This is a genomic window from Streptomyces sp. NPDC051987, from assembly GCF_040680735.1.
Taxonomy (GTDB): Bacteria; Actinomycetota; Actinomycetes; order Streptomycetales; family Streptomycetaceae; genus Streptomyces.
Genome location: NZ_JBFAXI010000057.1, coordinates 1 through 51,187, shown reverse-complemented (window position 1 = coordinate 51,187; position 51,187 = coordinate 1). Strand labels below are relative to the sequence as shown.

Annotated in this window: 44 protein-coding genes, 1 tRNA gene and 2 pseudogenes; 24 read left to right on the top strand and 23 right to left on the bottom strand. The window is 70.2% G+C overall.

What is annotated here, in order from left to right:
* Positions 1-215: 215 nt before the first annotated feature.
* Entirely contained in the window at positions 216-752 is a 537-nt protein-coding gene (locus tag AB0M11_RS27205) for a hypothetical protein (protein WP_365709900.1), read from the top strand.
* A 3-nt stretch (positions 753-755) separates the two neighbouring features.
* Here the strand turns inward: AB0M11_RS27205 and AB0M11_RS27200 are convergent, their stop codons facing one another.
* Positions 756-1,214 carry a type II toxin-antitoxin system PemK/MazF family toxin gene (locus tag AB0M11_RS27200; protein ID WP_365709897.1) on the bottom strand — a complete coding sequence of 153 codons (459 nt, stop codon included), beginning with the start codon at positions 1,212-1,214 and terminating at the stop codon, positions 756-758.
* 239 nt (positions 1,215-1,453) lie between these two features.
* Here AB0M11_RS27200 and AB0M11_RS27195 point away from each other — a divergent pair, with 239 nt between their 5' ends.
* Positions 1,454-2,206: an MBL fold metallo-hydrolase gene (locus AB0M11_RS27195; RefSeq protein WP_365709895.1), complete on the top strand. Its 753-nt coding sequence runs from the start codon at positions 1,454-1,456 to the stop codon at positions 2,204-2,206.
* A gap of 94 nt (positions 2,207-2,300) precedes the next feature.
* Here AB0M11_RS27195 and AB0M11_RS27190 read toward each other — a convergent pair whose 3' ends face one another.
* Positions 2,301-3,548: a PTS transporter subunit EIIC gene (locus AB0M11_RS27190; RefSeq protein WP_365709893.1), complete on the bottom strand. Its 1,248-nt coding sequence runs from the start codon at positions 3,546-3,548 to the stop codon at positions 2,301-2,303.
* A 130-nt stretch (positions 3,549-3,678) separates the two neighbouring features.
* Positions 3,679-4,977: a PTS transporter subunit EIIC gene (locus AB0M11_RS27185; protein WP_365709891.1), complete on the bottom strand. Its 1,299-nt coding sequence runs from the start codon at positions 4,975-4,977 to the stop codon at positions 3,679-3,681.
* Between the two features lie 189 nt (positions 4,978-5,166).
* Here AB0M11_RS27185 and AB0M11_RS27180 point away from each other — a divergent pair, with 189 nt between their 5' ends.
* From AB0M11_RS27180 to rdgB, 4 genes are all read left to right on the top strand, one after another.
* The gene (locus tag AB0M11_RS27180) at positions 5,167-5,400 is read left to right on the top strand and encodes a glucose PTS transporter subunit EIIB (RefSeq protein WP_089106674.1); all 234 of its coding nucleotides are present in this window, start codon (positions 5,167-5,169) and stop codon (positions 5,398-5,400) included.
* A gap of 76 nt (positions 5,401-5,476) precedes the next feature.
* Positions 5,477-6,214: a ribonuclease PH gene (gene rph, locus AB0M11_RS27175; protein WP_365709889.1), complete on the top strand. Its 738-nt coding sequence runs from the start codon at positions 5,477-5,479 to the stop codon at positions 6,212-6,214.
* A 127-nt stretch (positions 6,215-6,341) separates the two neighbouring features.
* The gene (locus AB0M11_RS27170) at positions 6,342-6,746 is read left to right on the top strand and encodes a hypothetical protein (protein WP_365709887.1); all 405 of its coding nucleotides are present in this window, start codon (positions 6,342-6,344) and stop codon (positions 6,744-6,746) included.
* A gap of 33 nt (positions 6,747-6,779) precedes the next feature.
* The gene (rdgB, locus tag AB0M11_RS27165; RefSeq protein ID WP_365709885.1) at positions 6,780-7,385 is read left to right on the top strand and encodes an RdgB/HAM1 family non-canonical purine NTP pyrophosphatase; all 606 of its coding nucleotides are present in this window, start codon (positions 6,780-6,782) and stop codon (positions 7,383-7,385) included.
* A 54-nt stretch (positions 7,386-7,439) separates the two neighbouring features.
* Here rdgB and AB0M11_RS27160 read toward each other — a convergent pair.
* Both AB0M11_RS27160 and bcp read right to left on the bottom strand, forming a co-directional pair.
* Positions 7,440-7,522 (bottom strand) — tRNA-Leu (locus tag AB0M11_RS27160).
* A 115-nt stretch (positions 7,523-7,637) separates the two neighbouring features.
* Positions 7,638-8,105, bottom strand: a complete 468-nt coding sequence (gene bcp / locus AB0M11_RS27155; RefSeq protein ID WP_123976646.1) for a thioredoxin-dependent thiol peroxidase — start codon at positions 8,103-8,105, stop codon at positions 7,638-7,640.
* 104 nt (positions 8,106-8,209) lie between these two features.
* On the opposite strand from bcp, the gene AB0M11_RS27150 reads away from it, so the two are divergent.
* Together AB0M11_RS27150 and AB0M11_RS27145 are read left to right on the top strand one after the other, a co-directional pair.
* Positions 8,210-8,542 (top strand): DUF3618 domain-containing protein, encoded by a 333-nt coding sequence (locus AB0M11_RS27150; RefSeq protein ID WP_132890578.1) that lies wholly within the window; start codon positions 8,210-8,212, stop codon positions 8,540-8,542.
* A 24-nt stretch (positions 8,543-8,566) separates the two neighbouring features.
* Complete coding sequence (locus AB0M11_RS27145; RefSeq protein ID WP_365709883.1) at positions 8,567-8,926, top strand: co-chaperone GroES; 360 nt, start codon at positions 8,567-8,569, stop codon at positions 8,924-8,926.
* Between the two features lie 81 nt (positions 8,927-9,007).
* Here the strand turns inward: AB0M11_RS27145 and AB0M11_RS27140 are convergent, their stop codons facing one another.
* Complete coding sequence (locus AB0M11_RS27140) at positions 9,008-11,329, bottom strand: transglycosylase domain-containing protein (protein WP_365709906.1); 2,322 nt, start codon at positions 11,327-11,329, stop codon at positions 9,008-9,010.
* A gap of 1,213 nt (positions 11,330-12,542) precedes the next feature.
* Between AB0M11_RS27140 and AB0M11_RS27135 the strand changes: the two genes are divergently transcribed.
* From AB0M11_RS27135 to AB0M11_RS27120, 4 genes are all read left to right on the top strand, one after another.
* Positions 12,543-13,343 carry an ABC-2 family transporter protein gene (locus tag AB0M11_RS27135; protein WP_365709880.1) on the top strand — a complete coding sequence of 267 codons (801 nt, stop codon included), beginning with the start codon at positions 12,543-12,545 and terminating at the stop codon, positions 13,341-13,343.
* Positions 13,344-13,422: 79 nt separating this feature from the next.
* On the top strand, positions 13,423-14,187 hold the full coding sequence (locus tag AB0M11_RS27130; RefSeq protein WP_365709904.1) for an ABC transporter permease: 765 nt from the start codon (positions 13,423-13,425) through the stop codon (positions 14,185-14,187).
* Positions 14,188-14,218: 31 nt separating this feature from the next.
* A complete protein-coding gene (locus AB0M11_RS27125; protein ID WP_365709878.1) occupies positions 14,219-15,217 on the top strand; it encodes an ABC transporter ATP-binding protein in 999 nt (332 codons plus the stop codon).
* Between the two features lie 33 nt (positions 15,218-15,250).
* Entirely contained in the window at positions 15,251-16,003 is a 753-nt protein-coding gene (locus AB0M11_RS27120) for a DUF1707 domain-containing protein (protein ID WP_365709876.1), read from the top strand.
* Between the two features lie 539 nt (positions 16,004-16,542).
* Here AB0M11_RS27120 and AB0M11_RS27115 read toward each other — a convergent pair.
* Positions 16,543-17,208, bottom strand: coding sequence for a DUF4097 family beta strand repeat-containing protein (locus AB0M11_RS27115; RefSeq protein ID WP_365709874.1), 666 nt, complete (start codon positions 17,206-17,208; stop codon positions 16,543-16,545).
* 232 nt (positions 17,209-17,440) lie between these two features.
* Here AB0M11_RS27115 and AB0M11_RS27110 point away from each other — a divergent pair, with 232 nt between their 5' ends.
* The 3 genes from AB0M11_RS27110 to AB0M11_RS27100 all read left to right on the top strand — a co-directional run bounded on the left by AB0M11_RS27110 (position 17,441) and on the right by AB0M11_RS27100 (position 21,139).
* Positions 17,441-18,208 carry a helix-turn-helix domain-containing protein gene (locus AB0M11_RS27110; RefSeq protein WP_365709872.1) on the top strand — a complete coding sequence of 256 codons (768 nt, stop codon included), beginning with the start codon at positions 17,441-17,443 and terminating at the stop codon, positions 18,206-18,208.
* Between the two features lie 66 nt (positions 18,209-18,274).
* A complete protein-coding gene (locus tag AB0M11_RS27105) occupies positions 18,275-19,579 on the top strand; it encodes a DUF445 domain-containing protein (protein WP_365709870.1) in 1,305 nt (434 codons plus the stop codon).
* 72 nt (positions 19,580-19,651) lie between these two features.
* Positions 19,652-21,139 carry an MFS transporter gene (locus AB0M11_RS27100; protein ID WP_365709868.1) on the top strand — a complete coding sequence of 496 codons (1,488 nt, stop codon included), beginning with the start codon at positions 19,652-19,654 and terminating at the stop codon, positions 21,137-21,139.
* A 342-nt stretch (positions 21,140-21,481) separates the two neighbouring features.
* Here AB0M11_RS27100 and AB0M11_RS27095 read toward each other — a convergent pair whose 3' ends face one another.
* Complete coding sequence (locus AB0M11_RS27095) at positions 21,482-21,937, bottom strand: hypothetical protein (RefSeq protein ID WP_365709866.1); 456 nt, start codon at positions 21,935-21,937, stop codon at positions 21,482-21,484.
* A gap of 144 nt (positions 21,938-22,081) precedes the next feature.
* On the opposite strand from AB0M11_RS27095, the gene AB0M11_RS27090 reads away from it, so the two are divergent.
* A complete protein-coding gene (locus AB0M11_RS27090) occupies positions 22,082-23,035 on the top strand; it encodes a helix-turn-helix domain-containing protein (protein ID WP_365709863.1) in 954 nt (317 codons plus the stop codon).
* Positions 23,036-23,185: 150 nt separating this feature from the next.
* Here the strand turns inward: AB0M11_RS27090 and AB0M11_RS27085 are convergent, their stop codons facing one another.
* Positions 23,186-23,488, bottom strand: a complete 303-nt coding sequence (locus tag AB0M11_RS27085) for a hypothetical protein (protein WP_365709861.1) — start codon at positions 23,486-23,488, stop codon at positions 23,186-23,188.
* A 237-nt stretch (positions 23,489-23,725) separates the two neighbouring features.
* Here AB0M11_RS27085 and AB0M11_RS27080 point away from each other — a divergent pair, with 237 nt between their 5' ends.
* Complete coding sequence (locus AB0M11_RS27080; protein WP_365709859.1) at positions 23,726-24,256, top strand: DUF2267 domain-containing protein; 531 nt, start codon at positions 23,726-23,728, stop codon at positions 24,254-24,256.
* Positions 24,257-24,292: 36 nt separating this feature from the next.
* Here the strand turns inward: AB0M11_RS27080 and AB0M11_RS27075 are convergent, their stop codons facing one another.
* From AB0M11_RS27075 to AB0M11_RS27065, 3 genes are all read right to left on the bottom strand, one after another.
* Positions 24,293-25,579, bottom strand: a complete 1,287-nt coding sequence (locus AB0M11_RS27075; RefSeq protein WP_365709857.1) for a hypothetical protein — start codon at positions 25,577-25,579, stop codon at positions 24,293-24,295.
* Between the two features lie 97 nt (positions 25,580-25,676).
* Positions 25,677-26,183 carry a SigE family RNA polymerase sigma factor gene (locus AB0M11_RS27070; RefSeq protein ID WP_365709855.1) on the bottom strand — a complete coding sequence of 169 codons (507 nt, stop codon included), beginning with the start codon at positions 26,181-26,183 and terminating at the stop codon, positions 25,677-25,679.
* Between the two features lie 115 nt (positions 26,184-26,298).
* On the bottom strand, positions 26,299-26,910 hold the full coding sequence (locus AB0M11_RS27065) for a TetR/AcrR family transcriptional regulator (RefSeq protein WP_365709853.1): 612 nt from the start codon (positions 26,908-26,910) through the stop codon (positions 26,299-26,301).
* A 96-nt stretch (positions 26,911-27,006) separates the two neighbouring features.
* On the opposite strand from AB0M11_RS27065, the gene AB0M11_RS27060 reads away from it, so the two are divergent.
* The gene (locus tag AB0M11_RS27060; RefSeq protein ID WP_365709851.1) at positions 27,007-27,855 is read left to right on the top strand and encodes an NAD(P)H-binding protein; all 849 of its coding nucleotides are present in this window, start codon (positions 27,007-27,009) and stop codon (positions 27,853-27,855) included.
* A 247-nt stretch (positions 27,856-28,102) separates the two neighbouring features.
* Here AB0M11_RS27060 and AB0M11_RS27055 read toward each other — a convergent pair whose 3' ends face one another.
* Entirely contained in the window at positions 28,103-29,272 is a 1,170-nt protein-coding gene (locus tag AB0M11_RS27055; protein WP_365709849.1) for a serine hydrolase domain-containing protein, read from the bottom strand.
* 143 nt (positions 29,273-29,415) lie between these two features.
* Here AB0M11_RS27055 and AB0M11_RS27050 point away from each other — a divergent pair, with 143 nt between their 5' ends.
* The 3 genes from AB0M11_RS27050 (at position 29,416) to AB0M11_RS27040 (ending at position 31,630) form a co-directional block, all read left to right on the top strand.
* Positions 29,416-30,120, top strand: coding sequence for a Clp protease N-terminal domain-containing protein (locus AB0M11_RS27050; protein WP_365709847.1), 705 nt, complete (start codon positions 29,416-29,418; stop codon positions 30,118-30,120).
* Positions 30,121-30,204: 84 nt separating this feature from the next.
* On the top strand, positions 30,205-30,681 hold the full coding sequence (locus AB0M11_RS27045) for a hypothetical protein (RefSeq protein ID WP_365709845.1): 477 nt from the start codon (positions 30,205-30,207) through the stop codon (positions 30,679-30,681).
* 136 nt (positions 30,682-30,817) lie between these two features.
* Positions 30,818-31,630: a class I SAM-dependent methyltransferase gene (locus tag AB0M11_RS27040; RefSeq protein ID WP_365709843.1), complete on the top strand. Its 813-nt coding sequence runs from the start codon at positions 30,818-30,820 to the stop codon at positions 31,628-31,630.
* 212 nt (positions 31,631-31,842) lie between these two features.
* Here AB0M11_RS27040 and AB0M11_RS27035 read toward each other — a convergent pair whose 3' ends face one another.
* Positions 31,843-33,093: an FAD-dependent monooxygenase gene (locus AB0M11_RS27035; protein WP_365709841.1), complete on the bottom strand. Its 1,251-nt coding sequence runs from the start codon at positions 33,091-33,093 to the stop codon at positions 31,843-31,845.
* On the opposite strand from AB0M11_RS27035, the pseudogene AB0M11_RS27030 reads away from it, so the two are divergent.
* Both AB0M11_RS27030 and AB0M11_RS27025 read left to right on the top strand, forming a co-directional pair.
* Positions 33,072-33,599, top strand: a pseudogene (locus tag AB0M11_RS27030) (TetR family transcriptional regulator); the annotation flags it as partial. The gene AB0M11_RS27035 and the pseudogene AB0M11_RS27030 overlap by 22 nt on opposite strands.
* A 163-nt stretch (positions 33,600-33,762) precedes the next feature.
* Positions 33,763-33,885 (top strand): annotated as a pseudogene (locus AB0M11_RS27025) (transcriptional regulator); the annotation flags it as partial.
* On the opposite strand, the gene AB0M11_RS27020 reads toward AB0M11_RS27025, so the two are convergent.
* The 5 genes from AB0M11_RS27020 to AB0M11_RS27000 form a co-directional block, all read right to left on the bottom strand.
* Complete coding sequence (locus tag AB0M11_RS27020) at positions 33,866-34,528, bottom strand: HAD family hydrolase (protein WP_365709839.1); 663 nt, start codon at positions 34,526-34,528, stop codon at positions 33,866-33,868. The pseudogene AB0M11_RS27025 and the gene AB0M11_RS27020 sit on opposite strands and share 20 nt — an antisense overlap.
* 24 nt (positions 34,529-34,552) lie before the next feature.
* The gene (locus tag AB0M11_RS27015; RefSeq protein WP_365709837.1) at positions 34,553-36,676 is read right to left on the bottom strand and encodes a tetratricopeptide repeat protein; all 2,124 of its coding nucleotides are present in this window, start codon (positions 36,674-36,676) and stop codon (positions 34,553-34,555) included.
* Positions 36,673-37,035, bottom strand: coding sequence for a hypothetical protein (locus AB0M11_RS27010; protein WP_365709835.1), 363 nt, complete (start codon positions 37,033-37,035; stop codon positions 36,673-36,675). The genes AB0M11_RS27015 and AB0M11_RS27010 overlap by 4 nt, the downstream gene beginning before the upstream one ends.
* 167 nt (positions 37,036-37,202) lie before the next feature.
* Positions 37,203-37,397 (bottom strand): hypothetical protein, encoded by a 195-nt coding sequence (locus AB0M11_RS27005; protein WP_365709832.1) that lies wholly within the window; start codon positions 37,395-37,397, stop codon positions 37,203-37,205.
* 8 nt (positions 37,398-37,405) lie between these two features.
* The gene (locus AB0M11_RS27000) at positions 37,406-38,257 is read right to left on the bottom strand and encodes a helix-turn-helix transcriptional regulator (protein WP_365709830.1); all 852 of its coding nucleotides are present in this window, start codon (positions 38,255-38,257) and stop codon (positions 37,406-37,408) included.
* Positions 38,258-38,528: 271 nt separating this feature from the next.
* On the opposite strand from AB0M11_RS27000, the gene AB0M11_RS26995 reads away from it, so the two are divergent.
* On the top strand, positions 38,529-39,185 hold the full coding sequence (locus AB0M11_RS26995; protein WP_365709828.1) for an ATP-binding protein: 657 nt from the start codon (positions 38,529-38,531) through the stop codon (positions 39,183-39,185).
* Positions 39,186-39,262: 77 nt separating this feature from the next.
* Here the strand turns inward: AB0M11_RS26995 and AB0M11_RS26990 are convergent, their stop codons facing one another.
* From AB0M11_RS26990 to AB0M11_RS26975, 4 genes are read right to left on the bottom strand one after another with little or no spacing between them, the layout of a single operon-like run.
* On the bottom strand, positions 39,263-41,128 hold the full coding sequence (locus AB0M11_RS26990) for a DUF1998 domain-containing protein (RefSeq protein ID WP_365709826.1): 1,866 nt from the start codon (positions 41,126-41,128) through the stop codon (positions 39,263-39,265).
* Complete coding sequence (locus AB0M11_RS26985) at positions 41,125-44,379, bottom strand: helicase-related protein (RefSeq protein ID WP_365709824.1); 3,255 nt, start codon at positions 44,377-44,379, stop codon at positions 41,125-41,127. Before AB0M11_RS26985 ends, AB0M11_RS26990 begins: the two co-directional genes overlap by 4 nt.
* Entirely contained in the window at positions 44,376-46,280 is a 1,905-nt protein-coding gene (locus tag AB0M11_RS26980) for a UvrD-helicase domain-containing protein (RefSeq protein WP_365709822.1), read from the bottom strand. Before AB0M11_RS26980 ends, AB0M11_RS26985 begins: the two co-directional genes overlap by 4 nt.
* Complete coding sequence (locus tag AB0M11_RS26975) at positions 46,277-50,743, bottom strand: DEAD/DEAH box helicase (protein WP_365709902.1); 4,467 nt, start codon at positions 50,741-50,743, stop codon at positions 46,277-46,279. The genes AB0M11_RS26980 and AB0M11_RS26975 overlap by 4 nt, the downstream gene beginning before the upstream one ends.
* Positions 50,744-51,187 lie beyond the last annotated feature (444 nt).

Below are 51,187 nucleotides of genomic sequence, written 5' to 3'. Positions count from 1 at the left end.
GGCTCGACCGTCACCCTGAAGTTCAGCGGTGTCGAGGACTCCTCGCTCCAGACCAGCTTCGTCGTCGACGACACCGCCGTCACGACCGGCTGACCGCTCCCGCGCACTGACCGGATCCCGCACCCGGAAGCCGTCCGGGTGCGGGATCCGTACGAGGGGCGGATACGTCATATCGGCACCAAGGGTCCGTTCCCCGACGGAAAGGCGGACACCTCATGCGCCGTACGACGTTCCACCGCGCGACGCTCGCCACCGCGAGCCTGCTCCTGCTGGCGGGCTGCGGCTCGCAGAGCGGGGGCGGTGACAAGGGCAGTGGCACGGTGTCCCCGACATCCCCGTCGGCGTCGGCGTCGGTGTCGGCATCCGCGTCCGCTTCCGCGTCCGGCCCGGCCTCCACACCGACCGCCGGTGGTTCCTCCGCCGGCTGCACGCCGCTGACCTCCGAACTGACCACCGCCGACAGCGGCCGTACCGTCTGTCTGGCCCGGGGCGGCACCCTGCGGATCACCCTGGACGGCACCGAGCGGCGACCCTGGCAGAAGATCGCCGCGGCCGGCGACACCGGCGCTCTCCAGGAGGTCAACTACGGGATCATGCTCCGCGGCGGCGACGCCGGATCCGCCTACCGGGCGGTGGCGGCCGGGACCGTCACCCTCTCCGCCACCCGCCCCCTGTGCGCCGAGCCCACGGCGCCCGGCCAGGTCTCCTGCAAGGGCATCCAGGAGTGGCACGTCACCGTCAGGGTCGGCTGAGCCTCAGCCGGCCAGGTGCCGTACCTGGTCCCACAGCACCGGGTCGACCACGCCCACCCGGCGCCGGAACTCCCACACCGCGATCTCGCGCAGCTCGTCCGTCTCCAGGAAGCTCGGCCGGCCCTGGGCGTCCCCGACCGAGCCGGGCGGCAACGGGATCACCCCGGCGCGCTCGTCGTGGTACTTGCTGGTGATCTTCGCGATGGTCGCCCGGTTGCCGTGCACGGCGAGCACCAGGCAGGGCCGGTCCTTGGCGCCGGGACCGTCCTCGTAGGGGACGTTGGCCCACCAGATGTCCCCGGGGTGGGGCCGTCCGGTCTGTGTGCGGGTGCCGTGCGGAAGCCCCGGCGGGCGGGTGCGGTGCCCGCGCGGCCGGTGGCCCCTGCCCCAGCCGTCGACGAGCGTGGCGACCAGCGCCAGCAGGACGACTGCCGCGAGCGCGAGCCACCATGACGTGTCCATACGACGACGTTACCGGCGCGAGATAATCAATGCGCGCCCTTGCGCGATCCTTGTGCGCCCTCAGTCCAGCCGAACCGGTGACAGCACAGGTGAGTTCGCCCACAACGGCCCCTGGCGGAGGAGCGACCGGCTCTTTTGCGCCTTACGCTCGACAAACCGCACGACCCCTGCTCAGTTCTTTCTTCCCGACTCCAGTTCCCGGTTGTTCCGGGTATCCCGCCAACGGAGGTTTCTGCTTCATGAAGCTCACCGTCGTCGGCTGCTCGGGGTCGTTCCCGTCCGCGGAATCGGCCTGTTCGAGCTACCTCGTAGAGGCCGACGGCTTCCGGCTGCTCCTCGACATGGGCAACGGCGCCCTCGGCGAGCTGCAGCGCCACTGCGGTCTCTACGACCTCGACGCGATCTTCCTGAGCCATCTGCACGCCGACCACTGCATCGACATGTGCGCCTACTTCGTGGCGCGCTACTACCGGCACGACGGCGGCCCGTGCCCCCCGATCCCGGTCTACGGCCCCGAGGGCACCGAGCACCGGCTCACCACCGCCTACGCCGACACGCCCACCGCCTCCTCGATGAGCGAGGTCTTCGACTTCCACACGGTCAAGCCGTCCACGTTCGAGGTCGGCCCGTTCACCGTCCACACCGAGCGGGTCCGCCACCCGGTGGAGGCGTACGGCATCCGCGTCGAGCACGCCGGCACGTCCCTGACGTACTCGGGCGACACCGGCGTCACCCCGGTGCTGGAGGAGCTGGCCAGGGACACCGACCTGTTCCTGTGCGAGGCCGCCTTCACGCATGGCAAGGAGAACATCCCGGACCTGCACCTCAACGGCCGGGAGGCCGGTGAGACCGCCGCCCGCGCCGGCGCCCGCCGCCTGGTCCTCACCCACATCCCGCCGTGGACCGACCCCGCCGTCAACCTCGCCGACGCGCGCGAGGTCTTCGACGGCCCGGTGGATCTGGCGGCCCCGCGGGCGACGTACGAGATCTGACCCGCGTACGGCGTTCAGGGCCGTACGACGCGAAGGCCCCCGCCGCGGCGGGGGCCTTCGTCATGTCGGTCGCTTCGTCATGTCGGTCGCGGACTCACGCCTTCGTGAGGTCCTCGATCTCCTCCTCGGGCTCGCGGCCCGGGGTGGGGAGGTTGAAGCGGACGATGGCGAACCGGAAGACGAAGTAGTAGATCGCCCCGAACACCAGGCCGATCGGGATGATCAGCCAGGGCTTGGTCGCCAGGTTCCAGTTGAGGACGTAGTCGATCACACCCGCGGAGAAGGTGAAGCCCGCGTGCACCCCGAGCGACCAGGTGATCGCCATGGACAGGGCGGTGAGCACCGCGTGGATCGCGTACAGCAGCGGCGCGATGAACATGAAGGTGAACTCGATCGGCTCGGTCACACCGGTCACGAAGGAGGTCAGCGCCATCGACAGCATCATGCCCATCACAGCCGCGCGGCGCTCCGGGCGGGCGGTGTGCGCGATGGCCAGGGCGGCGGCCGGGAGGCCGAACATCATGATGGGGAAGAAGCCGGACATGAACTGACCGGCCGTCGGGTCACCGGCGAAGAAGCGGGTGAGGTCGCCGTGGACGATGGTGCCGGACGCCGTCTTGTAGTCGCCGATCTGGAACCAGGAGACGGTGTTCACGAACTGGTGCATGCCGACGGGGATCAGCGCGCGGTTGATCAGACCGAACAGGCCGGCACCGAAGGCGCCGAGACCGGTGATCCACTTGCCGAAGTCGGAGATGCCGTCACCGATCGGCTTCCAGACCAGCCCGAAGAAGACGCCCATGATCGTGCCCACGAAGGCCATGATGATCGGCACGAGCCGGCGGCCGTTGAAGAAGCCGAGCCAGTCCACCAGCTTGGTCCGGTGGAAGCGCTGCCAGACCACCGCGCCGAGCAGACCCATCACCAGGCCGCCGAGCACACCGGGGTTGTTGTAGGTCGCGGCGATGTCCGCGCCCGCCTGCACCTTGGCGTCGGTGACGGGGAACGCGGTGAGGACGTTCTTGTAGACCAGGAAGCCGACCAGCGCGGCCAGCGCGGTGGAGCCGTCCGCCTTCTTGGCGAAGCCGATCGCGACACCGACGCAGAACAACAGCGGGAGGTTGTCGAAGATCGCGCCACCCGCGGTGGCGAACACCGCCGTGACCTTGTCCGGCAGATGCAGCTTGTCGTGGATGTCCTGCTGACCGAAACGGAGCAGCAGACCAGCCGCCGGCAGCACGGCGATGGGGAGCTGAAGGCTGCGGCCGATCTTCTGCAGGCCCTGGAAGAGACCGGAACCCCACTTCTTCGTGGGGGCCGCCGTCGCGGTGGCGGTTGTCATACGTCCTCCATCGGTGGTGGTCTACACCACTCAGTGGTGTAGACCTGTTGTACACGATGGGGGCGATATAAGGAACCCGTCAATTCCGCAACCGGAGCGCTACGCCCCGTACCCATGCGGTGACATGCACTCAGGCCTTGGTGACGTCCTCCACCTCGTCCTCCGCTTCCCGCCCGGGGGTCCGCAGACCGAACCGCGTGATGGCGAACCGGAAGACCACGTAGTAGACCGCCGCGAAGCACAGACCGATCGGCACGACCGCCCACGGCCGCGTCGCCAGCTTCCAGTTGATGACGTAGTCGATGAGCCCCGCCGAGAAACTGAACCCGTCGTGCACCCCCAGCCCCCACGTCACCGCCATCGACACCCCCGTCAGCACCGCGTGCGCCGCGTACAGCAGCGGTGCCACGAACATGAACGAGTACTCCAGCGGCTCGGTGATGCCGGTCACGAACGACGTCAGCGCCACCGACAGCATCAGACCGCCGATCTCCTTGCGCCGATGCGGCTTCGCGCAGTGCGTGATGGCGAGCGCCGCGGCCGGCAGCGCGAACATCATGATCGGGAAGAACCCCGACGTGAACTGCCCCGCCTGTGGATCGCCCGCCAGGAACATGTTGATGTCGCCGTGCACCGTCCGACCGTCCGGCGTCGTGTAACTGCCGAACTGGAACCAGACGGGCACGTTCAGGAACTGGTGCAGCCCCACCACCAGCAGCGCCCGGTTCGCGAGCCCGAACACCCCCGCCCCCCACGCCCCCGCCGCCCGCAGCCAGTGACCGAAGCTCTCCAGGCCGCTCCCGACCGGCGGCCAGACCCACAGGCACAGCGCGGCGAACCCGATGGCCACGAACGACATGATGATCGGGACCAGCCGCCGCCCGTTGAAGAACCCCAGCCAGTCCACCAGCCTCGTGCGGTGGTACCGGGCCCAGAAGAACGCGGTCAGCAACCCCAGCGCGATCCCGCCGAAGACCCCCGGGTTCTGGAACGTGAACGTCGACACCGTCCCGTCGCTCACCTGGCAGCCGACCCCGGGCAGCGTCCTCGACCCGACGGGACAGTCCTCCGGGAACTGGTGCAGCACCCCGTAGTAGACGAGGAAACCCGCCACCGCCGCCAGTGCCGTCGAACCGTCCGCCTTCTTCGCCATCCCGATCGCGACCCCGACGCAGAACAGCAGCGGCAGCCCGACCGACCCGTCCAGCAGCGCCCCGCCGGCCCCCTGCATCACCTTGGAGACCGCCTCCCAGCCCACCCCGCGCGCGCCGAACACGTCGGGCTGGCCCAGCCGGTTCAGGATCCCCGCGGCCGGCAGCACCGCGATCGGCAACTGCAGGCTGCGCCCCATCTTCTGCAGCCCCTGGAACAGCGCGTGCCACCGCTCCCGCGCGGGACCGGCCGTACTGGCGGCGCTGTCGGCACTCATGGGCGCGTCCTCCGGGCTCCTCCGGGTACCTCCGGGGTTTGTCGACCGCCCCCCAGCTGGTGTAGACCAGTCGGCAGACGGTTCCACCGCGGTGCTCGCCATCATTCGGCACCCGCGGTACGGCCGCTCGCAAAGATGGGCCAACTGTGGGTTACTGCGACAAAGCGGTTCGGATCAGGGAGAAGGAACATGGCCAGCAAGGCTGAGAAGATCGTCGCCGGCCTCGGCGGAATCGAGAACATCGACGAGATCGAGGGCTGCATCACCCGGCTGCGCACCGAGGTCCACGACGCCTCGCTGGTCGACGACGCCGCCCTGAAGGCCGCCGGTGCCCACGGCGTCGTCAAGATGGGCACCGCCATCCAGGTCGTCATCGGCACCGACGCCGACCCGATCGCCGCGGAGATCGAAGACATGATGTGAGCCCACGGCTCACCCGCAAGGGGCTGCTCCCGACGCGGGAGGAGCCCCTCGCGCGCGTACGGCTAGGCTCGTCGCCATGTCTCGAATCGACGGCCGCACCCCCGAACAGCTCCGCCCGGTCACCATCGAACGCGGCTGGAGCAAGCACGCCGAGGGCTCCGTCCTCGTCTCCTTCGGCGACACCAAGGTCTTCTGCACCGCCTCCGTGACCGAAGGCGTCCCCCGCTGGCGCAAGGGCAGCGGCGAAGGCTGGGTCACCGCGGAGTACGCCATGCTCCCCCGCGCCACCAACACCCGCGGCGACCGCGAGTCCGTCAAGGGCAAGATCGGCGGCCGCACCCACGAGATCTCCCGCCTCATCGGCCGCTCCCTGCGCGCCGTCATCGACTACAAGGCCCTCGGCGAGAACACCGTCGTCCTCGACTGCGACGTCCTCCAGGCCGACGGCGGCACCCGCACCGCCGCCATCACCGGCGCCTACGTCGCCCTCGCCGACGCCGTCACCTGGGCCAGGGAACGCAAGCTCGTCAAGGCCGGCCGCCAGCCCCTGACCGGCACCGTCTCCGCCGTCTCGGTCGGCATCGTGGGCGGAGTGCCCTTGCTGGACCTCTGCTACGAGGAGGACGTCAGGGCCGAGACCGACATGAACGTCGTCTGCACCGGCGACGGCCGCTTCGTCGAGGTCCAGGGCACCGCCGAGGCCGAGCCCTTCGCCCGCGACGAACTCAACGCCCTCCTCGACCTCGCCGTCGCCGGCTGCACCGACCTGGCCACGATCCAGCGGGCGGCGCTCGACGAGGTGCTCCAGAAGTAAAAGGGAAGGAAAAAGGCGAGGTAAGGAGGGGCAACCCCGGCGGCCGACCCAGCGTCCCTATCAGTACGGGCGCACGGCACGTACAACCGTGCGCCCGGCCAGCCACACCACGGGGAGGGACACCACCATGGCCGCCAGCCGACGCCGAGGCCGTCGCACCACCGCCATCGCCGCCGCAGCCGCGACCACCGCACTCACCGCCGCCCTGCTCACCGGCTGCGCCTCGGTCGACACGGCGCTGGACTGCGTCCGCACCGCCGACTCCATCGCCGACAGCGTCACCGCCCTCCAGCAGGCCGTGGAGAACGCGGCGAACGACCCCGCCCGGACGGACGCCTCCCTCGACTCCATCCAGCAGAACCTGAAGAAGATCGGCGACAGGACCGACGACGCCGACGTCAACAAGGCGGTCGACAACCTCCAGAAGGCCGTCGACAACGTCCGCACCGCGGTCAGGAACGGCGACTCCACCCCCGACGTCACCCCGGTCACCGACGCGGCCGGCGAACTGACCAAGGTCTGCACGCCGTAAGGCACCGCTCCGGCCCTTGCGATACTGCTGGCCATGACGACCCGCCTGATCCTCGCCACCCGCAACGCCGGGAAGATCACCGAGCTGCACTCCATCCTCGCGGAGGCGGGGCTGCCCCACGAACTGGTGGGCGCGGACGCCTACCCCGACATCCCCGACGTCAAGGAAACGGGCGTCACCTTCGCCGAGAACGCGCTCCTCAAGGCCCACGCCCTGGCCCAGGCCACCGGCCTCCCCGCCGTCGCCGACGACTCCGGCCTCTGCGTCGACGTCCTGAACGGCGCCCCCGGCATCTTCTCCGCCCGCTGGGCGGGCCGCCACGGCGACAACAAGGCCAACCTCGACCTGCTCCTGGCCCAGCTCTCCGACATCGCCGACGAACACCGCGCCGCCCACTTCGCCTGCGCGGCGGCCCTCGCCCTGCCCGACGGCACGGAGCGGGTGGTCGAGGGCCGACTGCGCGGCACCCTCCGCCACGCTCCGTCCGGCACCAACGGCTTCGGCTACGACCCGATCCTCCAGCCGGAGGGCGAGACGCGCACGTGCGCCGAACTGACCCCCGCCGAGAAGAACGCGATCAGCCACCGGGGCAAGGCGTTCCGGGCACTGGTGCCGGTGGTGCGGGAGCTGCTGGGCTGACCGGGCTGACGGAAACGGCCTGCGCATCGCTCTTCGACTCGCAGGCCGTTCATGTGCGGCGGAAGGGATTCGAACCCTCAAGCCCGTCAAGGGCCACAGGACCTAAACCTGCTGCGTCGCCGTTGCGCCACCGCCGCCAGCGCCAGCCATCGTACCGGGAGTTGTCCGCCGTCGTCGGCCTCCTCCGCACCAGGTGCCGGTGAACACAGCACCCGGTGCGAGCCGTCCGCGTCGGCGGGGCTCAGACGGCGCTCAGATGCCCAGATCCTTGATGATCTTTGCCACGTGGCCGGTGGCGCGGACGTTGTAGAGGGCCTTCTCGACCTTGCCCTGCTCGTCCACGATGATCGTGGAGCGGATGACGCCCAGGTAGGTCTTGCCGTAGTTCATCTTCTCGCCGAAGGCGCCGTACGCGTCGAGGACCTTCTTGTCGGGGTCGGCGAGGAGGGTGACCTTGAGGTTCTCCTTCTCGCGGAACTTGCCCAGCTTCTCCGGGGCGTCGGGGGAGATGCCGAGGACGTCGTAGCCGGCGTCGGCGAGGAGGGAGAGGTTGTCGGTGAAGTCGCACGCCTGCTTCGTGCAGCCTGGAGTGAGGGCCGCGGGGTAGAAGTAGACGATGACCTTGCGGCCCTTGTGGGCGGAGAGGGACACCTCGTTGCCGTCGGCGTCGGGGAGGGTGAAGTCGGGGGCCACGTCCCCGGGCTGCAGTCGCTCGCTCATCGGTCTAGCGTAACGGGGGGTCCTGACCGTGCGGTGGCGGCGAGAGCTGACAGACTGTCCAGAACAGGCAGCACGGCAGTACGGCAGACTTCGGAGGGCCCACGGTGGCGGAGACGTCGGACACCAGAACCCCGGCGCAGATCGAGGCGGACATCAAGCGCCGCCGCGAGGTGCTGGCCGAGACGCTGGACGAGATCGGGGTGCGGGTGCACCCGAAGACCATCGTCGGCGATGCGAAGGCCAAGGTCGCGGCCAACGTCGATCACACGCTCGGAAGGGCCTACGTCCAGGTCAACCGTGTCGTGAGCGATGTGAAGGCCCAGTTCGTCGATGAAGAGGGCGCGCCGCGGCTGGAGCGGGTCGTACCGGTCGCCCTCGTCGCCGTGGGCGTGGTCGGGCTGCTGGTCCTCAGCGGCACCCGGCGGCGCAAGAGCTGACCAGAGGCAGGTAGGTTCAAAGGCGTGAGCGCCAAGAGAGACGAGCAGATCAGCAGCCAGCACGACAAGCTGCCGATCCGGATGCTGCACGACCGGGTCCTGGTCAAGCAGGACGCCGGGGAGGGTGAGCGCCGGTCCGGCGGGGGCATCCTGATCCCCGCCACGGCGGCCGTCGGCCGCCGGCTGGCCTGGGCCGAGGTGGTCGCGGTCGGCCAGAACGTGCGGACGGTGGAGCCCGGTGACCGGGTGCTGTTCGACCCGGAGGACCGTGCCGAGGTCGAGGTGCGGGGGGTGGCGTACGTGCTGATGCGCGAGCGCGACCTGCACGCGGTGGCCGCCGACCGGTTCGAGGGCTCGGAGGACTCGACCGGCCTGTATCTCTGATCCAGCTGCCCGAAGGGGCCCGGTGACCGTGGTCACCGGGCCCCTTCGCCATGCGTCATGCCGCCGGACGGACGGCGTCGGTCACTGGACGAACCCGAACCCGCCTCCGTCACCCGCTGTCGTGCCGGCGGTGGTGCCCGCGTCGTTGCCCGCCGTCGTGCCGGCGGTGGTGCCGGCGGTCGTGGGCCCGGCGGTGGTGCCCGCGTCGTTGCCCGCCGTCGTCGTACCGGCGTCGGTCCCCGCGCTCGTCGTGCCGGCCGTGGTGGTGCCGTTGGTGGTGGTGCCGTTCGTCGTGCCGCCGTCGGTGGTGCCGTTGGTGGTGGCGCCGTTCGTGCCGCCGTTGCCCTGGCCCCCGTCGGTGGTGCCGCCGTTGTCCTGGTTGGGGCCGGTGGTGCCGCCGTTGTCCTGGCCGCCGGTGCCCGGGGTGGCCGTGCTCAGGGTGGGCGGGGCCACGGTCTCGGCGCCGGCCTGGAGGTCCAGGTCGAAACTGGCGGCCGAGGTGCCGTGCAGGGCGGCCTTGGTGTACTGCGCCCAGATCTCGGTCGGGGCACCGCCGCCGTTGATGCGGGGCAGGCCCAGCGCGCCGTACAGCGGCTTGTGGGCGGCGGTGACCGGGTCCTGGCCCATCACGGAGACGACCGTGGCGAGGTCGGGGGTGTAGCCCGCGAACCAGGCGGCGGTGTCCTCCTCGGCGGTGCCGGTCTTGCCGGCGGCCGGGCGGCCCGCGCCCTGCGCGGCGGTGGCGGTGCCGTTGTCGACCACGCTCTGCAGGACGGAGGTGGTGGTGTCGGCGGCCTGCCTGCTGACGGCCTGCTTGGTCGTCGACTCCGGCAGCCTGATGTCCTGGGTGCCGTCCTTCGTGATCTTCTGGACCATCGTGTACGTGCCGTGCTTGCCGTGGTTGGCGAGCGTGGCGTACGCCTCCGCCATGTCCAGGACGCTGGCGGTGGCGGTGCCCAGGGCGATGGACGGGTAGGGCTGGAGGTCCTTGGTGTCGGCGGGGATGCCCAGGTCGACGGCGGTCTGCTTGACCTTGGAGGGGCCGACGTCGACGGCCATCTGCGCGTACACCGAGTTCACGGAGAGGTCGGTGGCCTTGCGGACGGTGATCTGGCCGTACGACTTCTCGTCCTCGTTCTCCGGCGCGTAGGCGCCGCCGGGCCAGCCCTGGACGGTGCGCTTGTTGGTGCCGTCGTAGTAGGTGTTCGGCGTGATGGTCTGGCCGGACTGGGTGGTGGAGCCGTTGTCGACGGCGGAGGCGAAGACGAAGGGCTTGAAGGTGGAGCCGACCTGGAAGTCACCGCGGGTCGCGCCGTTGGTGTACTGCTTCACGTAGTCGATGCCGCCGTACATGGCGACGACCTGGCCGGTCTTCGGGTCGACGGAGGCACCACCGGCGCGCACGTAGGTGTCGGCCTTGTTGTTCTTCTTGTCCAGCTTGGAGATCAGCTTGTCGTTCACCGCCTTCACGAAGGCGTCCTGCTTGGACTTCTGCAGGGTGGTGGTGATGCGGTAGCCGCCGGCCTCCAGGGAGTCCGAATCCACGATCTTGTTCTTGATCAGGTAGTCGTTGACCGCGTTGACGATGTAGCCGCGCTGTCCGGACATGCCGGTGGAGACGGTCTGCTCCTTGGGCATCGGGAACGTCATGGCGGCCCGCTTGGACTCGCTGAGCCAGCCCTTCTTGACCATGCCGTCGAGGACGTAGTTCCAGCGGGCGACGGCCGCGGCCTTGTTCTCGGGGTGGGCGACGACGTCGTACTCGCTGGGCGCGTTGACGAGCGCGGCGAGGTAGGCGGCGCGGGCCGGGTCGAGGTTGGTGGCGTCCATGCCGTAGTAGGCCTGGGCGGCGGCCTGGATGCCGTAGGCGTTGCGGCCGAAGTAGCTGGTGTTGAGGTAGCCCTCCAGGATCTCGTCCTTGGGCTCGGTGCGGTCCAGCTTGATCGCGATGAAGAACTCCTTCACCTTGCGGGTGACGGTCTGCTCCTGCGCGAGGTAGTAGTTCTTCACGTACTGCTGGGTGATCGTCGAGCCGGACTGGGTGCCCTTGCCGGTCGCGGTGTTCCAGGCGGCGCGCAGCATCGCCTTGGGATCGACGGCGGACTCGGTGTAGAACTCGCGGTCCTCGGCGGCGAGCACGGCGTGCTGGGCGTCCGCGGAGACCTGGGCGAGGGTGACGTTCTCCCGGTTGACCTCGCCGTCGCGGGCGAGCTGGGAGCCGTCGGCGTACAGGTAGACGTTGGACTGCTTGGTCGCGTACGCGTTGGCCGCCGGGATCTTCACCATCGAGTAGCCGAGGAAGAACAGGCCGATCAGCAGCAGGACGCCGAGCACGAAGGTGCCGAGCAGCATCCGCCAGGTCGGGACGATCCGCCGCCATCCGGTCCGCTTGGGCCGCTTCATCTTCTTCCCACCCCCCTTCTTCGTCTCCACGGGCGCCACCGCCACCGCCGCCGCCTCCGCGACCCCTGGGCCGGGAACCGCGGCGGGGGCGGGCGCGGACGCCGGGGCGGCGCCGGGAACCGCTGCCGAGGCCGCGGCGGACGCCGCCGCCTTCGGCACCCTGATCGCCTTGAGCTGCCGTGTCTGCGTGTCCCGCCCGTCCTGCCGGTTCCCGGCTGCCGTCGGGGCGGTGGGGCGTGCCGTCGGTGCCGGGATGGCGGTGAGCTGTCGCGTGTCGGTGTCTCCGGCCGGTGGCCGCGGCGGCACGACCTTCGGCCCGCCCGCCCCCGACTCGCTCCCGACCCGCCCGGCGCCTTCGGCCTGCCCGTCCTGCCTGTCCTCGGCTGCTTCCTGCCGGTTCCCGGCTGCCGTCGGGGCGGTGGGGCGTGCCTTCGGTGCCCTGATGGCGGTGAGCTGCCGCGTGTCGGTGTCTCCGGCCGGTGGCCGCGGCGACACGACCTTCGGCCCGCCCGCCCCCGACTCGCTCCCGACCCGCCCGGCGCCCTCGGCCTGCCCGGCGCGCTCGGCCTGCCCGGCGTCCTTGGCCCGCTCGGCCTGCTCGGCATCCTCGGCTCGCTCGGCCCGCCCGGCGCGCTCGGCCTGCCTGGCGTCCTTGGCTCGCTCGGCGCGCTCGGCCCGCCCGGGGTCCTCGGCCCGCCCGGCGCCCTCGGCCCGCTCGGCCTGCCTGTCCTGCCTGGCGTCCTTGGCTCGCTCGGCCTGCCCGGCCCGCCCGGGGTCCTCGGCCCGCTCGGCCTGCCCGGCCCGCCCGGTGTTCTCGGCTCGCTCGGCCCGCTCGGGCTGCTCGCCCTGGCCAGGCGTGGCCGGCTCGGACGCCGCGGGCGGCCTCGGCTTTCTCGCCTCGGCCTCCGCCTGCGGCGGGGTCTGCTTCTCCTCGGCCGCGGCCGGCGGCTCCGTCGGGCCTCCGCCGCTGTGGTTCGGCTGCTGCGGCTGCGGCTCGTCGCTCATGTCGTGCACGGACTCCTGATTTCGCGTCGTACGTTCGTTCCCCGTACGACCTCGTACGCTTCTGCGCCCCCAGATGAAGACTCTCGCACCGCGCGTTCCGTTCCCGGATTCCGGCACGCTTCGGTCACGGAAATTGCGTGGCCTGCGATGTCGCCGGCGCAGTAGGCTCCTGCGCTTCGGTGTCGGGCGGTCCGGGAGGTGAGTCGGCGTGGGTGCGGGACGGTTGTACACGGCCGTCGCGGCGGGGGGTTTCCGACGGTACGCGACGTATCGGGCGGCCACCGCGGCCGGGGTGTTCACCAACACGGTCTTCGGGATCATCCTCGTCTACACGTACTTGGCGCTGTGGGACGAGAAACCGCACCTCGGAGGCTATGACCAGGCGCAGGCGGTGACCTATGTGTGGCTCGGGCAGTGCCTGTACGCGACGCTCGCGATCCAGGGCGGCGGCGCGGAAAAAGACCTGATGGAGCGTATCCGTACCGGTGCGATCGCGATCGACCTGTACCGTCCGGCCGATCTCCAGCTGTGGTGGCTGGCGACCGATCTGGGCCGCTCCCTGTTCCAGCTGCTGGGGCGGGGCGTGATCCCCTTCCTGGTCGGCGCGGCGTTCTTCCCGATGGCGCTGCCCACGGACGCCGGTACCTGGGCCGCCTTCCTGGTCGCGCTGTTCCTGGCGATGCTCGTCAGCTTCGGCATCCGCTACCTGGTCGCGCTGAGCGTGTTCTGGCTGATGGACGGCATGGGAGTCAACCAGGTCATGATGATCACGGGGATCTTCTTCTCGGGGATGACGCTGCCGCTGAACGTCTTCCCGGGCGGCTTCGGCGAGGTGGTCCGCGTCCTGCCGTGGGCGGCGCAGATCCAGATGCCGGCGGACGTGCTGATGGGGGAGACCGGGGTGGCGGGGGCCCTCGCCTTCCAGGCCGCGTGGGCGGTGGCGCTGCTGACCGCGGGCCGGCTGCTGCAGACGGCGGCGACGCGACGGGTGGTGGTGCAGGGTGGCTGAGGTGCGTGTTCCCGACGGGTGGCGCGGGGCGGCCGAGCGGGGCCGGGACGGGCTGCGGGCGTACCGGCTGGTCGCCGGGATGTGGATGCGGTCCACGATGACCTACCGGACGTCCTTCGCCCTCACGCTGGCCGGGAACCTGCTGGTGACCGGGCTGGACTTCGCCACGATCCTGCTGATGTTCTCGCGGGTCGACTCGCTCGGCGGCTGGTCGCTGCCCGAGGTCTCCTTCCTGTACGGCCTGTCGGCGACCGCGTTCGGCGTCGCCGACCTGGTGCTGGGCTCGATGGACGTGCTGGGCACGCGGATCCGTGACGGCTCCTTCGACACGCTGCTGGTCCGGCCGGCCCCGGTGCTGGCCCAGATAGGAGCGGACCACTTCGCGCTGCGCCGCCTCGGCCGGATCACCCAGGGCGCGGTGGTGCTGGGCTGGGCGCTGGTCTCCGTCGACGTCCACTGGACTCCGGCGAAGGTGCTGCTGGTCCCCCTGATGGTGGCCGCCGGCGCGACGATCTTCTGCGCGCTGTTCGTGGCGGGCGCGGCCTTCCAGTTCCTGGCGCAGGACGCGGCGGAGGTGCAGAACGCGTTCACCTACGGCGGTACGACGCTGCTCCAGTACCCGCCGACGGTGTTCGGGAAGGACTTCGTGCGCGGGGTGACGTTCGTCCTGCCGCTGGCCTTCGTCAACTGGGTGCCCGCCGCGTACGTGCTGGGGCGGCCGTATCCGCTGCGGCTGCCGGCGTGGACGGCGTGGTCGCCGCCGCTGGTGGCGGTGGTCTGCTGCGTGCTGGCGGGGCTTGCCTGGCGGGCGGGCCTCAGGGCGTATCGAAGTACGGGAAGTTGATCTGATGATCGGGGCGCAGGGAGCTGAGCTGATGTCGGACGTGTTCATCGAGGTCGACGGCGTGGAGAAGGTCTTCGAGGTCCGCAAGAAGACCGGGTTCCTGAAACGGGAACGGCGGCAGGTGCGGGCGGTCGACTCGCTCTCCTTCACCGTCGGGCGCGGGGAGATGGTCGGGTACATCGGCCCGAACGGCGCCGGCAAGTCGACCACGATCAAGATGCTGACGGGCATCCTCACCCCGAGCGGCGGTCGGCTCCGGGTGGCCGGCATCGACCCGTCCCGCGAGCGCACCCGCCTGGCCCACCGCATCGGCGTGGTCTTCGGGCAGCGCACGACCCTGTGGTGGGACCTCCCCCTCATCGACTCCTACCGCCTGGTGCACCGCATGTACCGCATCCCGGACGCCCGTTACACCGAGAACCTGGACCGCCTGGTGGAACTCCTGGCCCTGGAGCCCCTGTTGGACGTCCCGGTGCGGCAGCTCTCGCTCGGCCAGCGGATGCGCGGCGACATCGTGGCGGCGCTGCTGCACGACCCGGACGTCCTCTACCTCGACGAACCGACGATCGGCCTCGACGTGATCTCGAAGGCCAAGGTCCGCGCGTTCCTGCGGGAGCTGAACGCCGACCGCGGCACCACGGTCCTGCTGACCACCCACGACCTCCAGGACATCGAGCAGCTGTGCTCGCGCGTGATGGTCATCGACCACGGGCGGCTGATGTACGACGGTCCGCTCACCGGACTGCACGAGGCGGGGGAGAGCGAGCGGACCCTCGTGGTGGACCTGGAGCGGGAGCTGCCGCCGATCGACGCGGGCCCCGCGGCCCGGGTGGTGAAGGTGGAGGGCCCCCGGCAGTGGCTGGCGTTCCCGGCGACGGAGTCGGCGGCGCCGCTGGTGGCGCGGATCGCCGCGGAGTACCCGCTGCTGGACCTGTCCGTCCGGGAGCCGGACATCGAGTCGGTGATCGCCGCGATGCTGTACTCGACGGGGGACACCCCGGAGCCCTCGTCGGAGCAGCCGACGGCGTAGTCCAGGGCGCCGGGAACTCGTAGTCTGCACCCCATGACCGACGATGCCCCGGAGCTGCGTGCCTCCGACGCCGATCGTGAACGAGTCGCCGAGATCCTGCGGGACGCCCTCGCCGAAGGGCGGCTCGACATGACGGAGTTCGAGGAGCGGCTGGAGGCGACGTACCTGGCCCGTACGTACGGTGACCTGGCGCCGATCACGCGGGACCTGCCGGCGGCGGGGCCGGCACCGGCCGTGTCGCTCAGCAAGCCCCCACTGGAGACGGGGAGTTGGGGGAGCCGGATCGTCGGCGGCGAGGGTTCGTCGTCGTGGGCGGTGGCGGTGATGTCCGGCTTCCAGCGCAAGGGCCGCTGGACGGTGCCCAGGCGCTTCACCGGCTTCGCGTTCTGGGGCGGCGGCGAGATCGATCTGCGCGAGGCGAACTTCGCGGACCGCGAGGTCGAGATCAACTGCGTCGCGATCATGGGCGGGATGAACGTCGTCGTGCCGCCCGGCGTCGAGGTGGTGATGCGGGGCATCGGCGTCATGGGCGGCTTCGACCACCGCGAGGACGCCGGGCCGCCGGAGCCGGGCGCGCCGAGGGTGGTCGTGACGGGCTTCGCGTTCTGGGGCGGGGTCCAGGTGGAGCACAAGGTGACGAAGGCGGAACGCCGGCGTCTGAAGGAGGAGCGCCGCCAGGAGCGACTGGACCGCAGGTCGGCCCGGCACGAACTGCGCGAGGCCCGGCACGAGTTGCACGAGCAGCGCCGAGAGGAACGCGACCGCCGAAGGCACGGCGACCACTGACGGCGCGCCCGCCGAGGTGCGCCTGCCGAGGTGCGCCTGCCGGCGCGGTGCCGGTGCCCCGTCCGACTTGGCGCAGATGCCGAGGCCGCGAACTGCGGCGAACGGCCCCTGCCGCCCCACCCCGGGGCCGGGCCGCGGTCTCCGGGCAGCCCGTGTCCGCCGCGTCCACGCACGGTCGGCGGGCCCCGGCTCGTGCCGGCGCGTGCCGCCCGTGCGTGGTCGGTGCCTGGCCGGCGGCGCCGTCCGCTGCGGTCACCGGGCGCCCCGCGTCCGCCGCGTACGCCCACGGGCGTGGCCTGGCGCGTGCCGGTGTGCGCCGTCCGTCGGTTGTCGGTGCCGTGCGGGGCCGGGCCGCGGTCTCCGGGCAGCCCGTGCCCGCCACGTACGCCCACGGGCGGCGCGCCCCGGCGCGTGCCGCCCGTCGGTCGTCGGCGCCTTGCGGCGCTCCAGGGCGCGGTGGCTGAACTGGCGGCAGGAGCCCGTGGCTGGCTCGTGGTGCCCACCCCGGACCCCGGGGAGGTGGCCCGGGACCCGTGGATTCAGAGGCTGCGGGCGGTGATGTCGCCCTGGGAGGTGGTGGCGCGGATGTCGAGCTCGGTGGTGCCGTCGTTCTTGAGGGCGTTGCTGACCCGGCCGTACCCGGTGCCGGCGTCGAGCGCGGCCGAGACGCCGGCGGCGGCGGTCACCGTGATGTCGCCGGACCGGGTGCTCAGCACGACCGTGCCGCGCAGCGCCTCGGCGATCCGGATGTCGCCCCGGGCGGTGCTGATCTCCGCGTCGCCGCCCAGCCGGCCGACCTCGACATCGCCGTCGACCGCGGTGAGGCGGAGGCTCGTGGCCTCGTCGATCTTGATCTGGCGGTACGCCCCGTCGAAGGTGACGTCGCCGAGGCGCCCCACCCCGCGGAGCTCGGCGCTGCCGGACGTGCCCTCGACCCGCGAGCCGGCGGGCAGCTGGACCGTCACCTCCACGGACCCGGACGGACCGAAGAGCTGGCTCTTGGCCTCCGGCGCGACGATCCGCAGCACACCGTCGGCGTAGCCGACCTCGATCTGCTCGGCCGCCTTCACGTCCCGGCTCCGGCCGGCGTCGGCGGGCCGGACCTCGACCGTGGTGTCGGCCCGGTCGGCGGCGATGAGCCGGATCTGGCCCGCCGGGATGTCGAGGACGGCGGAGACCGGGGCGGGGGTGTCGAACTTCTGCATCGTGCGCTCCTTGGATTCGTTGTCCGTGTTGTTTCTGATGACAGAAACGCTACGTTGCGTTCATGGATAAGGCAACGCGCATGTTGCTACGTGGAAGGCATATCAGCAGCTCAAGCCCACTAATTCGTTGCGATGACATTGAATCTAACGCAACGACCCCCGTCCCTTCGTTGCAATGGATTGAAGGTGAACGCTATGCTGGCGGCACCGGGGAACCACAGAGGAGGCCGTGATGCCGGGAGGCAGGCTCACCCAGCAGGAGCGTCAGCAGATCGCGCTGGGGCTGGCCGACGGCCTCGCCTACGCGGAGATCGCCAGACGCCTGGACCGCCCCACCTCGACGGTCACGCGCGAGGTCATGCGCAACGGCGGCCCCGTCGCCTACCGCCCCGAGATCGCCCACCGGGCCACCGCGCACCGCGCCCACCGCCGCCGCCAGACCGCCCCCCGGGCCGCGAGGACACCCCCACCCGCCCCCGGACGCGACACCGAGGCCGTACGGGCGTACGAGGAGGTCTTCACCACCGTCTTCATGCAACAGGGCCTGCCCAGGATGGCCTCCCGGGTGCTGACCTGCCTCTACACCACCGACGCGGGCAGCGTCACCGCGTCCGAGCTCGTGCAGCGGCTCCAGGTCAGCCCCGCGACCGTCTCCAAGACGGTCGCGCTCCTCGAAACCATGGGCCTCGTCCGCCGGGAGCGCGACGAACGCCGCCGGGAACGCTACGTCGTCGACAACGACGTCTGGTACCAGGGGATGATCGCCAGCGCCCGGTCCCACGCCCAGCTCGCCGAGACGGCACGGCAGGGCGTCGGCGTCCTCGGCGCCGGCTCCCCGGCCGCCGTCCGCCTGGAGAACATCGCCCGGTTCGTCGACTTCGTCGGCGAGAGCATGGCCCGCGCCGCCGAACAGGCCCGGGACATCCTCTACGCGCAACCCGGCCCGGACAATTCGCCCGCCGGACAGGCCGCGGGAACTCCTGCCCCGCTCCGGGAGTAGGTCAGGAAGGGACAATAAGTGCGGGATCACCGTGAGGGTGGAACCGGCCGCGAACGGGTGGAGCAGATGGTGGAACGCACGGGGACGGCGGCGCCGTCCTACAAGTCCATGAACGCCTTCACGCCCGCCGACGAGGAGCGCCAGGCCGGCGTACGGCGGATGAAGCGCACGGCGACCGGCCTGCTGCTGCTCGTCGCGCTGGTGTACGCGCTGGCCAAGTGGGCGTCCGGCGCGGGCGCCGGCCCCTGGGCGGACTACGTGGCCGCGGCCGCCGAGGCCGGCATGGTCGGCGCGCTCGCCGACTGGTTCGCGGTGACGGCGATCTTCCGGCACCCACTCGGCGTGCCCATCCCGCACACCGCGATCATCCCCAACAAGAAGGACCAGCTCGGCATCTCCCTGGGCGAGTTCGTCGGCGAGAACTTCCTCTCCCAGGACGTCGTACGGCAGCGGCTGCACGCCGTCGGCATCGGCAGCCGGCTCGGCACCTGGCTGGCGGAGCCGAAGAACGCCGACCGGGTCACCGCCGAGCTGGCGACCGCGCTGCGCGGCGCCCTGACCGTGCTGCGGGACTCCGACGTCCAGGCCGTGGTCGGCGAGGCGATCACCCGCCGGGCCGACGCGCAGGAGATCGCCCCCGGCATCGGCAAGATGCTGGAGCGGATAGTCGCCGACGGTGGCCACAAGCGGGTCGTGGACCTGGTCGTCAGCCGGGCCCACGACTGGCTGGTGCTGCACGGGGACTCGGTGATGGACGCCGTCCAGGGCGGCGCGCCGGGCTGGACGCCCCGGTTCGTGGACCGGCGGGTCGGCGAGCGCGTCTACAAGGAGCTGCTGCGGTTCTGCGCCGAGATGCGCGACATGCCGTCCCACCCGGCCCGCGGCGCCCTCGACCGCTTCCTCTCGGACTTCGCGAACGACCTCCAGTCCGACACCGACACCCGGTCCCGTGTCGAGCGGCTCAAGGGCGAGGTGCTGGGCCGCGGCGAGGTGCAGGACCTGATCGCGTCCGCCTGGACGGCCGTCCGGTCCATGATCGTCGCGGCGGCCGAGGACGAGCGCAGCGAGCTGCGGCTGCGCGTGCGCGCCTCCCTGCTCTCCCTGGGCGCCCGGATGGCCACCGAGCAGAAGGTCCAGGACAAGGTCGACAGCTGGGTCGAGGGCGCGGCCGTGCACGTCGTGACGACCTACCGCAAGGAGATCACCTCTCTGATCACCGACACCGTGGCCGGCTGGGACGCCGAGCACACCACCCGCAAGATCGAGGCGCACATCGGCCGCGACCTGCAGTTCATCCGGATCAACGGCACGGTGGTGGGGTCGCTGGCCGGAGTGCTGATCTTCACGGTGTCGCGAGCGCTCGGGGCGTAGACCGCGCGGGCCGGGGCACCCGAACGGGCGGCTTCGGTTCTGGACTTCCGGCCAAGGAGGCGCGCGTTGGGTATGGCTACGGACATGGGCGTGGAAGAGAGCGGCGGCCGGACGATCACCACCCGGATCCCGGCCCGCCTGGACCGGCTCCCGTGGTCCCGCTGGCACTGGACGATCGTCATCGGCCTGGGCACGGTCTGGATCCTGGACGGCCTGGAAGTCACGGTCGTGGGAAACATCGCGAGCCGCCTGTCCGAACCGGGCAGCGGCCTGGCGATCTCCTCCTCCCAGGTCACCGGCACGGCCGCCGCCCTCTATGTGGCGGGCGCCTGCATCGGCGCCCTCTTCTGGGGCCGCCTGACCGACCGCCACGGCCGCAAGAACCTCTTCATGATCACCCTGGCGGTCTACCTGGCCGCCACCGCCCTGACCTCGATCTCGTTCGCCCCCTGGTGGTTCTTCACCTTCCGCTTCCTCACCGGCTTCGGCATCGGCGGCGAGTACGCGGCGATCAACTCCGCGATCGACGAACTCATCCCGGCACGGCACCGGGGCCGCGTCGACCTGATCATCAACGGCAGTTTCTGGATCGGCGCGGTCGGCGGCTCGCTGCTCTCGATCGTCGCGCTGAACACGGACTTCCTGGCCAAGGACGTCGGCTGGCGGCTGACCTTCGCCCTGGGTGTCGTCCTCGGGCTGGTCATCCTGCTGGTACGGCGGAACGTCCCGGAGAGCCCGCGCTGGCTGCTGATCCACGGCAGGGAACGGGAGGCGGAGGAGATCGTCTCCTCCATCGAGGAGCGGGTGGCGACCGAGCAGGGCAAGCCGCTGCCGGAGCCGGACGGCGAACTGGTCATCCACCAGCGCCGGGGCACCTCCTTCGTGGAGATCGGCCGGACGCTCTTCCGCGACTACCGGCGCCGGGCCGTCCTCGGTTTCTCGCTCTTCATAGGGCAGGCGTTCCTCTACAACGCGATCACCTTCGGCTTCGGCGCGATCCTCACGACCTTCTTCGACGTGCCGACGGGCGACACCGGCTACTACTTCGTGGTCATCGCGGTGGGCAACTTCCTGGGCCCGCTCCTCCTGGGCAAGCTGTTCGACACGGTCGGGCGCCGGGTGATGATCTCGTCGACGTACCTGCTGTCCGGTCTGCTGCTGTTCGGCACGGCCTGGCTGTTCGACCGGGGCGCGCTGTCCGCCGGGACGCTGACGGCGTGCTGGTGCGCGGTCCTCTTCTTCGCGTCCGCGGGCGCGTCCAGCGCGTACCTCACGGTGTCCGAGATCTTCCCGATGGAGACGCGGGCGATGTCCATCGCGTTCTTCTACGCCCTGGGCACGGCCGCGGGCGGCATCAGCGGCCCCCTCCTCTTCGCCGACCTCACGGGCACGGGCAAGGTCGCCGACACGGTCCTGGCCTTCCAGATCGGCGCGGGCCTGATGTGCGCGGCGGGCCTGGTCGCGGCACTCCTCGCGGTGAACGCCGAGCGCAGGTCCCTGGAGGACATCGCGGCCCCCCTCTCGGCGACGGCGCGCGGGACGGCGAAGGCGCAGGCGTAGGGGCCGACGGGCACCGCCACTCCGCGCTCCCTACGGGGCCTCCGCCGCGGGCGGTCGTGGGTCTGCGGCCCGGTGGGGGCTGGCCGCGCAGTTCCCCGCGCCCCTGACGGGGCGCTGCAGTCGCGTCAGCTTCCCAGCCGCGGGCAGTCGTGCCTCCCCCAGTGCCTTAAGGGCCTGGGAGGTGCCCCCAGGGCGGCACGGGTGGGCGCGGGCGGCACCCTGCAAGCGCCGGTAAGCGTCCCACCCCCGCCCGGCACCGGCGGACGGCACTCTGTGGCGCCGGGCGCCGGGCTGCCCGCGCCCCGGTACACGACGCCCGCCCTCACCTTGTCGGCCATCCGGTCAGGCACCGGTCGTCGACCCTGGCCGCACGATCATCAGTATCGTCACGGCGGCCCAGAGCAGGTTGAACACCCCGGTGAACATGGCCAGCCGGACGGTGGCCTCGCGCGTGGCGCCGCCGCCGGCCTCCACCAGCGCGCTCTGCCGCGGCAGCACCAGCGCGGCGAGCACGACCGCGGCGAGCGCCGTGAGCGCGATCGACACGATCAGCCAGGCGCTGCCGAGCACGTGCATGCTGCTCGCCGTGGCGAACCCGAACACCGGGACGACGACGCCGACCACGGCGTACACCTGGCAGATCCGAAGCAGCAACCGCAGGGTCTCGGCGGCCCGGACGTCGTCCGGCGCCTCCATGGCGCGGCGGGCGGCGGGCGGGAACATGCTGGCGGCCACGGTCACGGGACCGACGGCGACGATCGCCGCGAGGACGTGGACGGCGAGGAGGAACTTGGTCACGGCGACGACCGTAGGCGCCCGGATGATCACGCAGAAGCGGCGGTACTGCCACGCTTCGACGGATTCTCGCCAACGAACGCCACCGACGGCCAGGAAAGCGGTCCCGCGGTTGGCGGTAACCCGTCGAACAGCTACGTTCCTGCCATGCACACCGTGGCTGTACTCGTCCTGGACCAGGTCGTCCCGTCGGACTTCACCGTGCCGATCGACACCTTCGGCTGGGCCCGCCTGCCCGACGGCCGGGACGCCTACCGGGTGCGGGTGTGCGGGCCGGCGGCCGAGGTGTCCGCGGCGGGCGGCGTGTTCACCGTCAAGGCGCCGTACGGGCTGGACGCGCTGGCCGAGGCGGACACGGTCATCGTGCCGGGCGTCGCGGACCCCGCCGGCAGCCTGCCGCCCGAGGTCGCGGGCGCCCTGCGCGCGGCGGCCGCGCACGGCACCCGGATCGCGTCGGTCTGCGTCGGCGCGTTCGTCCTCGCGGCCACCGGCCTGCTGGACGGCCTGCGCGCCACCACGCACTGGGCGGCGGCCGACGCCCTGGCCGCCCGGCACCCGGCGATCGAGGTGGACCCGAACGTCCTCTACGTCGACAACGGCCAGTTCCTGACCTCCGCGGGCGCGGCCGCGGCCATGGACATGTGCCTGCACATGGTCCGCAAGGACTACGGTTCCGCGGTCGCCGCGCACACCGCCCGTATGTCGGTCATGCCGCTGGAACGGGAGGGCGGCCAGGCCCAGTTCATCGTCCACGACCAGCCTCCGGCCCCGGCCGGCGCCACCCTGGAGCCGCTGCTCGCCTGGCTGGAGGACCACTGCGACCGGGACCTGACCCTGGACGAGGTCGCGGCGCGGGCCGGGATGAGCACCCGTACCCTCAACCGCCGCTTCCGCGAGCAGACCGGCACGACACCGCTGCAGTGGCTCCACCGGGCGCGGGTGCGCCGGGCCCAGCACCTGCTGGAGACCACCGGCCACCCGGTCGAGCGCATCGCGTCCCAGTCCGGCTTCGGCTCGCCGACCGCGTTCCGGGAGCGCTTCAGAAGGGTCGTGGGGACGAGCCCGCAGGCCTACCGGCGGGCGTTCCGCGGCCTGGACTGAGCAGGCTCAGCCGCGCCGGTCCGTGCCCTGGACCGAGGAGGCTCAGCCAAGCCCGTCCGTGCCCTGGACCGAGAAGGCTCAGCCAAGCCCGTCCGCGGCCTGGACCGAGAAGGCTCAGCCAAGCCGGCACGTGCCCTAGACCGAGCAGGCTCAGTCGCGCCGGTCCGCGACCGCCCAGGACGCCAGCGCCACCGCGCCCGCCACCCCGAGGACCGACGGCCACGCGCCCACCTTCTTCGCCAGCGGATGCGACCCCGCGAACGCGGCGAGATAGGCGGCGGACAGCGCCCCGGCGGCCTTCCCGCCCGCCCGCTGCCGCCACTGCTGCGCGGCCGCGGCCCCGGCGACGGCCAGCACGGCCCCGCCCAGCGGCCGCTGCTTCGTCCAGCGCGCCACGCCGTAGCCGCCGACGAGGCCGCTCGCCGCGATCACCGAACTGGGAACCCTGGCCATGGCTCTCTCCTTCTTCGTCCGGTACTTCGTCCGGCTTTGTCTCCGGCTCGTCTCCGGTCTTCCGAGGCTAGCCCCCGGCATCCGGACCACCCTGACGTGAGCGCACTCCTGTCAACTTTGTTCATCCGGAAAGCTCAGTAGTTTCGTGTCATGGCCACCGATTTCCGGGGTACTCGGCGTGCACCGACGCGTAACCTGCCCCGGAGTTCCCGGATGCCCGGAAGAGGAGTCAGCACGATGACCGTGACGAGCCCGCACCCGAGAGCCGCCATCGCCGCCCCCGCAACCGCCACCGCGCCCGCTCCGACCCCCGCCCCGGCCCCGAGCCCCCGTGCGGTGCGTCCGGTCCGTACCGGAGGCTGGCAGGAGTTCACCGAAGCCGTGCGGGAGGCCGGCCAGTACCCGACGTGGGCGCAGGCCGAGCGGGTCACGCACACCGTCCTGTCCGCGCTGGGCGGCCATGTGACCGGTGAGGAACGGGTGGACCTCGCGCAGGCTCTCCCGCTGGAGGCGGCCGGGCTGATCGCCGCCCAGATCCCGGCGGCCGACCCGCTGACCGCCCGTCAGTTCGTCGACTCGGTGGCCGCGCGCATCGAGGGCTCGACCCCCGCCACCGCCCGCTGGGACGTCAGTTCGGTCCTCGGTGTCCTCGCCGACACGATCGGCGAGCCCCTGACCACCCGTCTGCTCGCCCAGCTCCCGCCCGGCTACGCGCTGCTGTTCGGCCGGGCCGAGCTGGCGCGCTACAACCTGGTCGCCGCGGACTGAGCGAGGCCGCCGCCGCCCGGCCCGAGCCGCCGGTTCTCACGACCGCCACTTCGGGCTGAGCGCGAGGGCGCGGAGCTGCTTCATGGTCAGCGCCGGGGCGCTCCGGGTCGCGGCGGTCTGCTGCGACCCGGAGTTGAAGGCGCTGGCCACGACCCGGAAGCCGTCGGTGCGCATGGTGTCGGCGGTCCACATGACCACCCCGGCGCCGCCCTTCTCGCCGGGCCCCTTGTGCTCGGCGACCCGCGTCCCGTCGGGCAGGGTCTCGGACCCGCTGCCGAACAGCTCCTTCGCGACGTCGGACATGTCGGCCTGCACGTTGACCTGGACGAGGCTCCGGCCGTGCCCGTCGTCGACCACGACGTACGTGAACTCGCCGTCGTCGTCGCTCGCGTGCGCCACCACCTTCAGCCCCTTGGGGAGCAGCGAGGTGAGGGTCTGCCGGATCCCCGCGCCGTGCTGGGGGGCGGCGGGCGGCTCCTGGGTCTGCCGGGGGTCCCGCGGAATGGCGTCGACGACCCCGCGCCACTCCTCCGCGGCCGCCAGTGCCGTCAACCGGGCCGCCGACAGGGGAGGTCGGTCCCGGCTGATCCGCGCGTCCTTCTCGGCCGCGGCGTTCCACTCGGCGACGGAGACGTGATGGCCGTCCGGCGTCACCAGGTTCGCGGTCCACAGCTTGGTGTCCACCCGCCGGTCGGGATACTCGTACCCCTTCACGACGGTGACGACGGACGCGTCCGGCAGATGGCGGGTGACGCAGCTGTCGAAGGTCGTGAAGACCTTGTCCGGGCAGCGGACGGCCTGCTGGGCGTCGTGCCCGCCCGGCAGCACCCGGTTCACGGTGACGCTGACGGCGGCGGCGCCGTGCCCGTCGTCGTACACCACCTGCGCGTAGGGCGCCACCAGCGGGTCGGTGGCGTCGACGCCCCGCCCCTCCGCCTTGCCGAACGTCCCGCCCGGCAGCAGCTTCTCCAGCGTTCTGATCATCTCGTCCGAGGTCACGCCGCGGGCGGCCGGGGCGGTGGGGGAGGCGGTGGGGCGCGGTGTGGTCGACACGGCGGCGGGGGGCTGCCCGGACGCCGACCCGCCCCAGGGCACCAGCAGCGCCCCGCCGGCCCCGGCGAGCGCGACCCCGGCGACGCCGCCCAGCACCGCGGCCCGCCGCCGCAGCCGGAGCAGCCGCCCCCGCGCCGCACCGGCGGCGACGAGCGCGCCCCGGTCGGCGTCGAAGGTGCCGCCGGCGTCGTGCAGGGCGGTGGCCAGCCGCACCTCGAAGGCCTGCTCATCACTGCTGTCGCTGTCGTTGTGCCGCTGCTCCACGGGCATGACGAACCACCGTTTCCACAAGATTCACAAGGATCACAAGGCTCACAAGTTCACAGAACTGCGGTGTCACCAGACTTGCGGTGTCACAGAATTGCGGTCAGGAGCGGGCGTACTCGGCGAGGTCCTCGCCCAGCAGCTCGCGCAACCGCGTCAGGGCGCGCACGCACCGCGTACGGACGGCGGCCGAGCTCATGTTGAGCGCGCCCGCGGTCTCGTGCACCGAGCGGTCCTCCCAGTACCGCAGGACCACGACGGCCCGGTCCTTGGCGGGCAGCCGCGCCAGCGCGTCGAGCAGGGTCAGCCGCAGCGAGGGATCGCCGCCGGTGTCGACCAGTTCGGGAAACGAGTCCCTGGCCCGCTCCCTGCTGCTGAACCGCCGCCGGTGGGCCAGGAAGGTGCGGGTGAGGACCGTCTGCGCGTACCCGGCGGGGTTCTCGGCACGGGAGACCCGGCCCCAGCGGACGTAGATCCGCCCGAGGGCCTCCTGGACCAGGTCCTCCGCGAGGTAGGTGTCCCCGGCGGTCAGCAGACAGGCGGACCGGTACAGATGCCCGGCCCGCGCCGCGGCGAACTCGGCATAGTCCTCCCCCAGCCTCTGACTCATCCGCAAGCTCTCCCCGCTCCCTGTTCCTGACCCCGCCTCGGCACGACCGCGCCGCCGTTCCACCTCACTGATGCGGTGGGCCGGGAAAATGTTTCAAAGGATTCTCAGGGGAGGCTCACCGGAGCGAGTCGAGCCAGCCGAGCAGGCGGGCTCCCTCGCGCGTCATCACCTCCGGGTCGCGCAGGGCGTGGGCCAGGAGCGACATGCCCTGGTAGCCGGCGACGAGGGTGAGGGCGAGGTCGTCGGGGTGGCGGAGGCCCTCCGGGCCGCCCTGGCCGGAGAGCGCCATCTGGCGGAACTGGCCCGCGGCCCAGTCCAGCAGCCGCCGGATCACCGCACCGGCCTCCGCGTCGAGGGTCCCGTCCTCGCGCTTGCCGAGTTCGGCGGCGAGGGTGCCGGTGGGGCAGCCGTACCGGGCGGCGACGTCCCGCTGCCCGACCCACGCCTCTATCAGCGACCTGAGCCGGTCGCGCGGGTCGGGCAACCGGTCGAGCCGCGCCGTGAGTTCGTCGAGGTGTGCGGTCTGTTCGGAGAGGGCGGCCCGGACCAGCTCGTCCTTGGTCTTGAAGTAGTAGTACACGTTCCCGACCGGGACCCCGGCCTCGTGCGCGATGTCCGCGAGGGTGGTCCGCTCGACGCCCTGCTCGTGCAGGACCTTGGCGGCGGCCGCCGCCAGTCGCTGCCGCTTCTGCGAGGCCCGCGCCCGCCGGTCCACTGAGTTGGTCACCCGACTGACTATAGACACCGGCGTGGTCGAGCGTGCTAGCGTCTGCGTCGGCCAAGTGAGTCAGCCAACTAACTAACTGAAACAAGGGAGACAGCAATGATCACGGTGACGGGCGCGACCGGCACCATCGGCCGGACGCTGGTGCAGCTGTTGGCGGAGGCGGGGGAGGAGGTGGTCGCGGTGTCCCGCTCCCCCCGGCAGGCGGCGACCGACGTCCAGGGCGTCCGATGGGCCCAGGGTCATGTCGGCGACGCGGCGGGCATGCGGGCCCCGCTGACCGGCGCCCGAGCCCTGTTCGTCGTCCTGGGCGGCACCCTCAACGCCTGGGGCGAGCCCCCGGAGCTTCTGCTCCGCGCGGCCACGGACGCCGGCGTCCAACGGGTCGTCCTGGTCTCCTCCCAGGTCAGCGCGACCCGCCCGGAGGCACCCTCGCACGCCCGCCTGCGTGCGTACGAGGCGGCGGTACGCGCGTCGGGCCTCGACTTCACGATCCTGCGCCCCGGCGGCTTCGCGTCCAACGCCCTCGCCTGGGCCGAGACCATCCGCGCCAAGCGCACGGTCTTCGCCCCCTTCGCCGACGTGGCCCTCCCGGTCGTCGACCCGGCGGACATCGCGGCGGTGGCGGCGACGGCGCTGCGCGAGGACGGCCACGGGGGCCGGGTCTACGAACTGACCGGCCCGGAGCCGATCAGCCCGCGACAGCAGACGGCGGTCGTCTCCGCGGCCCTCGGCGAGGAGGTGACACTCGTGGAACTCTCCCGCGAGGAGGCCCACGCGGCCATGTCCCGCTTCATGCCGGAGGAGGCGGTCACGGGCACCCTGGACGTCCTCGGCGCACCGCTCCCGTCGGAGCTGAGGATCAGCCCCGACGTGGAGACCGTACTCGGGCGCCCGGCGGGCGGGTTCGGCGGCTGGGTGGAGCGCAACCTGCCCGCGTTCCGCTAGCGGTGTGCCGGGCCGACCTGCCCGCGTCCCGCCGGCGCTGTACCGGGCGCCCGAGGCTGAGGGTGGGGGTCGCCGAGCTGGTTGCGCCCGAGGCTGAGGGTGGGGGTCGCCGAGCCGGTTGCGCCCGAGGCTGAGGGTGGGGGTCGCCGAGCCGGTTGCGGCTGACGGTGGGGCGGCCGAGCCGGTCAGGCCCCTCCCCGGCCCCCGCCCCCGCCCCCGTCCCCTCCTCCTGACTCGCCCCGCCCGCTCAGAGCGCCGCCCGCACCGCCTCCACGAGCGTGGCCGCCCGGGTGTCCTCGGCCCCCTCCACGATGCTGTTCATGACGTACCCGAAGGCGATCCCGTGCTCGGGGTCGGCGAAGGCCAGCGAGCCGCCGCGGCCGGGGTGGCCGAAGGCGCGGGGACCGGTCAGCGGGTTCGTCTCGACCGGCAGCATGTACCCGGAGCCGTACCGGATCGGCAGCATGATGACCTTGTCCACCCCGGCGGCCTGCTCCGCGGTCGCCGACGCCAGCGTCTCGGGACTGAACAGCCGTACCCCGTCCACCTCCCCGATCAGCGCCGCGTACATCCGCGCGAGGCCGCGCGCGGTGCCGATCCCGTTGGACGCGGGCAGCTCCGCGGCCTGCACCTCGGCCGAGTTGAAGTCGATCTCGACGGGATCGGTGACGGCGAACGCCCGGTTGCTCAACGACCCCGGGTCCTGCAGCGCGGCGACCAACTCCCGCATCTCCGGCGGCACCAGCTCCAGCGGTACGGCGCCCAGGTCGACCTCCGGCTTCGGGTACACCATCCGGCTGACCCGCCCGCGCTCGGCCGCCGGCAGCCCGATGAAGAAGTCGAGGCCCAGCGGCCCGGCGACCTCCTCGGCGAAGAACCGGCCCGGCGTACGGCCGTCCACCCGCCGGACGACCTCCCCGACCAGCCAGCCGAAGGTCCGCCCGTGGTACCCGTGCGCGGTGCCCGGCTCCCACGCCGGCCGCTGCGCGGCGAGCGCGTCGGCCATCGGCTGCCAGCGCAACGCGTCCGCCAGCGGCACGGGCGGCTCGACCGTGACCACCCCGGCCCGGTGCGACAGCAGCCACCGCACCGGGATCTCCGCCTTCCCCGCGGCCGCGAACTCCGGCCAGTAGGCGGCCACCGGCGCGTCGAGGTCCAACTCCCCGCGCTGGGCGAGCAGGTGGGCGACGGTGGCGGTGGCGCCCTTCGTCGCCGAGTACACGAGCTGCAAGGTGTCCCGCTCCCACGCCCGCCCGGTGTCCGGATCGGCGACCCCGCCCCACAGATCCACCACCGGCCGCCCGTCCCGGTACACGCACACGGCGGCCCCGACATCCCCCCGTTCCGCGAAGTTGGCGGCGAACGCCTCCCGCACACCCTCGAACCCGTCCGCGACTTCCCCGTGAATGACCGTCATGCCCTCATCCTGACACCACGCCCACCGGTCCCAACCAGTAACCAGCGCAGATCAGTTGCTACCGCGGAGCCGACGTCTGACGGGCCGTAGGAAATCGTCAATTACGAGTTGACGATCCAAGATCGTCAATTTAAAGTTGACGCATGAGCCCACTCGACATCAGCCTCGCCGACCTGATCGCCCGACTCGACGAGGAACTCCCCGACACCAGCGAACTGGCCCGCGTCAGCGAGGCCCGGCTGCGCGCCCAGACCCTGTCCGACCTCGGTGACCAGCTCATCGACCACTACGTCAGCAAGGCCAAGCAGAGCGGCGCGTCCTGGACCGAGATCGGCGACGCCATCGGCGTCACCAAGCAGGCCGCCCAGCAACGCCACGCGCCCACCGCGTTCGAGCGGTTCACCAACCTGAACCGGCACAGCATCGTGCTGTCCCAGGAGGCCGCCCGCACCCACAAGCACGGCACCATCGGCACCGAACACCTCCTGCTCGGCCTCCTCGGCGAACCGAACGGCCTCGCGTACGAGCTGCTGCTCGCGAAGACCGGGTCCGAGCAGCCCATCCGCGACGCGATCGGGGAAGCCCTGCCGCCGGCCGGGAGGAAGGCTCCCCGGGGCCACATCCCGTTCCACGAGCAGAGCAAGGAGGTCATCGCCCAGGCCCGCCGCGCGGCAGCCGACCTCGGCCACGACCGGGTCGGCACCGAACACACCCTCCTCGGCCTCGTCCGCGTGGCCCAGAGCCCGGCCGCCCGGATCCTGCGCGACCTCGGCTTCACGTCGGAGGAACTCCACGAGACGGTGAAGACCGAGAGCCCCAGGCGCCGGGCCGCGGGTGACAGCCGGTGACGAGGCGATGAACCGGCCCGGTCTGCCCGACGTGAGACAGTCGGGCACCACCGCCCACCGCACCCTGCCGAAGAGAAGAGCATCATGAGAGCGCTGCCCGCCGTCACCGGTCGTGAAGAGTTCGACGCCCTGGTCGTCAGGACCGACTACGAGGACGACCGCGCCTGGCAGGACGTCATGGCCGCACTGCTGGCGCCCTGGGGCGACGGCGCGTACGAGGCGTCCGTCCACTTCGTCGACGACCCGGCCTGGGCGGACGCGACCGCCGAGCAGATACTCCCCGTCGTCTCCGCCGACGAGAACCTCGCCGTCGTGTTCCTGGCCGACCGGACGACCATGGGGACCGGGGACCACCCGCTGCTCGCGGTCACCACCCTCACGCGCGAGGAATGCGTGGACGACGAGGACTACGACCGACTCACCGAGTTCGGCACCGAGTTCCGCACCACCCCGGCCGGGGTCCACGACATCCACGCCAACCTGAGCATCGGCAACCTGGGCTTCGAGGAGTACGCGGCCTTGGCCCACGACGACGCCGAGGGGCTCTACCGGTCCGCCTGAGGGGGACCGCGGTGCGATCAGAGCTCTTGCACCGAGTTCGGCGCCGTCTTGGTTCCCCCGGCCCTCGCCGATCGGGTTCGCCTGCGTCGGGGCATGATGGTGCAGCCGTGGCGGCTGTCGTCCAGGGAGGAAACGGTTGGCGGAGACGGTGTTCGACGAGTCCGAGCGGCGGGCGTGGGCGGGCCAGGCCGACGCCTACGCCGCGAGCTTCGCCAAGCTCTGCGCGTACCCGGTGCCCGAACTCCTCCGAGTGGCCGAGGTTCGGCGGGGCGTACGGCTCCTTGACGTGGGGACGGGCACCGGCACCGTTGCCGCGGCCGCCTGCGCGCGGGGAGCGAGGGTGACCGCGGTGGACGCCGAGCCGGGCATGGTCGCCCGAGCCGCGCAGGCGGCCCCGGAAGCCGACGTGCGGCTTGCGTCGCTGCCCCGTCTTCCGTTCGCCGACGCCGAGTTCGACGCCGTGGTCGGCAACTTCGTCCTCAACCACGTCGGACGCCCCGGTGAAGCGCTGCGGGAGCTGCGCCGGGTGACGCGCCCTGGTGGCCGCATAGCCGTCACCGTCTGGGCGGTCCCGCCGGCTGCCGGGCAGGCACTTCTCGGCAGGGCAGTCCAGGCGGCCGGCGTCGTCCGCCCCGCCGACCTGCCGACTCTCGCGCCCGAGGACGATTTCCCCCGCTCCGAGCAGGGTTTCGCCGCGTTGCTGGACGAGGCCGGACTGCTGAACCCTGCGTGCGGAACCCTGGTCTGGAACCACCGGACGACCCGCGAGGAGTGGTGGAGCGGACCGGCGGCCGGAGTGGCGACGATCGGCCAGCTCGTCACTCGCCAGGCCCCAGCGGTCATCGCCGAGATAAAGGAACACTTCGACCTTCTGAGCGGCGAGTTCACCGGCCCCGACGACGTACTCGTGCTGCCCCACGCGGCGCTGATCGCGCATGGTCAGGCATGACGTCGCCTTGTTCGTGGTCTCGTGGCCCGTTGAGAACGGCATGCTGCCGAAGATTGACTTCCCTGCACTGCTGCCGGAGGGCGCCGAGCTGACAGGGATGTGCGGATGTCTTCACGCACGTCTCTGGCGCCGAATCCGGCATGGACGGCTTCACCACCCGTCTGTGGGCTGTTCTGCTGACGGAGGCGTGCAACGTCGGCGTGACACTGCTTTCAGACGGCGCTGATCGGCGCCGGGTTCTCGGGGAGCTGCCAGCTGCCGCCGCGGTCCTCCTTCGAAAAGCGCGCGGCCAGATCGGGAACGTGCAGGAAGCAGGCCAGTGCGGTGGCGGCGTGGAAAGCGTCGATCGCCCGCTGGGTCATCGGCATGCCCAGGCGCAGGAGACGCGGATTCACTTCGCCCTGTATCTCGTCGACGAATGGCCGCAGCACACTGTCGTAGCGCGCCAGTGCGGTCGGCACGTCGCCCGGGTGCCGATTGATCTCGCCGGCCAGGACGTAGGCGCCCACCAGGCCGCCGGAGACGCCCATGCCGCTGTAAGGGGAAGCGCAGTGGGCGGCGTCGCCGACCAGGACCACGCGGCCCTTGGCCCAGGTGTCGGTCCGGACCTGGACGATCTCCTGGGAGTAGAAGAACGGGCTCGTCCGCATGCCGTCGATGAAGCGCTCGGTCTGCCAGCCCGCGTCGCGGAACCTGCTCGCCCAGAACTCCCGCTGGCGCTCGACGGGTTCCCGGTGGATCGCCGAGGCCTCCTCGGATTCCTCCCGCATCACGAAGTACACCTGGGTCTCGGTCGGGTTGTGGCTGCGGCGCATGATCTGACGGCCGCCCGGGACCATGTAGGTGTCCCGGACGTTGCTGTCGGACGCGATGCGCGGGATGAACCAGTAGGCCATGTGCATGCCGACTCGCCAGTAGGGATCGAAGCCCTCAGGGAGGATCGCCTGCCGGATGCGCGATCCCTGCCCGTCCGCGCCGACCAGGAGGTCGAACTCGCCGGAGGACCCGTCGGAGAAATGCGCGAGGACCTTGTGTTCGTCCTGTTCGAACCCATCCACGCTCACGCCGAAGACGTACTCGGTGTCGTCCTTCGCTGCGTCGTGCAGGATGCGTACCAGGTCACCGCGCATGATCTCGTACTCGGACGTGAGGGTCTGCCGGCCCCGGCCGGAGGTGTTGGCCATGATCGTCGCCTTGGCTCTGCCTCGCGCGTCGACGAAGGCGACACCCGCTTCGTCCACCAGCTTGCCGCGGACGGCGTCAAGAAGTCCCATCCGCTCGACGGCCTCAATGCCCTGCCCCCGGAGGTCGACCTGCGCGCCGGTGGCACGCAGCGCCGGAAAGCGTTCGGCGACGGTCACCTTGTGGCCGCCCCGAGTGAGCCAGAAAGCCAGCGCCTGGCCCGCTATCCCGCCGCCGGCGACAAGGACGCGCAAGGGGCGTGCGCCCGATCCCTCGGCCATGCCCGTACCCCCAAAATCTATCAGTGAATGATTTCGCTCCAGGCTTGCCTATCGGTGATAGATTTGTCAACGTGACCAAGGTGAACCGTGAGATCGTCGTCTCCGAAGCGCTCGACCTGCTCGACGAGGTCGGGCTGGACACGGTCAGCACACGGAGGCTGGCGAAGCGGCTGGGCGTCGAACAGCCCTCGCTCTACTGGTACTTCCGCACCAAGAAGGACCTCCTCGCCGCGATGGCGGAGGCGGCGATGGCACCGCATGCGGCCGCCCCGCTGCCGACGCCCGAGGACGACTGGCGCGACTGGTTTCTGGACAACACGCGAAGCTTCCGGCGCACCCTGCTGATGCGCCGCGACGGCGCACGCCTCCACGCGGGCAGCACCCCGGCGGGCGACCTCGATCGGATCCGCCGCAAGATGGACTTCCTGGTCAGCTCCGGAGTGCCCGAGCGGGACGCGCAGATGGCGATGCTGGCCGCCGGCCGTTTCACGGTCGGCAGTGTCCTGGAGGAGCAGGCGGACGCCGGCCCCGCCGACGGCTCGGGTCCACCGGCGGACATGCCGGCGATCGACCACGAGTCGGCATTCGAGGCCGGCCTGACCCTCATCCTGGACGGCCTGGTGCACCGCGCCGCGGCACGAACCACCGCCCTGCCGACAGACGATCGACGGCATGGACCGGGTGCGCGAGGTACGTCGGGCGCTCACCCCTCACCAGGCCGAGCGCTGCGTCCGTGACCTCGACGACCGCCTGTACGACTGGTCGACGACTCTCAGCGCGCTGGGTCGTTGAACTCCCGGACGAGTTCAGGAAGTTCGGTGAGCGCCGCGACTCGGAAGGTCGGCAGCTCTCTGGCCTCGGCGTCGTTCCACTGAATGGTGGCCCAGGGCCCGCGACGTACGAGCGCGGTGTGCATCCCGGCCTGTCGGGCAGGGCGGATGTCGTTGTCGCAGCGATCCCCGACGTAGAGAATCTCGCCGACCTCGAACGGCACGACGCCGGCGACCCGCTTGAAGAACTCCGAGTCGGGCTTGCCGGCCCCCCAGTCGTCGGACGTGCCGATCAGGTCGACGTCGTCGGAGAACAGGTCCCGCAGGATCCGTCCCGCTCGGACGGTCTGGTTCCCGGCGATCCCGAGCCAGAGCCCGTTCTCCCGAAGACCGGCGAGCGCGGGCCTGACGTCCGCGTAAAGGTCCTCTTCCCCGAAGGACTCCGGCTGCCCCGCGGCTGCCCGCCTCTCCCGCTCCTCGTAGAGTTCGAACCCGGGCCGGAACTCCTGGAAGACCTCACGGTAGTCCCGCCCCTGCGCGATCACGGCACCGAACATCGCGTGAAAGGTATGCCGAGGCACACCGAGCCAGTCGGCCCAGGTCCCGTACTCCCTGGTCTCGTCGACCAGGCACTCACCTACGTCGAAGACGACTGCTCGGATCATGAGAGGAGGGTAGCCGCCATTTCTCTATGACTCTCGAAAACTTTCCAGAAGTTGTCTGGCGTGCATAGTCCACGGATGGCCCGGACCAAGGATCCTGGTGCGACCTCTTGCTACTTCTTCCAGATGTTCGACCGCTTCATTTTTTTCGCCGAGGGCGTGCAGAATCACACCCAGTGTCTGGCGAGCGTTGAGGGTGATCGGGTAATCGGTGCCGAAGCGGTGTGAGAATTTCGTGAAGGCGGATCGAATGTATGGTAGGGCTTCCGCCGGGCGCCCAGCGCGGTTGAGTGCAAAGGCGCAGTTGAGTTCTGCTCCGAGGGTGACGGTGTGGACTTCGCCGATCTCACGACGGCATTCGATGACCAAGTCCGGTCCTGCGTCGACGTCTGAAGACTGCGTGGAGACTTCCAGAAGGTTCGAGCGCGCGTTGAGTGTGAGGGGATGCGTGGGGCCGAGTACGTGAATGTACCCCTCCGCTGCTCGTCGGAACAGCGAGATGCCCTCAGATCTGCGGCCGAGAACGACAAGGGGACTGGCCAGCTTTGCGCAAGCCGCCAGTGTGTCTGGTGCTGACGGCCCCAGCGTCCGTTGGCAGTCCTCCAGGACTCGTTGAAAAATTGCTTCGGATTCCTCGAACCGTCCAAGCCGGTAGAGTGCTCGCCCCACACGCTGGCGTAATCTGATGAGCCAGATGTCGTCCTCGGGCAAACGGGTTTCCAGCAGTTCGCCGGCGAGTCTGGCCAGACTGAGCACTGACAAATAGTCACCACTTCGATGAATGGCCGTGACGAGCCGAAGGGCGCATTCTGCGGCGGTTTCCAATGTCGGCTGACTGGTCGCCCAGCTCGTCGTCCTTCGTAAAAGGGCAGTTACGTGCGGCGCGAGCAGGTTCACCACGGGGTCCTGCGTCCCTCGGTCGGGCTCCTCCGGCAAAAGGCGCAGACACAGGCGAGCCGTAACCGAGGAGAGTTGCTCCTGCTGGTCGGCGGGTACGGCTCTGGCGACGCTGTCGAGGAGTACGCCATGGGTGCGTAGGCAGCGCAATTCTTCGGGCGCCAGCTCGGTCAGCGAGTGGTCGATGAGCCCGCGCAGAGCCGACTCGACCCGAGATGCCGGGAGCAGTGGTCCGAATTCGGCACCGAGCAGCACGGGCAGCGGTAAGGGATCACTGGCCCAGCAGGCGAGAAGACGCAGCAGATGGCCCGCTTCGGGCAGCCCTTGTGCGGCGAGTGCGTCGAGAGAGAGCTGCCAGGTGCGACTGGGCAGGTGCCGAGTATCGCCACCGATGGCTGTGGCCCCTTGTTCGATGAGGTCGATGGGGTCGTCACCTGTGCCGCCGCCGTCGAGCCGACGGCCGTAGTCGGCAAGGCTCCACGGATCGATCACCTGGTGGGAGAGGAATCCGCCGGCGAGGGTGAGTGCCAGCGGGAGGCGCCCGAGGCGGTCGGCGACCACCGCCGCATCTTCGATCGACCCGGCATGCGGTGCGAGATCGCGTAGAACGAGGGCGGCATCCTCACGTGGAAGCACTCCGAATCGGAGCAGTTCCGCACCGGGCCACCAGTGCGTCGCCGCCTGCCGGGTGGTGACGACCACGGTGCCGGTGGAGCTGGTACGCAGCCAGCCGCCGGCGTGGAGGATGGCGGGATCGTCGGCGTTGTCGAGGACCAGAAGCCAAGAACGGTCGGAGTGGTCGAGGTAGTGCCACACGAGATCGGCGGCGGGACGCAGCCCGCTGCGTGCTCCGACCAGTTCGCCGTCGGTGGCTCCTCGGTCAGCTGCAACGGCGAGCATGCCGGCGCGTAGAGAGGCAGAGTCGGAAGCGTTCACCCATAGTCCGAGCCGGCCCACCTGGTCGGTGGCGTACTGGAAGAGCGTGTAGGCGACAGCGGTCTTGCCGCAGCCGCCCAGACCGTGAAGGACATAGGCGCGGTTGCCGACGCCGGTTTCGACGGCGGCACGCAGACGGTCCATCTCTCCGACTCGGTCACGGAGGACCAAAGGCATCCGTCCGATCTGTGGGCGACGCACGGAGTCCGGCCCCGACCAGTCCGGGACATGATGATGGTGCTCGGTGATGTACTGGTCGCCGGTGGATTGGTAGACGCGGCCGTGGCCGTCGGCGCGGGCGTCGTTGTGACCGCTCACCGGTGGTCGAAGGTCTGGTCGCGTCCGGCCTGGTAGATCCGAGCGTGGCCGGATGCGGTGGCGTGCTGAGTCACCGATGGGCCCGTGGGCGTGTACGGAGCAAGGTCCTCCAGCAGCCTTCGCAGCGCCTCGGTCTCCTCAGGGTGCGCGGCGAGCAGTCGCCGTATGCGGCCCTGCCACTCCGTCCCCAGCTCACCGCGGGATTCGAGGTCCCCGCCGGCCTGCGCGGCCAGCAGGTCTGCTCGGGTCAGGTCGAGTTCCGTGGAGATCGCCTCGGCTCGCTCCGGCTCGGCACGGCGCCACAATGACGCGATACCGTCCCTGGCGCGCTGCCACACTTCGGTCGTCAGCAAGGTCACCAAGGTTGTCCCTGCCGTGCCCGCAAGCATGGCCGTCTCCGGATCCATGAAGCCGCCCCTTTCGACCCGTCACTCCCCGATGCCACAGAGTAGTCGGCGGAGTGATCGACTGCACGGCCCACCGTTCACCGCCTCCGCTGTGCAGGTGTGTTCTGGCCGGGGGTGCCTCATCCGAGCAGGTGGTCCGCCTTGCCGGACTTGATGTCGAGAATCATGGACCGCAGGGCATCCCGACTGTCGGTGATGAAACGGTCCTCCTGGCCGTTCACCGCTATGAACGCGTTGCCGAAGTCGTCGACGCCCAACCGGAAGCACGAGTTGCCTTCTCCGCAGAACGGCTCTTCCCACTGAATCTCTGGCATGAGGTCCCCTAGAGTTCGCGTGCGATGGCGTGGATGAAGGCTCTTGAATCGTCGGGGGACAGCGCCAGTTCCTCCAACCGGTCCAAGTGAGCCCGGTACTTGGTCAATTCTGCCTCTCCGTAGAGGAAGTCCGGGCCGTGGGAGTTGTCGATCTGTACGGTGTCCAGCCGTTCCGTCGGTCCTTCCGCGTACAGAACGGTCTGCCCTGCGCCTGGAAAGGCTCCGCTGCTGAAGGGGACGGCCAGAACGGTTCGCCCGTCATGCTCGGACTGCTCCAACAGGTGATCGAGTTGTGCGCGGCTGACCCCGGGGCCGCCGAACTGCATGCGCAGCGCCGCCTCGTGCACGATCCCGGTGAAGGCCGGCGCGGTCTCGGAGGTGAGGACCTCCTGGCGGTTGTTGCGGTGCGCCGCTCTCAACGCCACTTCGTGTTCGGGCAGTGGCGGCAGGACGGCACGGAAGACCGCGAGGGCGTAGTCGGTCGTCTGGAGCAAGCCAGGAATGTGAACCGTGCATGCGGTGCGCATGCGAATGGCCTGCCACTCGAGCTCGGCGATGTCCAGCAGCCCTTGAGGAAGGGTGCCGCGATACGTCTCCCACCAGCCCGAGGTGCTGGGTGAGGCCATTTCGACGAGGGCGGCCACGTACTTCTCGTCGTCGCACCGGCAGTGGTGAGCCAGGGTGCGCAGGCGCTCCTCGCTGATGCTCCGAACCCCCGACTCCATGTTGGAGATCTTTCCTCGGTCCACGCCCAGGAGGTTTGCGGCCTGCTCCGCAGAGACGCCTGCGGCCAACCGCATCCTGCGCAGCTCATGACCGAGGCGCCTCTGACGTTGCGTCGGTACTGCCCTCGGGGCCATGTCGATCCTTCCGTTCCGGCTCGTGGAGCAGTCTGCCGTGCCGGACGGCTCGCCAGCCACGATCGAGCTAATTTGCCCGAGGAGGTGGCAAATTTGCCAACCAGTCTCCTAGCTTGGACGTGGCGCCGCTCGCGTGCACAGCGAGCAGAAGCGCATCGCGCATGTCTCCCTGTTCTCTCCTGCCCTGGGAGGGGCGGCCTGCGCCAGGGTGACAGGCCACTGCTTCACGAGCAGCGCGACCAGACCAGACAGGTGACGAGGGAGTTGGGACATGGACTGCGGTGGATGTACGTCGAGAACGCCTTGGGATCTTTCTTTCCCCGCCGAGCCGGCAGAAGTGGCGGCGCTGCGGCGCCTGCTTCGAACTCACCTGAGCCTTTGGGGGCTTGCAGAGCTGGCGGAGTCGGCCCAGCTCTGTCTGAGCGAACTCGTCTCCAACGTGATCACTCACGTGGGCCCCGGTACCCCGACGACGCTGGCGGTCTCCATCAGCGGTACGTGCCTTCGAATCGAAGTCCATGATCCTGACACTCGGGCTTTACCGCGTCCGACCAACTCGGCCCCCGATGCCGAGGCGGGGCGCGGTATGGCCCTCGTCGCCGCGGTGGCCGAGCGATGGGGCGTCCAGCTTCTGCCCGACCGCAAGATCACGTGGGTCGAACTCGCATCGGGACTGCCGGAGGCGAACGGCCACAGCAAGGACGTCAGGGTCTCCAGAGCCGCGAGTTGTCTGCACCTCTACAGCGCGGGGCTGCCGACGCGTCTGGCGGGACCGAGCAGGCTGAGCGTCCTCGCGGCGGAGGAGGTGGCGATCGACGTCATCGCCGATCTTCTCCACTGGCTTCGCGCCCATGGCCATGACGCGGATATGGCGCTCGACCGAGCTCAGATGCAGTTCGAGGCGGACACGCCACGACCCGCGCGGTGACGGGCGGCTACCTGAGCCGTGAAAAAGGTGAAGACGCCGCCATCCGCGGCGGCGTCTTCACCAAGCCGGCGTGGTCGTCAGGGGTTCAGGATGCCGCCGAAGAAGCCCACTTCGGGGTCGTCAGGAGTTCCGACGAGCAGAGCGCGGTCCAGGAGGATGTTGTTGTGCTCGCAGCTCGTCTCCGGGAGCATCACACAGGCGTGGCAGGCCGCCAGGTTGATTCCGCCCGCGCCGGACGCCTCGGTCTCCATGCAGAGCGGGTCCGAGGAGCACCACTCGGCACGACGGACCGCCGAACGGACCGCGCGAGCCAAGATCTCCGGCTCACCTTGAGCGACCAGGCCACCCAGGCTGCCTGCGGAGTCGCTCGTCGCCGTGTAGACGAGCACCCCGGCCATGTCGTCAGCGGCGTACAGACGCTCACGCAGGGACGCGGCCGGGTAGCCCGCCTCCAGGCTCCACTCGTTGATGAGGACGTGGGCCAGGGTGTGCAGCAGCACCATGCGGGGGGTGGCGGGGGAGGGGACTACGCGGCTCGGGTCGTCGGCCCGCTGCTCCAGCACTCGCTGGTGGGCGGTACGCATCCGCTCGACCCGGGCGGCCACCGCCGGAGCCTTCTCCCAGGCATCCAGCCGGTCCTCGTCCAGCCGGAGGAAGACCCCTTCGCCTCGCACCTCCATGGCAGGAAGCCAGCGCAAAGGGCGTTCGGACAGAGGCATCTCCTTGGAGTCGGTCGTCGACTCGGCGTCGACGAGCCGGGTGAACGCCTTCAGGGCGCGCACCTCGCGGAGCTTCTTGACCAGCATCGGGCCGGTGACGCCGAGTGGGTCGAGCACGCTCCGGTCGCCCAGGGGGGTCTCGCAGACGAACTGCTCGTCGCGAGTGTGCTCGCTCTCGTCGTTGCCCGCGCGGAGACGCTCGTACTCTTTGTTGCGAAGGGCGCGGTAGCGGTGGTCGAAGGTAGGGGCCGCCTCGCCGTCCGGGTCTTCCTCGCGCTCCGCGTCGAGCAGTGCCATCACCTCGTCCAGCGGTACGGGACACTTTCCCTTGAACACGCCTTTGAGGTAGATCTCCACGTGGGCGCGCTCGTCGTACTCACGAAGGGCGTCCCAGTGTTCGGCGAGTGGATCCGCGCGGCCGTCGCTCCACGGCGGAATGGAGAGCGCAGACTTGAGCACTGGTTGCCATACCGCGGACGAACCGCGCTGCAACGTACGCAGGGGAAGTCCGCAGTCCTGAGCAGGGGCGGACGCACCGAGCCACGGACGGGGCCCTCGGCACTTGAGGCCCAGGTCCTTGAGAGCGGTCCTGCGGAAGGAACCCTCCATCGAGACCTCGGGAGCCTGCCCACAGGTGCAGGAGACCAGGATGGAGCGGAGCGAGGCAGTGTGCCCGGACGTACGCAGCTTGAGCTTTCCTCCGCACTGTGCCGTCGGCGAGGCGCCTCGGTCTTTGGAGCGGTGCACCCACTGCCAGTACGGAAACTCGCCGAGATGTCCGGCCTCGCATGCGACGACGAAACGGGAGGGAACCAGGTCGACCTCGCACGTGCCGCAGACGCTTCTCCCGGTGGGCGGGTTGAAGTCGCGGTGCCGCTGCAGGTCGTTGCAATCAGGGCAGGAGTGCATCAAGGGGAAGCGACGGGCCCGGAGGCCGTCCCTGCTGGTGTCGTCGGAAGCCGGCGGCAGCCGGAAGTAGTCGACGTCCAGCAGCCGAGCCAGTCGCCGTTCGTGGATTCGGGGGGACTCGTCACGGCTCCAGCTCTGCTCGGCCTCGTCGAGCCCTGACACGATGAAGGACTCGTGATCGACGGCGATGAGCGAACCGACGCCGTACGTGGTGATCGCCTGGGCACGACGGACCGCACCCCGCCGCGGAAGGTTGTGTGCGGGTGCGGCGCCGTTCGTACCGGTGCGGCGACGGCGGGCGGGAGGCGGGGTCATCGGGTTCCCTCCATGAACAGGGCGGTCTCGGCGTCGACGTCGCGCAGGCTCCACAACGTGGACCATGCGTCCACGTCCTCGGACTCGTCGTCGTACGCCTTCAGCAGTGAAGGAGTACGACGGCCCCTCTGGGGCTCGAACAGCAGGCCGCCGTGGATGTCGGCTTCCTTGCACCACCAGTCGACGAACTCGTCGAAGGCCTGGGACACGGCGTCGCTCTCCTGCGGCGTGACCGCCTCGACGCGCTCCAGGAGGATGGACTTGACCCGGCCCCGGAGTACATCCTCGTAGGACTCCACTCGGCCTGCGCCCTCGTTGGGGCGGGCGGCGGGGATCATGATGCGGGCAAGGGCCACGATCACCGCGTGCAGGCCTCGGTCACGAGCACGGGCTGAGAACGGGGTGACGGAGGTGGACTCGACCTCGCGGTACAGGGCCGAGTGGAAATGCTGGAAGCTCTCGTAGTGCGAACGGTCCCGAGAACGCGTCGAGTTGAGCATGACCGCCACCAGGCCGGGGTGCGCGCGGCCGACCCGGCTGGTGGCCTGGATGTACTCGGCGGTCGTCTGCGGCTGGCCCATCACGGCCATGAGACCGAGACGGTCGACATCCACGCCGACCGCGATCATGTTGGTGGCCAGGAGGACGTCCACGGCGTCGTCGTCGGGCCACCGCTTCTCGATGCCCTTGAGGCGGGTGGGGATCTCGCTGGCGTCGATACGGCTGGTCAGCTCCGAGTAGTTGGCGATCGAGCGGACCTCCACCCCCTCGCGCGCGGCGAGCAGCTCCAGATAGGCCACCACATCGTCATGGACCTGCAGTTCGGCCGCGGACAGCAGTCGGAGGCTGTTGAAGTAGCCGACGAGACTCCAGTACGCGTCGCGCACATCGTCCTCGGTCTTCGCCTGCTTGGCGCGGTGCAGCAGGGTGGCGTACGTACGAATGAGCAGGGTGGACTGACTGGTGCCCGGGGCCAGGAGGCCGACGTAGCGGCGACTCGCCTTCTCCTCGCGCGGTGTCTCCACGGCGAACCACGAGTCGCGGGCATCCAGGCCGGCGGGCGGGAACTGCCGTACCTCACGGGCGAAGAGGTGGCGTCCCTGGTCGGCGGCGCGACGGATGGTCGCCGTGGAGGCGATCACCTTGGGCCGGGCGGCGAGAGCGTCCACGGCGGTTTCGTACAGGCCGGTGAGAGTGCCCAGTGGCCCGGAGATCAGGTGCAGCTCGTCCTGGACGATCAGCTCCGGGGGAGGAGTGCCGTCCGCCGGGTCATCGAGGTTGAAGAGCGCGGAGGTGGCCGGCCGCCACGGCATCGAAGCGAACTTGTCCACGGTCGCGATCACCAGCGTCGGCCGTGCGTCGTACACCGCCTCGTCGATCAGGTGGACGGGCAGGCCGTCGGTGAAGTCGCAGCCGGCGTCGGGGCATCGGACGTACATCCGCTTGGCGTCCTCGTCGACTTCGTAGTTCCGTGCGTCGAGGCGGGTCCCGCACCAGGGGCAGGCATGCAACTGGACGGGATTCTCCGTGGCGAGGCGCTTGTCGAGGTTCCTCCGCAGTTCGTCGAGCTTCAGGCCGGCCGCGGCCAGCGTGTTGGGGGTCGCGGAACGCCCCACCCACATGCCGACGGAGAACTCCTCGTCGCCCAGCTCGGGCGTGCGGCGTCGCATGTGCTCCATGGCGCAGAGCAGAATCGCCGCTCGCTCGAACTGCTGGAGGGTGAGCAGCCGCAGGGTGTAGCGCATGAGGACGGTGACCCCGCCGCCGTCCGCACCCTTGCGGATGCGACGCAGGAACGACGTGAGGGCGATCAATCCGAGGTAGGCCTCTGTCTTGCCACCACCGGTGGGGAACCACAGCAGATCGGACACCTGCCGATCGTCGTGTGCGGGGTCGTCGATGCCGGCCAGGCAGAGCAGCAGGAACGCGATCTGGAACGGACGCCAGCGGCCGGCGGCCAGGACGGGGGAGCCCACCCGGCCGTCCTTCACCCATTTGCTGCGGGCGCGTTGATCTGCCATGGCCCGGTTGGCGAGGCGGAACGCCTGCATGAGGTCGCGCTTGGTCCTCAGCAGCTCGATGCCTTCACGGATACGGCCGAGTGCCTCGCGACAGGCGTTCACCTGGTCTTGCGCGGGCTTCTCGTGGACGGTCCCACGCAGAGCTTCCGCCTCGGCCGACTTACGGTCGATCCAGTGTTCGTATCCTGTGGCCAGCCCTTCCAGCGCGGCCAAGACCTCGGCATCGGACTGTTCGGCCAACCCCAGCATCGACAGTGCCGAGCTGTCGATCTCTGGATTGGAGTCGGTCAGCAGCACCTCCACCGTGGGCACGAACTGGCTTCGCACTTCGGGGACAGCAGGCGTTTCGGCCTCGGTCATACCGATCGGCTGGGGAGTCCAGTCCCATTCGGCGGCACATCCGTGGCCGACCGCGAAGGTCGGGGCGTGGCGGTGCAGCAACCGACTCGTGGCGATCTCCGGGTCATGGGCGGCGGCCGGGGCCGGACGCTCGACGAAGGCGGTGGAGCCGTCGGCTGCCCGGACCGTCAGACCGCACTGGAACAAGGAGAAGGCGTCCTGGAGATCCCGCTCGCCGATTTTCTGCCTATTGATCAGTGTGACCGTGACCGTGACCGTGTCGTTGACCGGATCGACGGGCCGGACGTTGACATGCAACGCGGCCTCCGGGGTGAGCTCGATCGTCTTCTTGGGATCCGGTCGAGTCACGTCGATGGACTGGTCGGGGAGGTCGAGTTCCCTGCGTCGCCACTGCTCCCGCTGGTCGTCCGTGGTGCGAGCCTCGGCGCGGCGGGCCGGCACGGGCTTGCCGTCGGTGTCGGTGGGGTCGTAGACGGCCGCGCGGGCGGAGACCACGATGACCCTGCTTATGGTCGGGCGGACCGCGAAAGAGAGACCCATCGAGGAAGGACGCCTGTCCCCTGAAGCGCCTACCTCCTGTGCGGTGCCGGAGTCCTCGACCTCGTCCCGGGTGAGCAGAGGCGCAGCGTCCAGGCCTTCCTGCTCGGCCGCGTCCTCGTCCTTCCGTTCCTTCGCGGCTCTGTCCGCCGCACGCGGATACAGCACACCGGTCAGATAGCGATCGATCGGCGCGTCCTGGGTGAGTACCTCGTCCCAGTCGTCCGGCTCGGCATCCGTCGTGGGGCCGAGGAGTTCACGGCGGAGCCCCGCAAGGAGCTCCTCGTCCCGGACCCGGTAGTGCTCCGAGTGTGGGCCTGCCACCTGCGTCATGCGCGCTGCTCCTCGTTGTCCTCGGCTCTCCGGTACCGGCCGATGCCGGTGATCCGCGGGGTGATCCACACACCTCGGGCACCGAGTCCGGCGTTCGTGCCGGCGGCGGTGCTGCCTGTCACTGTCTCCAGGGTGTCGATCCGGAGGTCGTGGATCTCGTCGGGCCACCAAGGGTCCCAGGTACGGTTGACCTTCTGTACCTGGAAAAGATCCTCGCGGAACCGCTGCGAGGCCTCCCCGATCTCCCTGCCCTCGTGCATCAGGGCGTACGGCGGGCTCTCGACCTCGCCCATCGGCAGGTCGTGGCGCTTGCGCAACAGCACCTCCTGACCGGGGCGCACCTGTTCCAGGAGGTAGGTCTGGGTGGCGACGGCGTCGCTGTGACGGCCGGGCGGGTCGTCCCGGCAGACGTCGCCCGCCTCGGCGACGATCCCGTACCTGTCGTACGACCGCCACGACCCCAGATAGCGACGGCCCTGGCTCTGACTCCCCGCCCGCTTGAAGTGCGGCAGTTCGGGAGGGGCCACGTGGTACAGATCCTGGCGGGCACGGGTCATGGCCACGTACAGGGCGCGGACCTCGGCAGGGAGGTCCAACTCGTCCTGGTAGCGCTTGTGGAGCTCGGCGAGGGTCGGTGGCGTCAGAACGATCACCCGGTCGAACTCCAGGCCCTTGGCCCGATGCACCGTCGAAACGACGATACGGGCGTTCTCCGGGTCCGCCGCTTCGTCCGGGAACCTGCCGTCGGCGACCGCACGGCGCAGCCGGTCCAGATCGAGCACCCCGCGTCCCGCTCCGCGCGCGACCCTGCGCAGCACTGTCCACAGAGCGGCGACGTCAGGTTCGTAGGAAAAGGGGATCTCCGAGAAGAGCGTACGGAACCGGTCCTCGGTGAGGCCGGTCGCTTCAGTACGGCGAAGCAGCTCGGCCACCCAGTACGGCACCGGACGCTCCTCCAGCGGACGCCGCAGCCGGTGGTCGATGCCGTGCGCGAACAGCAGGCCGGAGACCACGAGGGCCTGCTGGTTGTCACGGGTGAGGACGGCGCAGGTGTCGGAGAGGTCCCGCAGGCCGTCCAGGGTGAACTCCTCGTCGAGGTCGCCCATGCCGTTCGCCGGATCCAGGAGGAGGTCGCGCAGTTCGTCGTAGAGCTTCCCGGCCTCGTCCGGGTCGGTGACCTGCTGGAGAAGAGGGCCGTGCGCCAGAGCGATCCGGGCCTCGTGCGTGGTGGCGCGGAAGTTCCGTGTGAGGCGCAGCTCCACCAGGTCGTCGGGGTAGGAACAGCGCAGCCAGTCGAAGAACCGTCCGGTCTCGTCTGCGCGTTCCCCCAGGTCCTCGATCTGGAAGCCGTACACGGACTGCGCGGCGTCCCCGACGACGGTGAACCCGCAGCTGTCCTGATACCGGTCGAGAAGCGTCTCCACCAGCTCACGGCGCCCGCCCAGCAGGTCCTGCACCTCGTCGATCACGACATGGGCCGGTGGCAGCGCCTCGCCGAGCTCCAGCGCGCCGTTCTCGATTGCGCGGGTCGCGGCGGCGATCCGTTCGTCGAAGCCGACAGCCCCCCACTCGCCGTCCGGATGGGCCTGGAGGAGCACCTCGTAGGCCCACGCGTCGAAGGTACGGGCGCGTACCCGGTGCGCTCGCTCGCCGTGCCGAGTGATCCGTTCGCGCAGTTCCCGGGCGGCGGCCCGAGAGAAGGTGAGCACCAGGATCTCGGCTGCCTCCAGCGCCTGGTCCGGGTCCTCGTGGCCGCACAGTGCGTCGAGCCGGCGCACCAGGGTGTGCGTCTTGCCCGCTCCGGCGCCCGCGGTGACCAGGACACGCGCGTCCCAGGGCTGTTCGACCACGGCCAGTTGCTCGTCGGTGAGCGGGGGGCTGTCCTGGTAGACGTCGGTCACTTCCGGCTCCAGAGATGCTCGAACTGGGTGAAGGCGAGGTGGGTGTCGAAGTTGGCGATGTTGTCGCTGACGTTGAGGATCAGGCAGCTCTTCTTGCCGCCGTTGAGCGGTCCGCGCAGTCCACGACCGATCATCTGCTGGTACACGTTGGTGCTGTAGACCGGCCGGGCCACGACCACGGCACGAGTGGCAGGTGCGTCGAACCCCTGGGTGAGCACACCGTAGTTGGTGAGCACCCGGATGCGTTCGTTCCGGAAGTTCTCGATGCGGTTGCGGCGGTCCTGCGTGCTGGTCGTCGAGTCCACCGCCGCGGAGGGGACACCCCGGTCGTTGAGCATGGCTGCCAGGTATTTGGCGTGGTCGACCGAGGTGGCGAAGAGCAACGTCGGCCAGTCTTCCGGAAGTTCGGCCACCGAGTCGACGATGCGCCGACTGCGTGCGTGGTCGTCCGCGAGTCGCTGTTCGGCGGAACGGGATAGCACGGCCATGCGATCAGCGTGTGTCTTCTCGTCCCGGGTGAGTTCGATACGGCCGCCCTCGAGGGTGCGGTGCTCGACCTGGGCGAGCATGCCCCAGTCCTGGAGATCGCGATACGGGTCACCCGACGGGAAGACCCCCTGGTCGAGTCGTCGGTTGCCGAAGCGGCTGACCAGGCGGCGGGTCTCCTCCTCGTTGGTGTTCCTGAAGGGGGTGGCGGTCAGGCCGAGAAGATGCCGGCCCGTCTCGTACTGGGTGAGTCCCAACTGGCTCAGGATCTCGGTGTACCGCTTGGAGATGGCAGTGTGCGCTTCGTCCACGATCACCAACGCGGCCTGGCGCAGCCAGGCGTACTGGTCGGTGCCCAGGCACCGTTCCAGCTTGGCGTCCGTGGCGACGACAAGGTGCGGGTGATCGACGACGTTGCCGACCTCGCTCGTGCTCCACAGCCGGCTGATGGTGAGCGGACGTTCGGCGCCGACCTTGCTCCAGACGAACTTCCAGCTCTGCACGGCCTGTTCGCACAGCTCCTCGGTCTGCGCGATCCACAGCAGCGGGCCCTTGAGGTCTCCGACCCGCTTCACCCAACGGATCACGGCCTCGGCGGTGACCCTGGTCTTGCCGGCACCGGTCGGCAGCGACAGCATGCCGCGCTGTGGAGCCAGCCGGTCCAGCATCGTGGAGATGTTCCGGACCAGGTCCTCCTGGTAGTCGTGGAGGCGAGGGAAGTCCCGAGGGCCGTCCACGGTCTCGAACGGAGGCAGGGACGGTGTCCTCGAACCCGCGAACGAGATGGGCAGCCTCATCTCCGACACGAACGCAATGGCTGCCGATGATCCCCCGTACGCGACCGGCGCGTTGGGAAAGCGCGCCTGGATGTCCCGGGCGTGCTGCTGGAGGACTCCGTCCCCGTGTGCGTTGAACGCCATCTGCGCGATCCGGCGCCCGGACGGCTCCACGCCGTCGGTCGCCTGCATCTCGGCCTCCATCAGTCCCTCGGGGAGACCGGCCCGGAGCGCGTCGGCACCGATCAACAGCTCGATCTTGGTCACCACGTCCGCGGCCTCGCGCACCGCCTTCTGCGCCGCCTGCAGCTCGCTGTCACGAGCCATGCGGTCCTGGTGCTCCAAGACCGCGCGGCAACCGGCGGCACCGAGACCCAGGCCGAGTTCGCGGTCGATGAGGCGCAGCATCGGCTCGGGCTCCAGCGGCACGCGGACCTTGACGGTGCTGTCCTGGCGCACGGCGTCCAGAGGGGAAGCATGCGTGCCGTTGGGTGTACGGACGACCTCCTCCAGTGCGCTGCACCGTTGCACCGTGCTGTTCCGTTGCCCGCTGCTCAGGCGTTGCCGCAGCGCAGGGAACAGTTCGACCAGGGGGACGGGGTCACCCTCGGGTTCTTCACGGGTCTCCCGGCTGATCACATCGGCGTAGCGGAGCATTCCCCACTTCTCGATCATCAGCTCGGCATCCTCGGCGGTCGGCACGAGGAGCGCAGGGAGCTGTTCGGCGCGCAGCGCCCGGTACTGAGCGGCACCGACGGCGATCGTGATCTCGTCGTCGGGGCGGGTGCCCCAGACATCGCCGATCCGGCAACGCGTCAGGGAGTCCTCGGGGAAGTCCGCCCCGAACCGGGTCAGCATCACGTAGGTGGTGCCGACGAAGGAGTCGTCCTCACTGCGGGTCACCTCATCGAGGAGCGCGTCCCAACGGTCGGGCGGAACCTCGTCGACGGTGGTCGGGAGTCGCAACCTGCGGGCCTTCTCGGGCGTGATGTCGGCTACCGGCAGCACGTCCCGGTAGCCGTCGAGCTGGGGGCCGACGGCCTCCTTCAGCGGCTTGATCCCCTGGGAGGTGTCGACTGAGCCGAACTTCCTCAGCATCCAACGGATCGGCGAGGCCACCGCCTGACGGGTGCTGGTCTGCGCGCCGACCTGAAGTGTCCAGTTGTCCACGACGGCGTCGTCGGGCAGCACTTTCAGAAAGGCCGCGCGGGACTCTTCGGAGAGGGCGCGGAACAGGTGGAGCGGGCCGCCGATCGCCGCGCCCTCGACCTTCATCCGGTTCAGCGTGGGGCGCGGGGCGCGACTGTCCAGGCCGCGTAGATAGGCGGCATGGACGGCTACGCGGTACTCCTCGAACCATGCCTCGCCCGCCTGGGGCTGCACTCCGCCGGACGGCCGCTCCCGCAGACCGACCTGGGAGAAGAACGGGGTGTCGTCGGAGTGGAACGTCATGTCGACGGCAATGCTCGGGTCGCGTTTCGCGTCGACGACGACGCCCGGCAGCATGCAGTCCTCGACCGGCCTGAAGCGCTTGTCGGCTGTCCGCACCCGGAGCGTCGAGCGTGGAGCGGGCACACGCTCCAGGACCTTGTGGGCCAGCCGACGGACTCCCGCCTGGCGGAACAACTCCCAGAACCGCTCCCAGTCCGAGTCGCTGTAGTGGTCGAAGCCCTGGTCCAGGACGCTGACGAACCTGCCCTCGACATCGGCCTCCCGGATTCCCAGGGTGTTGAGAGCGTGAGCGAGCGACGGATCCTGTGCAAGCTCGTCGACCACGTACACGAGGGCCTCGCGCAGGCCGCCCTGGTCGGCACGGCGGAACACCTTGCCGTGTACGGGGGCGACGAGGCCGTGCTCCTCGGTGAGCACGATGTGGGCCTTGCGTGCCTCCTCGGCGTAGGGGGAGTTGGCTTCGATCATGTCCGCAAGGATGCGAATGGCCACAGCCGAGGCTTCTGGGGTCCCGCTCTCGACCAAGGCCTCCAGCCACTCGCGGACGTCGGTGCGTTCGTGTCCGGCCGCGGCCATGATGTGCTCGACCTTGCCCGAACGGATGGCGTCCGCCTCCACACTCGGATGCAGCCAGTTCGCGGGGCGCCCAGGGCACTCGTTCCACATCCGCAGCCAACCGGACAGCTTCTTGAGGTCCCTGTCGAGCCGCGGGTGGATCCGCAGTTCGGCAGGGACACGCAGGACGCCGTCCTGGTCGGGCAGGGACGGCCGGTCCGCGGTGCGGGCCCAGATCTCCCGGGTCAGGAACTCGTCGGCCCAGCTGATCGCCTCTTTGACGCGGCCGGGCAGCAGGGGGAGGTAGGCGGCCGGATCCTCGGAAGGTGCCAGAGTCGGAAGGGAGTCGACGACCAGCTTCGCCGACACTCTGATCATCTCTTGGTTGAAGGGGGAGGAGTCCAGGAGGTTCTGCCGATCCTCGTTGGTCTTCCACGCGCCGTTGAGAATGCCGCTCAACGACATTTCGTACTTGGTCGGAAAGAAGGACCAGAACTTGCCGCGTCCCCGCGAACGCGGGCTGACGTAGAGGCCGCTCTCCGGATCCTTCTCCAGGGCGGGGACACCCCAGGAGAGATCGAGCAGAAGCCGGTCGTGCAGCTCTCCGGCATCCGCCCGAGCACTCGGACCGGGTTCGTGCGTGGTGCTGAACACGCGCCACCGGTCGGTGGCGACGGCCTTTCCGGTCCGCTCCTCGACCAAGGTGTGCAAGTCGCCGGCCTGACGGGCGGTCAGCGTTCGGCGAGCCATGGGCCGAGGCCGACGATCCTCCAGCACGACTTTCGCGACGTGCGGCGAGAAGAGCTGGAAGCCCACCGGGAATTCCTCGCGAGGCTCACCGTGGTCCTTGGCACGACCGCCGTGCATGTCTCTGCCCAGCCGTTCGTCGGCCTTGGGGAGCAGTGGCAGTCGAACGACAGTGGTGGCCCAGTCCAGCAACTCGTTCAGGACCTGGTCGGCGGTGCGCTCGGCGTGCACGTCGAGGGGGCGAGCCATCCGCAGCACGGGTGCGTCGAACTCCGGGCCGTAACGCGCCGTCACGCCAGGTACGGCCTTGATCTGTTCGTGAGACCAGGCACGGTCGAACCCGAAGCTACCTGTGCTGCTGAAGAATTCAGGTGCGTCGGTCACCACGAGGACCGATTTGACGCCAACTCCGAAGCGTCCGATCTGCCCTCCACGCTTCTTCGACATACTCATTCGAAGAATTGTCTCCGCGCCTTCCGGAGTGACTGGATTTCCTTCGTTCGCGCAGTACAGGTGGGTTTCCGTGAGAATTATGTAAATTCGCCCGCCCGGCTCGTCGGTCATCTCGTCCGCCGCGTTCTGGACGAGTTCGAAGAGCTGGCGGTCGCCATACCCACCCTGAGTGATCCGACGCTCTCCATTGGCGTGTTCGGCCACGAGGCCGGGGTCCACCGCATAAGTCTGCAGGACGCGTGAGGACTGTTCGAGAACGGTTTCTTCTACCGAAAGGGACGAAGGCGGCACTGCTCTGCACTCCTGGGGCGTGAAGGTTCCGAGTTGAATGTCAGTGGTGGGACCGGCCGCGCCGGCTTCTTGGCCGCCGCCGAGGTGATGGTGATCTTCTTGGCGGAGGCGTCGACCATGTCGGTGCCCTCGCCGTAGAGGAAGGGC

Coding starts and splice junctions, on each gene's coding strand:
- AB0M11_RS27205 (WP_365709900.1), top strand. CDS start 216: ATGCGCCGTACGACGTTCCACCGCGCGACGCTCGCCACCGCGAGCCTG.
- AB0M11_RS27200 (WP_365709897.1), bottom strand. CDS start 1,214: ATGGACACGTCATGGTGGCTCGCGCTCGCGGCAGTCGTCCTGCTGGCG.
- AB0M11_RS27195 (WP_365709895.1), top strand. CDS start 1,454: ATGAAGCTCACCGTCGTCGGCTGCTCGGGGTCGTTCCCGTCCGCGGAA.
- AB0M11_RS27190 (WP_365709893.1), bottom strand. CDS start 3,548: ATGACAACCGCCACCGCGACGGCGGCCCCCACGAAGAAGTGGGGTTCC.
- AB0M11_RS27185 (WP_365709891.1), bottom strand. CDS start 4,977: ATGAGTGCCGACAGCGCCGCCAGTACGGCCGGTCCCGCGCGGGAGCGG.
- AB0M11_RS27180 (WP_089106674.1), top strand. CDS start 5,167: ATGGCCAGCAAGGCTGAGAAGATCGTCGCCGGCCTCGGCGGAATCGAG.
- rph (WP_365709889.1), top strand. CDS start 5,477: ATGTCTCGAATCGACGGCCGCACCCCCGAACAGCTCCGCCCGGTCACC.
- AB0M11_RS27170 (WP_365709887.1), top strand. CDS start 6,342: ATGGCCGCCAGCCGACGCCGAGGCCGTCGCACCACCGCCATCGCCGCC.
- rdgB (WP_365709885.1), top strand. CDS start 6,780: ATGACGACCCGCCTGATCCTCGCCACCCGCAACGCCGGGAAGATCACC.
- bcp (WP_123976646.1), bottom strand. CDS start 8,105: ATGAGCGAGCGACTGCAGCCCGGGGACGTGGCCCCCGACTTCACCCTC.
- AB0M11_RS27140 (WP_365709906.1), bottom strand. CDS start 11,329: ATGAAGCGGCCCAAGCGGACCGGATGGCGGCGGATCGTCCCGACCTGG.
- AB0M11_RS27130 (WP_365709904.1), top strand. CDS start 13,423: ATGTGGATGCGGTCCACGATGACCTACCGGACGTCCTTCGCCCTCACG.
- AB0M11_RS27125 (WP_365709878.1), top strand. CDS start 14,219: ATGTCGGACGTGTTCATCGAGGTCGACGGCGTGGAGAAGGTCTTCGAG.
- AB0M11_RS27120 (WP_365709876.1), top strand. CDS start 15,251: ATGACCGACGATGCCCCGGAGCTGCGTGCCTCCGACGCCGATCGTGAA.
- AB0M11_RS27115 (WP_365709874.1), bottom strand. CDS start 17,208: ATGCAGAAGTTCGACACCCCCGCCCCGGTCTCCGCCGTCCTCGACATC.
- AB0M11_RS27110 (WP_365709872.1), top strand. CDS start 17,441: ATGCCGGGAGGCAGGCTCACCCAGCAGGAGCGTCAGCAGATCGCGCTG.
- AB0M11_RS27105 (WP_365709870.1), top strand. CDS start 18,275: ATGGTGGAACGCACGGGGACGGCGGCGCCGTCCTACAAGTCCATGAAC.
- AB0M11_RS27100 (WP_365709868.1), top strand. CDS start 19,652: ATGGCTACGGACATGGGCGTGGAAGAGAGCGGCGGCCGGACGATCACC.
- AB0M11_RS27090 (WP_365709863.1), top strand. CDS start 22,082: ATGCACACCGTGGCTGTACTCGTCCTGGACCAGGTCGTCCCGTCGGAC.
- AB0M11_RS27085 (WP_365709861.1), bottom strand. CDS start 23,488: ATGGCCAGGGTTCCCAGTTCGGTGATCGCGGCGAGCGGCCTCGTCGGC.
- AB0M11_RS27080 (WP_365709859.1), top strand. CDS start 23,726: ATGACCGTGACGAGCCCGCACCCGAGAGCCGCCATCGCCGCCCCCGCA.
- AB0M11_RS27075 (WP_365709857.1), bottom strand. CDS start 25,579: ATGCCCGTGGAGCAGCGGCACAACGACAGCGACAGCAGTGATGAGCAG.
- AB0M11_RS27070 (WP_365709855.1), bottom strand. CDS start 26,183: ATGAGTCAGAGGCTGGGGGAGGACTATGCCGAGTTCGCCGCGGCGCGG.
- AB0M11_RS27060 (WP_365709851.1), top strand. CDS start 27,007: ATGATCACGGTGACGGGCGCGACCGGCACCATCGGCCGGACGCTGGTG.
- AB0M11_RS27055 (WP_365709849.1), bottom strand. CDS start 29,272: ATGACGGTCATTCACGGGGAAGTCGCGGACGGGTTCGAGGGTGTGCGG.
- AB0M11_RS27050 (WP_365709847.1), top strand. CDS start 29,416: ATGAGCCCACTCGACATCAGCCTCGCCGACCTGATCGCCCGACTCGAC.
- AB0M11_RS27045 (WP_365709845.1), top strand. CDS start 30,205: ATGAGAGCGCTGCCCGCCGTCACCGGTCGTGAAGAGTTCGACGCCCTG.
- AB0M11_RS27035 (WP_365709841.1), bottom strand. CDS start 33,093: ATGGCCGAGGGATCGGGCGCACGCCCCTTGCGCGTCCTTGTCGCCGGC.
- AB0M11_RS27020 (WP_365709839.1), bottom strand. CDS start 34,528: ATGATCCGAGCAGTCGTCTTCGACGTAGGTGAGTGCCTGGTCGACGAG.
- AB0M11_RS27005 (WP_365709832.1), bottom strand. CDS start 37,397: ATGCCAGAGATTCAGTGGGAAGAGCCGTTCTGCGGAGAAGGCAACTCG.
- AB0M11_RS27000 (WP_365709830.1), bottom strand. CDS start 38,257: ATGGCCCCGAGGGCAGTACCGACGCAACGTCAGAGGCGCCTCGGTCAT.
- AB0M11_RS26995 (WP_365709828.1), top strand. CDS start 38,529: ATGGACTGCGGTGGATGTACGTCGAGAACGCCTTGGGATCTTTCTTTC.
- AB0M11_RS26990 (WP_365709826.1), bottom strand. CDS start 41,128: ATGACCCCGCCTCCCGCCCGCCGTCGCCGCACCGGTACGAACGGCGCC.
- AB0M11_RS26985 (WP_365709824.1), bottom strand. CDS start 44,379: ATGACGCAGGTGGCAGGCCCACACTCGGAGCACTACCGGGTCCGGGAC.
- AB0M11_RS26975 (WP_365709902.1), bottom strand. CDS start 50,743: ATGTCGAAGAAGCGTGGAGGGCAGATCGGACGCTTCGGAGTTGGCGTC.